This window comes from Lichenifustis flavocetrariae (assembly GCF_026130545.1).
GTDB classification, from domain to species: Bacteria; Pseudomonadota; Alphaproteobacteria; order Rhizobiales; family Beijerinckiaceae; genus Lichenihabitans; species Lichenihabitans flavocetrariae.
On sequence record NZ_JAMOIM010000004.1, the window covers coordinates 170,233 to 227,075 of the forward strand.

General features: G+C 64.4%; 52 protein-coding genes and 1 pseudogene (2 of these 53 only partly in view). 29 read left to right on the plus strand and 24 right to left on the minus strand.

The features are described 5' to 3' along the window. A protein-coding gene (locus tag M8523_RS08255; RefSeq protein WP_282584364.1) for a glycosyltransferase crosses the window boundary here: on the plus strand, positions 1–904 show its end. The gene continues 980 nt to the left of window position 1, outside the view; the window shows 904 of its 1,884 coding nt (coding positions 981–1,884); the start codon falls outside the window, past its left edge; its stop codon occupies positions 902–904. 25 nt (positions 905–929) lie between these two features. Here M8523_RS08255 and M8523_RS08260 read toward each other — a convergent pair whose 3' ends face one another. Beyond that, positions 930–1,733 (minus strand): hypothetical protein, encoded by an 804-nt coding sequence (locus M8523_RS08260; RefSeq protein WP_282584365.1) that lies wholly within the window; start codon positions 1,731–1,733, stop codon positions 930–932. 724 nt (positions 1,734–2,457) lie between these two features. Between M8523_RS08260 and hxlB the strand changes: the two genes are divergently transcribed. From hxlB to M8523_RS08275, 3 genes are all read left to right on the plus strand, one after another. Then, a complete protein-coding gene (gene hxlB, locus M8523_RS08265; RefSeq protein WP_282584366.1) occupies positions 2,458–3,009 on the plus strand; it encodes a 6-phospho-3-hexuloisomerase in 552 nt (183 codons plus the stop codon). A 79-nt stretch (positions 3,010–3,088) separates the two neighbouring features. Beyond that, a complete protein-coding gene (locus tag M8523_RS08270; RefSeq protein WP_282584551.1) occupies positions 3,089–3,739 on the plus strand; it encodes a class II aldolase/adducin family protein in 651 nt (216 codons plus the stop codon). Positions 3,740–3,865: 126 nt separating this feature from the next. Further along, entirely contained in the window at positions 3,866–4,573 is a 708-nt protein-coding gene (locus M8523_RS08275) for an MgtC/SapB family protein (RefSeq protein ID WP_282584552.1), read from the plus strand. Between the two features lie 52 nt (positions 4,574–4,625). Here the strand turns inward: M8523_RS08275 and M8523_RS08280 are convergent, their stop codons facing one another. Beyond that, positions 4,626–5,198, minus strand: coding sequence for a TetR/AcrR family transcriptional regulator (locus M8523_RS08280; RefSeq protein ID WP_282584367.1), 573 nt, complete (start codon positions 5,196–5,198; stop codon positions 4,626–4,628). A gap of 175 nt (positions 5,199–5,373) precedes the next feature. On the opposite strand from M8523_RS08280, the gene M8523_RS08285 reads away from it, so the two are divergent. Then, positions 5,374–6,051 (plus strand): PspA/IM30 family protein, encoded by a 678-nt coding sequence (locus M8523_RS08285; protein WP_282584368.1) that lies wholly within the window; start codon positions 5,374–5,376, stop codon positions 6,049–6,051. Positions 6,052–6,082: 31 nt separating this feature from the next. After that, positions 6,083–6,358 (plus strand): YiaA/YiaB family inner membrane protein, encoded by a 276-nt coding sequence (locus tag M8523_RS08290; protein WP_282584369.1) that lies wholly within the window; start codon positions 6,083–6,085, stop codon positions 6,356–6,358. Between the two features lie 42 nt (positions 6,359–6,400). Here M8523_RS08290 and M8523_RS08295 read toward each other — a convergent pair whose 3' ends face one another. Together M8523_RS08295 and M8523_RS08300 are read right to left on the minus strand one after the other, a co-directional pair. Beyond that, positions 6,401–7,309: a response regulator gene (locus M8523_RS08295; RefSeq protein WP_428350168.1), complete on the minus strand. Its 909-nt coding sequence runs from the start codon at positions 7,307–7,309 to the stop codon at positions 6,401–6,403. 2 nt (positions 7,310–7,311) lie between these two features. Further along, positions 7,312–10,671 carry a hybrid sensor histidine kinase/response regulator gene (locus M8523_RS08300; RefSeq protein ID WP_282584371.1) on the minus strand — a complete coding sequence of 1,120 codons (3,360 nt, stop codon included), beginning with the start codon at positions 10,669–10,671 and terminating at the stop codon, positions 7,312–7,314. 163 nt (positions 10,672–10,834) lie between these two features. On the opposite strand from M8523_RS08300, the gene M8523_RS08305 reads away from it, so the two are divergent. Further along, entirely contained in the window at positions 10,835–12,199 is a 1,365-nt protein-coding gene (locus M8523_RS08305; protein ID WP_282584372.1) for a glutamate--tRNA ligase, read from the plus strand. Here the strand turns inward: M8523_RS08305 and M8523_RS08310 are convergent. Next, a complete protein-coding gene (locus M8523_RS08310) occupies positions 12,144–13,337 on the minus strand; it encodes a DUF2865 domain-containing protein (RefSeq protein WP_282584373.1) in 1,194 nt (397 codons plus the stop codon). The two genes, M8523_RS08305 and M8523_RS08310, sit on opposite strands and share 56 nt — an antisense overlap. A 76-nt stretch (positions 13,338–13,413) precedes the next feature. On the opposite strand from M8523_RS08310, the gene M8523_RS08315 reads away from it, so the two are divergent. Further along, on the plus strand, positions 13,414–13,941 hold the full coding sequence (locus M8523_RS08315; protein WP_282584374.1) for a CreA family protein: 528 nt from the start codon (positions 13,414–13,416) through the stop codon (positions 13,939–13,941). Between the two features lie 5 nt (positions 13,942–13,946). Here the strand turns inward: M8523_RS08315 and M8523_RS08320 are convergent, their stop codons facing one another. The 4 genes from M8523_RS08320 to M8523_RS08335 all read right to left on the minus strand — a co-directional run bounded on the left by M8523_RS08320 (position 13,947) and on the right by M8523_RS08335 (position 16,843). Then, positions 13,947–14,246 carry a hypothetical protein gene (locus tag M8523_RS08320; RefSeq protein ID WP_282584375.1) on the minus strand — a complete coding sequence of 100 codons (300 nt, stop codon included), beginning with the start codon at positions 14,244–14,246 and terminating at the stop codon, positions 13,947–13,949. A 93-nt stretch (positions 14,247–14,339) separates the two neighbouring features. Beyond that, the gene (locus M8523_RS08325) at positions 14,340–15,539 is read right to left on the minus strand and encodes a GNAT family N-acetyltransferase (protein ID WP_282584376.1); all 1,200 of its coding nucleotides are present in this window, start codon (positions 15,537–15,539) and stop codon (positions 14,340–14,342) included. 36 nt (positions 15,540–15,575) lie between these two features. After that, positions 15,576–16,373, minus strand: a complete 798-nt coding sequence (locus tag M8523_RS08330) for a glycerophosphodiester phosphodiesterase family protein (RefSeq protein ID WP_282584377.1) — start codon at positions 16,371–16,373, stop codon at positions 15,576–15,578. Next, positions 16,373–16,843, minus strand: coding sequence for a RidA family protein (locus tag M8523_RS08335; protein ID WP_282584378.1), 471 nt, complete (start codon positions 16,841–16,843; stop codon positions 16,373–16,375). The genes M8523_RS08330 and M8523_RS08335 overlap by 1 nt, the downstream gene beginning before the upstream one ends. Before the next feature lie 168 nt (positions 16,844–17,011). Between M8523_RS08335 and M8523_RS08340 the strand changes: the two genes are divergently transcribed. From M8523_RS08340 to M8523_RS08350, 3 genes are all read left to right on the plus strand, one after another. Continuing rightward, a complete protein-coding gene (locus M8523_RS08340; protein ID WP_282584379.1) occupies positions 17,012–17,809 on the plus strand; it encodes a cell envelope integrity EipB family protein in 798 nt (265 codons plus the stop codon). Between the two features lie 205 nt (positions 17,810–18,014). Next, positions 18,015–18,380 (plus strand): response regulator, encoded by a 366-nt coding sequence (locus M8523_RS08345; protein WP_282584380.1) that lies wholly within the window; start codon positions 18,015–18,017, stop codon positions 18,378–18,380. 17 nt (positions 18,381–18,397) lie between these two features. Beyond that, on the plus strand, positions 18,398–19,768 hold the full coding sequence (locus M8523_RS08350) for a PleD family two-component system response regulator (protein WP_282584381.1): 1,371 nt from the start codon (positions 18,398–18,400) through the stop codon (positions 19,766–19,768). A gap of 344 nt (positions 19,769–20,112) precedes the next feature. On the opposite strand, the gene rpmG is transcribed toward M8523_RS08350, so the two are convergent. Then, on the minus strand, positions 20,113–20,280 hold the full coding sequence (gene rpmG / locus M8523_RS08355; protein ID WP_282584382.1) for a 50S ribosomal protein L33: 168 nt from the start codon (positions 20,278–20,280) through the stop codon (positions 20,113–20,115). 418 nt (positions 20,281–20,698) lie between these two features. On the opposite strand from rpmG, the gene M8523_RS08360 reads away from it, so the two are divergent. Next, complete coding sequence (locus tag M8523_RS08360; RefSeq protein ID WP_428350101.1) at positions 20,699–21,079, plus strand: response regulator; 381 nt, start codon at positions 20,699–20,701, stop codon at positions 21,077–21,079. A gap of 19 nt (positions 21,080–21,098) precedes the next feature. On the opposite strand, the pseudogene M8523_RS08365 reads toward M8523_RS08360, so the two are convergent. After that, a pseudogene (locus M8523_RS08365) lies at positions 21,099–21,931 on the minus strand (aldo/keto reductase). 186 nt (positions 21,932–22,117) lie between these two features. On the opposite strand from M8523_RS08365, the gene M8523_RS08370 reads away from it, so the two are divergent. From M8523_RS08370 to M8523_RS08395, 6 genes are all read left to right on the plus strand, one after another. Next, positions 22,118–23,437 carry a WcaI family glycosyltransferase gene (locus M8523_RS08370; protein ID WP_282584384.1) on the plus strand — a complete coding sequence of 440 codons (1,320 nt, stop codon included), beginning with the start codon at positions 22,118–22,120 and terminating at the stop codon, positions 23,435–23,437. 179 nt (positions 23,438–23,616) lie between these two features. After that, on the plus strand, positions 23,617–25,059 hold the full coding sequence (locus M8523_RS08375; protein WP_282584385.1) for a lipopolysaccharide biosynthesis protein: 1,443 nt from the start codon (positions 23,617–23,619) through the stop codon (positions 25,057–25,059). Positions 25,060–25,182: 123 nt separating this feature from the next. Further along, entirely contained in the window at positions 25,183–26,640 is a 1,458-nt protein-coding gene (locus tag M8523_RS08380) for a lipopolysaccharide biosynthesis protein (RefSeq protein ID WP_282584386.1), read from the plus strand. 179 nt (positions 26,641–26,819) lie between these two features. Continuing rightward, entirely contained in the window at positions 26,820–27,626 is an 807-nt protein-coding gene (locus tag M8523_RS08385; protein ID WP_282584387.1) for a L,D-transpeptidase, read from the plus strand. 56 nt (positions 27,627–27,682) lie between these two features. Next, complete coding sequence (locus M8523_RS08390) at positions 27,683–28,417, plus strand: lysophospholipid acyltransferase family protein (protein WP_282584388.1); 735 nt, start codon at positions 27,683–27,685, stop codon at positions 28,415–28,417. A gap of 254 nt (positions 28,418–28,671) precedes the next feature. Further along, the gene (locus tag M8523_RS08395; protein ID WP_282584389.1) at positions 28,672–29,337 is read left to right on the plus strand and encodes an invasion associated locus B family protein; all 666 of its coding nucleotides are present in this window, start codon (positions 28,672–28,674) and stop codon (positions 29,335–29,337) included. A 32-nt stretch (positions 29,338–29,369) separates the two neighbouring features. On the opposite strand, the gene M8523_RS08400 is transcribed toward M8523_RS08395, so the two are convergent. From M8523_RS08400 to M8523_RS08415, 4 genes are all read right to left on the minus strand, one after another. After that, positions 29,370–29,981, minus strand: coding sequence for a TPM domain-containing protein (locus M8523_RS08400; protein ID WP_282584390.1), 612 nt, complete (start codon positions 29,979–29,981; stop codon positions 29,370–29,372). A 1-nt stretch (position 29,982) separates the two neighbouring features. Further along, positions 29,983–30,801, minus strand: coding sequence for a TPM domain-containing protein (locus M8523_RS08405; RefSeq protein ID WP_428350105.1), 819 nt, complete (start codon positions 30,799–30,801; stop codon positions 29,983–29,985). 12 nt (positions 30,802–30,813) lie between these two features. Then, positions 30,814–31,410 carry a LemA family protein gene (locus tag M8523_RS08410; RefSeq protein ID WP_282584391.1) on the minus strand — a complete coding sequence of 199 codons (597 nt, stop codon included), beginning with the start codon at positions 31,408–31,410 and terminating at the stop codon, positions 30,814–30,816. Positions 31,411–31,493: 83 nt separating this feature from the next. After that, the gene (locus M8523_RS08415) at positions 31,494–31,706 is read right to left on the minus strand and encodes a dodecin (RefSeq protein ID WP_282584392.1); all 213 of its coding nucleotides are present in this window, start codon (positions 31,704–31,706) and stop codon (positions 31,494–31,496) included. A 249-nt stretch (positions 31,707–31,955) separates the two neighbouring features. Between M8523_RS08415 and M8523_RS08420 the strand changes: the two genes are divergently transcribed. Together M8523_RS08420 and M8523_RS08425 are read left to right on the plus strand one after the other, a co-directional pair. Next, entirely contained in the window at positions 31,956–33,674 is a 1,719-nt protein-coding gene (locus M8523_RS08420; RefSeq protein WP_282584393.1) for a DEAD/DEAH box helicase, read from the plus strand. Positions 33,675–33,750: 76 nt separating this feature from the next. Next, positions 33,751–35,280: a cryptochrome/photolyase family protein gene (locus tag M8523_RS08425; RefSeq protein ID WP_282584394.1), complete on the plus strand. Its 1,530-nt coding sequence runs from the start codon at positions 33,751–33,753 to the stop codon at positions 35,278–35,280. 40 nt (positions 35,281–35,320) lie between these two features. On the opposite strand, the gene M8523_RS08430 is transcribed toward M8523_RS08425, so the two are convergent. Together M8523_RS08430 and M8523_RS08435 are read right to left on the minus strand one after the other, a co-directional pair. After that, positions 35,321–35,728: a hypothetical protein gene (locus tag M8523_RS08430; RefSeq protein ID WP_282584395.1), complete on the minus strand. Its 408-nt coding sequence runs from the start codon at positions 35,726–35,728 to the stop codon at positions 35,321–35,323. A gap of 46 nt (positions 35,729–35,774) precedes the next feature. After that, the gene (locus M8523_RS08435; RefSeq protein WP_282584396.1) at positions 35,775–36,374 is read right to left on the minus strand and encodes a transglutaminase-like cysteine peptidase; all 600 of its coding nucleotides are present in this window, start codon (positions 36,372–36,374) and stop codon (positions 35,775–35,777) included. A 620-nt stretch (positions 36,375–36,994) separates the two neighbouring features. Between M8523_RS08435 and M8523_RS08440 the strand changes: the two genes are divergently transcribed. Then, a complete protein-coding gene (locus M8523_RS08440) occupies positions 36,995–37,729 on the plus strand; it encodes a hypothetical protein (protein WP_282584397.1) in 735 nt (244 codons plus the stop codon). 13 nt (positions 37,730–37,742) lie between these two features. Here the strand turns inward: M8523_RS08440 and M8523_RS08445 are convergent, their stop codons facing one another. Both M8523_RS08445 and M8523_RS08450 read right to left on the minus strand, forming a co-directional pair. After that, positions 37,743–40,352 (minus strand): HWE histidine kinase domain-containing protein, encoded by a 2,610-nt coding sequence (locus M8523_RS08445; RefSeq protein ID WP_345894235.1) that lies wholly within the window; start codon positions 40,350–40,352, stop codon positions 37,743–37,745. Beyond that, positions 40,349–40,996, minus strand: a complete 648-nt coding sequence (locus M8523_RS08450; protein WP_282584399.1) for a biliverdin-producing heme oxygenase — start codon at positions 40,994–40,996, stop codon at positions 40,349–40,351. The genes M8523_RS08445 and M8523_RS08450 overlap by 4 nt, the downstream gene beginning before the upstream one ends. Before the next feature lie 98 nt (positions 40,997–41,094). On the opposite strand from M8523_RS08450, the gene M8523_RS08455 reads away from it, so the two are divergent. The 7 genes from M8523_RS08455 (at position 41,095) to betB (ending at position 48,600) form a co-directional block, all read left to right on the plus strand. Then, on the plus strand, positions 41,095–41,694 hold the full coding sequence (locus tag M8523_RS08455; protein ID WP_282584400.1) for an anthranilate synthase component II: 600 nt from the start codon (positions 41,095–41,097) through the stop codon (positions 41,692–41,694). 4 nt (positions 41,695–41,698) lie between these two features. Beyond that, a complete protein-coding gene (trpD, locus tag M8523_RS08460; RefSeq protein WP_282584554.1) occupies positions 41,699–42,736 on the plus strand; it encodes an anthranilate phosphoribosyltransferase in 1,038 nt (345 codons plus the stop codon). Between the two features lie 2 nt (positions 42,737–42,738). Next, positions 42,739–43,551 (plus strand): indole-3-glycerol phosphate synthase TrpC, encoded by an 813-nt coding sequence (gene trpC, locus M8523_RS08465; protein ID WP_282584401.1) that lies wholly within the window; start codon positions 42,739–42,741, stop codon positions 43,549–43,551. Next, positions 43,548–44,033 carry a cyclic pyranopterin monophosphate synthase MoaC gene (gene moaC / locus M8523_RS08470; protein WP_282584402.1) on the plus strand — a complete coding sequence of 162 codons (486 nt, stop codon included), beginning with the start codon at positions 43,548–43,550 and terminating at the stop codon, positions 44,031–44,033. The genes trpC and moaC overlap by 4 nt, the downstream gene beginning before the upstream one ends. Then, a complete protein-coding gene (locus tag M8523_RS08475) occupies positions 44,030–45,271 on the plus strand; it encodes a molybdopterin molybdotransferase MoeA (protein WP_282584555.1) in 1,242 nt (413 codons plus the stop codon). The genes moaC and M8523_RS08475 overlap by 4 nt, the downstream gene beginning before the upstream one ends. Before the next feature lie 233 nt (positions 45,272–45,504). After that, positions 45,505–47,031, plus strand: a complete 1,527-nt coding sequence (locus tag M8523_RS08480) for an amino acid permease (protein WP_282584403.1) — start codon at positions 45,505–45,507, stop codon at positions 47,029–47,031. Positions 47,032–47,136: 105 nt separating this feature from the next. Continuing rightward, entirely contained in the window at positions 47,137–48,600 is a 1,464-nt protein-coding gene (betB, locus tag M8523_RS08485; protein WP_282584404.1) for a betaine-aldehyde dehydrogenase, read from the plus strand. A 42-nt stretch (positions 48,601–48,642) separates the two neighbouring features. Here the strand turns inward: betB and M8523_RS08490 are convergent, their stop codons facing one another. Next, a complete protein-coding gene (locus M8523_RS08490) occupies positions 48,643–48,837 on the minus strand; it encodes a hypothetical protein (RefSeq protein WP_282584405.1) in 195 nt (64 codons plus the stop codon). Between the two features lie 114 nt (positions 48,838–48,951). Then, a complete protein-coding gene (locus M8523_RS08495; protein WP_282584406.1) occupies positions 48,952–50,754 on the minus strand; it encodes an adenine deaminase C-terminal domain-containing protein in 1,803 nt (600 codons plus the stop codon). A 706-nt stretch (positions 50,755–51,460) separates the two neighbouring features. Between M8523_RS08495 and M8523_RS08500 the strand changes: the two genes are divergently transcribed. Beyond that, the gene (locus M8523_RS08500) at positions 51,461–52,651 is read left to right on the plus strand and encodes an OprO/OprP family phosphate-selective porin (RefSeq protein WP_282584407.1); all 1,191 of its coding nucleotides are present in this window, start codon (positions 51,461–51,463) and stop codon (positions 52,649–52,651) included. Between the two features lie 31 nt (positions 52,652–52,682). Here M8523_RS08500 and tam read toward each other — a convergent pair whose 3' ends face one another. The 3 genes from tam to rnr form a co-directional block, all read right to left on the minus strand. Further along, entirely contained in the window at positions 52,683–53,459 is a 777-nt protein-coding gene (gene tam, locus M8523_RS08505; RefSeq protein WP_282584408.1) for a trans-aconitate 2-methyltransferase, read from the minus strand. An 816-nt stretch (positions 53,460–54,275) separates the two neighbouring features. Next, a complete protein-coding gene (locus tag M8523_RS08510) occupies positions 54,276–54,707 on the minus strand; it encodes a DUF983 domain-containing protein (protein WP_282584409.1) in 432 nt (143 codons plus the stop codon). After that, positions 54,707–56,843: the 3' portion of a ribonuclease R gene (gene rnr / locus M8523_RS08515; protein ID WP_282584410.1), read on the minus strand. 188 nt of this gene lie beyond the right edge of the window; only the last 2,137 of its 2,325 coding nucleotides appear in the window; its start codon lies beyond the right edge, outside the window; its stop codon occupies positions 54,707–54,709. The genes M8523_RS08510 and rnr overlap by 1 nt, the downstream gene beginning before the upstream one ends.

Here is a 56,843-nt window from a genome sequence, read left to right on the forward strand (position 1 = left end):
ATTCGCGCGGGGGCGCTTCCTGGTCGTCTATGACGCCGAAGACGAACCCGAACCGAACCAGCTCCGCGTCGCCCTGGCAGGGTTCCGCGCGAGCCCGGACGTCGCCTGCCTGCAGGCCCGCCTCGCCATCGACAATATCGCGGATTCCTGGCTGACCCGGATGTTCGCGCTCGAATATGCGGCGCTGTTCCATGTGGTGAATCCCGGCCTCGCGGCCCTCGGCCTGCCCATTCCCCTCGGGGGGACATCGAACCACTTCCGGGCCGACGTGCTGCGGCGCGTCAATGGCTGGGATGCCTGGAACGTCACCGAGGATATCGATCTCGGGATCCGCCTCGCGCGCCTCGGGCATCGCGTCGCGACGATTCCTTCGAACACGTTCGAAGAGGCGCCGCATCGGCTGGACGCCTGGCTGGCCCAGCGGCGACGCTGGCAAAAGGGATGGATGGTGACGCTCGCCACCCATTCGCGTGCTCCCCTGCGCACCTGGGAGGAGCTGGGCCTGTGGGGCGGACTCGCGGCCTGGGGGATGCTGTTCGGGACGATCGCGTCCTGCCTGCTTGGTCCGTTTTGCGCCAGCGTGGTCGCGCTGCGGTTCTGGTCGGGCGACCTGCTCCATCCCCGCACCCACGCGGATGTGGCCTGGAGCACCTTGAGCTGCTTTCTCGTCGCGACAGGGATCGTGAGCGCGGTCTGGCCGATCCTGCGCGGGCTCAGGCGCCGCGGTCTCATCCGCCTCTGCCCCTGGCTCCTGGCGCTCCCGATCTTTCTCCTGCTGCTGTCGCTCGCGGCCTGGCAGGCTCTCTTCGAAGTTGGGGGCCGTCCCTATTTCTGGGCCAAGACCGAGCATGGGCAGGCCAAGCGGCGGCTTGGGATCGCGGGTCGGCGATCCGGCGGGGGATGAGTATTGCGCAGCGATGCCGCCGGCCTCACACGTTTTGCCGCTGACCCGTGAGGGGAAACAGACGAAACTTGCTGGTTGCGAATAGAGTTAGGAGTCCGAGGGCCGCGAGTGGAAGTCCACCCGGTAGCGGGACGGCAGAAACCGTGCTGCCTTCCAAAGCGATACCCACAATGCTGCTTGTTGGCAGGCCATCAATGTTCAAAAACTTTTGAAGGTCAGGCTGCAGAGCGAGGGACGACGGGTCCTGATTCGACAGGTCGTAGCCCAGAAGCGCGTTAAAGGCGGCGTTCTGGCTCAGAGCATACACCGTAGAGCCCGATGCCGCGATCGACACGATGCTGTCTGTCGGCAGCTGATAGATATTGAGAAAATCGAACACATTCGGCTGCAGAGCGAGGGACGACGGGTCCTGCTTCGACAAGTCGTAGCCTAGAAGCACGTCGAAGGCCGCATTCTGGCTCAAGGCATACACCGTGGAGCCCGACGCCGCGATCGACACGAGGCTGCTTGGCGGCACAGTGAGGGGGTTCAGAAAATCGAACACATTCGGCTGCAAAGCGAGAGACGACGGATCCTGCTTCGACAAGTCGTAACCCAGAAGCACGTCAAAGGCTGAATTCTGGCTCAGGGCATAGATCATTGAGCCCGACGCCGCGATGGACACGATGCTGCTTGGCGGCACAGTGAGGGGATTCAGAAAATCGAACACATTCGGCTGCAACGCGAGGGACGACGGGTCCTGCTTCGACAGGTCGTACCCCAAGAGCACGTCCAGGCCTGCATTCTGGCTTAGGGCGTACACCGTGGAGCCTGAAGTCGCGATCGACACGATGCTGCTCGTCGGCGAGGAGAGGGTATTAAGAAAATCGAACGAACTTGGTTTGAAAGCGAGGGACGACGGGTCCTGATTCGACAGATCGTACCCTAGAAGCCCATCCAGGCCCGAATTTTGGCTCAAAGCATAAATTGTCTGTGGAGCAGCTTCGGCCACTACGGGTGGAGACAGCAGAAGACCAACCACGGCCATAAGCTTCAAACGTCGCGGCAACATATCGGGACCTCTACGTAGGTATAGATGAAATTACATGCAAAAGCACGCGATTATAGCGGCTCCCACGCTTGAACGTCCAGTCTTTAACGCGGCATCGGAACCATTGCCTGACAGAACCGAACTGCTCGAGATAAGACTCAGGCCGACCCGACATTATTCCTCAAGCGACGAAATTCTTCTGGGCATCGGTTCTCGGTAAACAGAAGGATGTCGTGCGATGTTTCCGCTTAGGACGATCCAGCTTCAGAAAGTCAGAGCGAGACTGCGTCGAGTCGATAACGGCCATCATGGATGGGGCATCGCTCCTGAAAGAAGCGCGAGCTGAAGGTCCGCTGTCGAATTCCAATCAGCACCTCCGGGCGCGCTTGAGACTGTATCGATATGTGCTCTACATGAGCGATGTCGGTCGCCCGGCCGACGACAAGACGCAGATCACCGACAGGCCGGCTCAGGCTTGCACAAGACGCGCCAACAGCGTTGCCCAACGTGCGAGGGAGGTTCGATGACAACTCTATACCGGCAAGCGTTCGAAGAGTTGGGGGCCGTTCTCGATCGGCTCGACGATGCGGCGGTCGACCGTGCCGTCGCGACGATCGCCTCCGCCCGGCAGGTAGTGGTGTTCGGCGGCGGCCGCGAGGGCCTGCAGATCCGTGGCTTCGCCATGCGTCTGTTCCACCTGGGCCATTCCGTCTCCGTCGTCGGCGACATGACGACGCCGGCGATCGGGGCTGGCGACCTGTTTCTCGTGACCTGCGGCCCAGGCGAGATCTCGACGGCCGTGGCGCTCGTCGGCGTGGCCAAGCAGGCGGGCGCAACCGTCCTGGTGATCACGGCCCAGCCGGACGGTCGCGTGCCGCGCATGGCCGACGAGGTCCTGGTTCTCCCGGCCCAGACCATGGCGGACGACCAGGGGCCGTCGGTCTCGTTGCTGCCGATGGGTTCGGTGTTCGAGGGCGGGCTCTTCCTGCTCTTCGAGATCATGATCCTGAAGCTGAAGGACGCGCTCGACGTCTCCGCCGAGACGATGCGGAGCAACCACACGAACCTCGAATGAGCTGGGGCGCCATGAACGAGCGAGCCGATGCGGGGAGACCGGCGTGACCTCCTATGACGACCTCGCGGTCCGTCGCGAGATGGTGGAGACCGGCCGCCGCATGAACGCGAGCGGCATCAACCAGGGCACGTCGGGCAACATCTCGATCCGCAACCCGCACGGTTTCCTCGTCACCCCGACGTCGCTGCCCTACGACCGGATGCAGCCCGAGGATCTCGTTCAAATGAGCTTCGACGGGACCTACGAGGGCAGCCGCCGGCCGTCCTCCGAGTGGCGCTTTCATCGCGACATCCTCCAGCGGCGGCCCGACGTCGAGGTCGTGCTCCATTGTCATTCGGTCTATGCCACGACGCTTGCGTGCCACCACAAGACGATCCCGAGCTTCCACTACATGACGGCGGTCGCCGGCGGCACGACGATCCGCTGCGCCCGCTATGCAACCTTCGGCACCCAGGCGCTGTCCGACAATGCACTCGAAGCGTTGGAAGACCGGATGGCCTGCCTGCTCGGCCAGCACGGCCAGATCTCGCTCGGCAGGTCACTTGCCGCGGCGCTCGCGCTCGCCATCGAGGTCGAGACCCTCGCGCGCCTCTACGTGCAGGCCCTGGCGCTCGGCGAGCCGCCGATCCTGTCGGACGCCGAGATGGCCCGCGTCATCCGGCAGATGAAAAACATGAGCTACGGCCAGGCACCCGACCTTGACGATGCGGAACGCCCGAAGGCCGATTAGCCGGGCGAGGATCCTTCAACCGCACGACGAGGCCGTGTTTCCAAATGGCCGCCTTGCGCCTAAATCCAGCCACGGGTCGAGCCGGTGTCATATGACGGTCATGCCGATCGTATCCTCAAGGCCGTCATGCTTCACTTCGATCCCGGCCGGCTGCTCGATCTCACCGTCAGTGTCCTGGTCGCCTTCCTTCTCGCGATGGCGATCGGGGCCGAGCGCCAGTACCGTCAGCGCAGCGCGGGATTGCGCACCAACGTGCTCGTCGCCATCGGGGCGGCCGCCTTCGTGTCCATCGGGTCGCGCCTGAACGGTGATGCGGGCGCGTCGCAGCTGGCTGCCTATGTGGTGTCCGGGATCGGCTTTCTCGGCGCCGGTGTGATCATGAAGGACGGTGGGCGGGTCTGGGGGCTCAACACCGCCGCGACGCTCTGGTGCTCGGCCGCCGTCGGAGTTCTCGCCGGGATCGGATGGATGGCGGAGGCCGTCATCGTCACCCTCGCGGTCCTGGCCGGGAATACGCTGCTGCGTCCGCTGGTCAACGCCATCAACAGGGCCCCGATCGACGAGCGCACCGCGGAAGCCACCTATGAGATGCGGGTCATGACCGCGCCCGAGCATGTCGGCGCCCTCCGCGAACTGCTGACGGATGCGCTGGAGAATGCCAGCTATCCGGTGCGCGATGTGGATGTGGTCGAGCGCTCCGACGAGGTCAGCGAGCTCGCCGCGACCCTGGTCAGCACCGCCGTCGACCCGGCCGAACTCGATGCCGTCGCGACTGCCCTTGAGCGCTCGCCGCTGGTGACGCACGCGAGCTGGTCGGCCAGCACCGACGAATAGGCTTTGGGCGACCAACGCCGTGGCACGCGTTCGCACCGGCAAAGTCACTCGTCTATCCGGTCTCGCCGGGAACCTCGATCAACCGAAGTCCCCGGACCGCGGCATTGACCAGCACCCTGACCATGGGCGGGATATCGGACGGCCAGATGGGTCCGAGAGCGCCGATCTCCCCGAGGTAGACCATCCCGTGGACGCTGGACCACAAGGCTCTTGCGAGCATCGGGATGTCCTCTTCGCTTGGCACGCCGCCAGCTCGAAGTTCCCGTTCGATGATCTCGAACAGGGCGGCGATGTCCGCGGCTATCGCGGGCGGCGCCGGGATCGAACGCGGTTCGAACATGGCCGTCCAGTTGTTACGGTGCTCGGCCGCAAAGCGCAGGTAGGCATCGGTCAGGCAGAGTAGACGCTCATCCATGGCGCCGCTCGGGCACGCCAAAAGGGCCTCGGTGAGCGCGTTTCTCAGGAGCCGCATCGTGACGGCACTCGCCTCGAGACGCAGGGCTTCCAGGCTGCCGAACTGCGTGTAGACCGACCCCACCGCCGTGCCGGCGCGTTCCGCGACGAGACGGACGTTGAAGGCGGCCGCTCCACCCTCGCGGAGGATCTCGACGGCGGCGTCGATCATCAACCGTCGGTCGGCGATCCGGGACCCCTCATCCTTCTTCGGGCGACCTCGTGGTTTTAAATGAACCATGTTCAATTTATCCGTTGCGGCGTGCGTCCGACTGTATATATTCCTTTTCATGAACGCTGTTCGATAAATCTAGCCCCTGCTAGATCGAGCGTTCGGGAGGTGCTGGATGCTGAAGACCCTCACGCTCTTGATGCGAGGAGCGATCGCCGACAGCGCTCAAGCAGTCGATGACGCCCACGCGATCGCGATCCTGCGCCAGCAGATCCGAGACGCCGCGGCCGCGCTTGCCGGGGCTCGGCGGGAGCTGGGCGTAGCGATGGCTTACCACGCCGCCGAGCTGCGCGCCGTCCGCGGCCTGGAGAGTCGGATCGCCACGATCTCGGATGCGGCGCGAAAGGCCCTCGTGGACGGGCGCGACGACCTCGGCCACGAAGCGGCCGTCCTGATCGCCGGCCTGGAGGACGAACGCATCGCACAGCAGGCCGAAGCGACCCGCTTTGCGACCGAAGTGGACGGCCTGACGTCGCAGGTGGCCCGGGCGCAATATCGCCTCCGCGATCTCGACCGCGGTCTCCAGACCGCCCGAGCCACCGAGGCCGTGCGGCGCGCAACCGTCAAGAGTCGACGCGTGATGACGACCTCGACCAGTGCTCTCGGCGAGGCCGAAAGCACACTCGCACGATTGCGCAGCCGTCAGCAGGATGACGAGGACATCCACGAAGCGCTGGCGAGCCTTGAAGCCGACGCCGCCGGCTCGCTGCAGCACCGCCTCGCCACAGCCGGCTATGACCGTCCCCGAACAGACCCGAAGGACGTCTTCGAGCGTCTGAAAGCACTGGCCTGAACCTCAACCGCACACCAAGGAGATATGAACCATGACCCCACAAATGCCCCACACGCCCGCCTGGAAAACCTTCACCTACGTCAGCTTCCTTTGTGCCGCGGCCATGCTCGGCGCCGGCATTGCGTTCATGCCAGCCGACATCTGGATCAAGGGCTATATGGCGATGGCGGCTGTCTTCACGATCGGCACGGCGTTCACGCTCGCCAAGACCCTTCGCGACGAGCACGAGGCAAGCCGGCTGATCAACAAGATCGAAGACGCGGCCACCGAACGTGTGCTGCGTGAAGCCGTCCCCGGACGGATCTGATCGAAGCCGAACGGTCTCATGCCGACGGTTCAGCACCGACCCTCATCGCTCGTCAAGCGCGCGCGTGGCCAGAACGGCGGCCGAGGCCCGGTTCTCGACGCCGAGTTTGGCGAAGATCGTCTCGAGATGTTTGTTCACGGTGCGGGGGCTGAGCGAGAGGATCTCGCCGATGTCCCGGTTGGCCTTGCCGCGGGCGATCCAAAGCAGAACCTCGGCTTCCCGTGCCGTCAGGGCGAAGCGTTGCGCCAGGATCTCGTCGGCGCGGCGGGGGTCGTGCTGGCGCACGCGGAACAGGTACTCGCCCGCGCCCGCGCTGCCCACGAAGCTGAATTCGACGGCAGGCGCATCGGCGCCGCCGTGGACGACAACTGGGTTGGAGGCGCCGCGCGCCGCCGCCTCCGCCAGCGACGGGATGGCCGAATGGAGCGGCGTGGCGGCGCCGTCTTGCAATCGCGCGGCTCCCAGCAACTGCAGCGCCTGCGGCGTGGCCCAGACGACCGTGCCGGCGCGGGTCAAGGCGATCAGGAAGGAGCCTGTCGTATCGAGCGCCACCTGGGCGCTGCGGGTCGCCTGCGCGGTCGCGAGGTGCACACGCAGGCGGGCGAAGAGCTCCCCCAGGATGATCGGCTTCGTCACATAGTCGACCCCGCCGGCTCCGAGCCCCCGAACGATATGTTCGGTGTCGCTCAGGGCCGTCATGAAGATCACCGGCACATGCGCGATGGGCCCGGCCTTCAGGCGGCGGCAGGTCTCGAAGCCGTCGAGTACGGGCATCATCGCGTCGAGCAGGATCAAGTCCGGCGTGATCCGTTCAACGAGCGCCAACGCCTGCGGTCCGCCCGTGGCGACGAGCGCCGTATATCCCTCGCTCTCCAACGCGTCCGTGAGGAAGCCGAGCGTGTCCGGGGTATCGTCCACGACGAGGATGACCGGGCGTGGGGCGGCCTCCAACGTCACGGCTCGACCCGTTCGCCAAAGGCTTCGAGCACAGCCTCATAGGCAGGAAAGTCGAAGGCGCGAACATGGTCGCGCAGACGTCCTGCCAACGCAGTGAAGTTGGGATTTCCAGCGAGTTCGTCGAGCTTGGCTTCGATGCCGCGCACATGGCCGATGGCCCCGAGTCGCTGCAGCTCAGCGACCACGCCGGGTTCCGGGATCGCGTGCGGCTCGATGGGAAGCGCGGGGGCAACGACATGATCCTGGCGCTCGATCCAGGTCAGGCCGAGGCAGCGGGCCAGCGTGTCGAGCAGAGTGGCGACCACGAAGGGTTTCGCCAGCACGGCATCATGAGCCAGACCCAGGAGTGGCTGCGGCGCGCCATCGCCGATATTGGCCGACAGCATCACGATCGGCGCTGTCACCCGGCGTAGCGTGCGCAGCGCGTCGGCAAGCTCCCAACCCGACATGCCGGGCATCGACACGTCGAGCAGGAACAGGTCCGGCCGGACATCGGCGACGAGCGCCAGGCAGGTCGGCCCGTCACGCGCGCTAAGCACCGAAAAGCCGAGAGGTTCCAGGAGGGCACGCATCAGGGCTTGATGATCCCCGTCGTCGTCCACCACCAGAAGGGTCCGGCGCGGACCGGCGTAGCCTTGCACGTTCCGGGCCACTTCGGGGAGCGGGACCGCGACCGAAGCCAGCATCAGGCGAACCTCGAAGGTGCTGCCCGCCCCCACGGTGCTGCGCACCGCGATGGCGCCCCCCATCAGTTCAGTCAGGAGCTTCGTGATGGTCAGGCCGAGACCCAGGCCGGGCACGGCTTCGGCGCCGCTCAACGCGCCCCGGTCAAAGGGCTCGAAGATGCGCTCGATATTGGCGACCGGAATACCGGGGCCGCTGTCCTCCACCACGAGCGTGGCGACCTGGTTGCGGTACATGATCGCAAGTCCGACATGGCCGGCCGGGGTGAATTTGACGGCGTTGGACAGGAGATTGATCAGGATCTGTCGTAGCCGCTTCTCGTCCGTGCGGACCACGGCGGGAAGCGTCTCGATCCCCGTGAACCTGAACTCGAGGCCCTTGGCGGCGGCCTGCAGCCTGAACATATCGACGAGGCCCGCGAAGAACTCCGTCGTGCGTACCTCGTTGCGCTGGATCTGCAAGCGGCCGGCTTCGATCTTGGAGACATCGAGCAGCCCGTCGATCAGTCCCGACAGGTGTTCGGCCGAGCGACGTATCACCCGCACCCCGTTCTGCCGCGCCGCCGCCGCCTCGCCGTCACGTTCGAGCAGCTGTGCGTAGCCCAGCACGGCATTGAGCGGTGTACGCAGCTCGTGGCTCAGGCCGACCACGTAGCGGCTTTTGGCATGGTTGGCCGCTTCCGCCACTTCCTTGGCCTTTTGCAGAGCGGCGTCGGTCTTCTTGTGCGCCTCGATCTCCTGCAGCAGCAGAGTCGTCTGCCGGGCCGATTCCTCCTGGGCGACGCGGCGGCTTTCGGCGGCCAGCACGAAAAACCAGGCCAGCACGCCCGACACGATGAACAGGATCGCAAAGGCCCCCCAGAGCGTCTGGTCGACGACGGTCTTGATCAGCGAGCCCTGCGACGCCGCATGGACGTCGATCAGCAGCAGCGCCAAGCTTATGATCGCGATCAGCGGCACGAAGACGCCGAGATAATGCAAGGTTGGGGCGTTCACGCGCACGCTGAGGGCTGACGGCAGCATCGCCCGCAAGGCCGCGGCGATCTGGGTCTGGGCCCGGGCCTGGGGCTTGCAGAGATCGTGACAGCGGGCGTCGAGCGAACAGCAGAGGGAACAGATCGGCGCCGCATAGGCCGGGCAATAGGCCATATCCTCCGGTTCGAAGGGATTGGTGCAGACGCTGCACGTGATGGTCGACAGCTTCAGCCATTCGGCCCGGGGCTTGCGGGCGAGATAGAAGCGGCCGCGGGTCAGGGCTGCGATGACAGGGGCCGCGACGAGCGCGACACCGAGGGCGATAAACGGGGCGAGAGCCTCCGGCAGCGGACCGAAGGTACCCGTTGCCGAGATTAGGGCCACGAAGGCGGCAAGGCCCATCGCACCCGTGCCGACCGGGTTGATATCATAGAGATGCGCGCGCTTGAACTCGATGCCGGGCGGGCTCAGGCCGAGCGGCTTGTTGATCGCGAGATCGGCCACGATGGCGCCGAGCCACGCCACCGCCACGACCGCGAAGAGGCTGAGGATCCGTTCGAGCGCCGCATAGATGCCGAGCTCCATCAACAAGAGCGCGATCGCCACGTTGAACACCAGCCAGACCACCCGGCCCGGATGGCTGTGGGTCAGGCGGGAAAAGAAATTCGACCAGGCGAGCGAGCCCGCATACGCGTTCATGACGTTGATCTTCAGCTGCGACACGACCACGAAGGCAGCGGTTAGCAACGCGACGACCTGCGGCCAGGGCAGCACGGTGGCGAAGGCGAGGCGATACATCTGAGCCGGCTCGGCGGCATGTTCGGCCGGCACGCCGGCCTGCAGGCAGAGATAGGCGAGCAGCGATCCGAACATGAGCTTCGGGGCTCCGAGCACGATCCAGCCCGGTCCGGCGGCGAGCAGCGAGGCCGTCCAGCGACGGCTGTTCTCCGGCCGCGCCGGGAGGAAGCGCAACACGTCGACCTGTTCGCCGATCTGCGGCATCAGGGCCAGGATCACCGACGCCGCCCCGCCGAATTTCAGGAGATCGAAGCTGCCCACACTGTGGCCGAGGCCCGGAAAGTGGGTCCAGGCCACGACGGCCGGCCAGTCATGCGCCACGATGAAGCCGATCGGCAGGACGTTGAGAACGATCCAGAGCGGCTGGGTGACGAGCTGAAAGCGGCTGATCCAGGCGATGCCGTAGGTCACGAGCGGGATCACGGCGACCGCACTCAAGAGGTAGCCCCAGGCAAGCGGCAGGCCGAACACGAGCTGCAGCGCCGTCGCCATGATGGTGGCTTCGATGGCGAACAGGATGAACGTGAAGGTCGCGTAGACGAGCGACGTGACGGTCGAGCCGATGTAACCGAAGCCTGCGCCCCGGGTCAGGAGGTCGATGTCGACGCCGTAGCGCGCCGCATAGCGGCTGATCGGCATGCCGGTGAGGAACAGCAGGGTGCCGACCACCAGGGTCGCCCAGAACACGTTGCTGAAGCCGAAACTCAGCGTGATAGCGCCCCCGATGGCTTCGAGCGCCAGGAACGAGATGGCCCCGATGGCGGTCTGCGAGACACGCGGCGCCGACCACTTGCGGGCGCTCTTCGCCGTGAAGCGGAGCGCGAAATCCTCCAACGTCTCGTTGGCAACCCACCGGTTGTAGTCGCGGCGGACAGGCAGAATGCGTTGACGTCCGGACATGGCTCAGGGGGGTGGGTGAGGCAATGCAACGTAGCTCCGATTTGAGGGAGAACGCAAAGCGCTTGTCACCGATGGCGATGTGCGGCCCAACGTTCGATGGGAGATCCTGCTCAGTTCCTCAGCGCCGTTGCGCCGCAGAGCACGATTGACGATAAGCACGGTCATGACCGCTCCCATCGTCCGCTTCGCTCCCTCGCCGACCGGCCGCATCCACATCGGAAATGCCCGCACGGCGCTGCTCAATTTCCTCTTTGCGAGCGGGCAGGGGGGGCGCTTCGTTCTTCGCTTCGACGATACCGACCAGGAGCGGTCGCGGCAGGAATACGCCGATTCGATCGTGGTCGATCTCGACTGGCTCGGCGTCGTGCCCGACCTCGTCGTACGGCAGTCCGACCGCGTCGCGTTCTACGCGGCAGCCGTCGCGCGGTTGAAGGCATCCGGCCGTCTTTATCCCGCCTATGAAAGCGCCGACGAACTCGACCGCCGCCGCAAGCGCATGCAGGCGCGGGGACTGCCGCCCATCTACGATCGCGCCGCCCTTAAGCTGACCGAGGACGATCGCGCAAAGCTCGAAGCCGAGGGGCGCCGGCCGCACTGGCGCTTCCGGCTGGATTCCGAGACCGTAACCTGGACGGACCTCGTCCGCGGCGAAAGCCATATCGACTGCGCGTCGCTGTCGGATCCCGTGCTGGTACGTGAAGACGGTACCTATCTCTACACGCTGCCCTCGGTTGTGGATGACATCGAACTCGGCATCACCCATGTGGTCCGGGGCGAGGACCATGTCACGAACACCGCCGTGCAGGTTCAGCTCTTCAGGGCGCTCGGCGCCGAGCCGCCGCTGTTCGGACATCACAACCTCCTCGTGAACGCGTCGGGCGAAGGGTTGTCGAAGCGCTCCGGCGCCCTGTCGCTTACGGGCTTGCGCGAGGCCGGGGCGGAGCCGCTCGCGGTGGCGGCCCTCGCGGTGCTGACCGGGTCGGCCGAATCGGTGCATCCCGTGGCGGCTCTCGCGGATCTCGGTCCCGTCGATCTCGCGCGCCTCTCACGGGCGCCCGCACGGTTCGACGAGCACGATCTCTGGACACTTTCGGCGAAGACCTTGCACGGCCTGCCGTTCGAGACTGTCCGGCCGCGCTTCGCCGCGCGGGGGCTTCCTGACGATGCCGTCGGCGAAACATTCTGGCTCGCCGTACGCGGTAATCTCGAACGCTTTGACGACATCGATGGCTGGTGGGCCGTGGTCCATGGATCGATCGAACCGGTCGGTGAGGACCCGGAACTTCTCGCGGCGGCGACCCGGCTTCTGCCCGAAGAACCATGGTCATCCGCGACCTGGGCGGCTTGGACCACGCGCGTCAAGGCTGAGACGAGCCGTAAGGGCCGCGCGCTCTTCCACCCGCTCCGCCTGGCTTTGACCGGCCGTGACACCGGACCGGAGCTCGCCGTGCTGCTGCCGCTGATCGGCCGCGCTAGGGTACTGGCGAGATTATCCGGACACGCCGGCTCGTCCCGTCAGGAGCCTTGAAGGTCTGGACCGCGCCCTCGGTGGTCCGGATAATCGGTGTCTGGGTGCCGACGCCGGTTGCGATACCCGCCGAGGCCGTAGTGGCGGTCGGGGCCTGAGCGCCGAGCGTTCCGAGGGCAGCGTCGTCCGCGGCTGTCGTTGGCTGGTCGAGCACGATCTTCCGAGGTGGCTTGGCGCCCTTCTTGGTCGGCTGTGAGGTTGGCGCCGTCGGCCGCGACATGTCAGCCGACATCTTCTCCGTGACGGTCACGTCGTGGCCCTGCGACTTGTCGAGCAGCTCCTCGGCCTTGGCGAGGGCCTGCACCCAGGACTGGTTGGGCGGCTTGCAGGTACAGGCCGCGTCGTGGGTCTTCTGGAACTTGAAGGCGGCCGGCAGGGCCGTATACGCCGTGCCGTCGAGCGCGACCGCGTCCGCGATATTGTCCGTATCGCTCGTTGTGTAGAGCTTGGCCTCGGTGTTGGGGCATTGCGCGCTACAGAGCGTTTGCAGCCCGTCGAGGTCGCTATTGTGCACCGACGTGCTCAGTGGGAAGAAGCCTCCGTCGCATGTGCGCACACAAATGGCCTTGCTGCCGCCCTGCGGCCGCTCTTGTGCCGGCTGGTCGTCAGTCATTCGGCTGGTGCCGTCGTCCGGCATGAGGCCGGGATCGCTGTACACTTCCGTGCTGTCCGGGCCAGGCGCAGTCCGACAATAGGCGTCGTAGCGGGCCGCGAGGTCCTGGGCGCGGTCGGGGTTGCCGTTGCGGAGGGCGCGGGCTTGGGCATCCAGCGAATCGAGATTGTTCTCCATGCGCGAGACGCGATTGGCGATCGCGTCGCATTGCGGCGGAGCATCGCCGAACAGGTTCAAACCGCCGCAGCCGATCTGATCCGCATAAGCCTGCGTGCGGGCGAGCTCCGAGCGCTGCTGCTCGATGGCCCGTGCGAAACGGGCTTCCCGGTCAGGATCGGGACGCGTGACGGCGGCCATCTCCTGACGGAGGGCGTCACAATCGATGTTCTGGGCCTGAGCGGCACCGGGGCCGAGTACCAGGACGCCGAGACAGACGACGGTCGGAAGACGCCGAAGGGCGCGCAAGGCGATTACCATGGCGCGCATCTGACCGGGCTTCGTGTTGGAATCATGATCCCGGCTCATGCGGAGGGATGCTTAGCCCTGGCGCTGCGCCCGCGCGCGTCCCACATGTGCACGGCGATGACCGCAATTGAGGAGAATGTTGGTGATCAACCGGTGTCTGTTGGCGGCTGCGGCAGCGGCTGTCCTGCTCGGATCGACCCTCGTTCCCGCACAAGCGGACGATGCCGATCTGGTGTTTCGCCGATCCACGACGTTCCGGGCGCTGACTCCCAACGACAAACTGGCGACCTACGCGTTCGACGACCCCGCGGTCGAAGGTGTCGCGTGCTATTTCACGATCCCCGAAAAAGGCGGTCTGGCGGGAGCCATCGGCTTGGCCGAGCAGACCTCCGACGTGTCGCTTGCGTGCCGCCAGGTCGGGCCGATTCGATTCACCAAGAAGAGTGACCAGGGTGAGACTGCCTTCTCGGAGCGGCGGTCGATGTTTTTCAAGAAGATGCAGATTGTGCGGGGATGTGACGCCAAGCGCAACACCCTTGTCTACATGGCTTACTCGGACAAGCTCATCGACGGCTCGCCCAAGAATTCGACCTCGGCCGTGCCCATTCAGCCCTGGGGCACCACGGTCGACGTGCCAAAATGCGCCGATTGGGTGAAAAGCTGAGAGGTCTATTCGCCGCAATGGATCAGGATTGATCCGGGCGGCGGAACCGGGGTCGCCATGGCGCTCACCTTGATGCTGCCGGTCACGTCCTCGGCCAATCCGAATGCGGTCGCATGAGCATGGCCATGCGCCTCGCACCAGGCGTCGGCGATCACCTGACCACAGGCCATGCCGGGCTTCATGCAATCGGCGATCCCGTAGCCGTCGCTGACGGGAACCACGAAGTCGAGGCTGTCGCCAGCCCAGGAGGTTGAGGGAGCAGCGGCCAGCAGCACGGCGCCAGCGAACATCAGTGCGAAACGCATAGGAGATCCGAAACTGGCCAGAGCGGCCCGAACGGTCTCCACCCTGCGGGGCAGGGTTGACTAAACTCTTAACGATCGCGGACTGGTGTCGGGTCACTCCTCATGCCGGAAAGGGGTGTGTTCGCCATACATCTCGATGGCGCTCGCAACCTGCCGACGTTCCTGAGCCAGATAGTCGGCCACCGCCCGGGCCAGTCGCTGGTCCGCGATACGATGGGCCGAATAGGTCTCGACCGGACCATAGCCGCGCGCGAGCTTGTGTTCCCCCTGTGCGCCGGCCTCGACCCGCGCAAGCTTATGGGTGATCGCGAAGTCGATCGCCTGATAGTAGCAGACCTCAAAATGCAGGAAGGGATGCTCCTCGATCGCGCCCCAATTTCGTCCGTAGAGCGCGCGGTCACCGATGAAGTTGATGGCGCCGGCGATGTAGCGCCCGGCACGTTTCGCCATGACGAGCAGGATCCTGTCGGCCATGCTGTCGCCGATCAAGGAGAAGAACTTGCGCGTGAGATACGGGCGGCCCCATTTGCGCGACCCCGTGTCCATGTAGAAGGCCCAGAAGGCATCCCAGTGGGCCTCTGTGATGTCGCGCCCCGTGACCCATTCGACTGAAATGCCCGGTGCCAGAGCCTCCTTGCGCTCGCGCCGGATCATCTTGCGCTTACGGGAGGCCAGCGCGGTCAGGAAGTCCTCGAAGGTACCGTAGCCCTCGTTGCGGAAGTGGAACTGCTGGTCGGTGCGCTGCAGGAAACCCTCCGCCCCGAGCGCCTCCCAATCGTCACGATTCAGGAATGTGAGATGGACCGACGACGAGTCGGTCTTGTCGCGCAGGGCCTCGAGCCCGGCCAGAAGCCCGGCCCGCATTCGCGCCAGGTCAGCACCGGGACGCACCAGCAGGCGACGGCCAGTGACGGGCGTGAAGGGTACGGAGACTTGAACCTTCGGGTAATAGTCGCCGCCGGCACGCTGGTAGGCATCGGCCCAGCCGTAGTCGAAGACGTATTCGCCCTGCGAATGGCTCTTGAGATAGGCCGGTACCGCGGCCGCCACCTTGCCGTCCGGCCCATCGATCAGGAGATGCGCCGGCGACCAGCCGCTGCGGCCGCCCACCGATTTCGACGCTTCGAGGGCATGCAGGAAAGCGTGGCTCAAAAACGGATTATGGGTTTCCGCCTGGAAGCCGCAGTCGGACGAAATATCGTCTAGGCCGGGGTTCGCACAGGCGTTCCATTCGGCGGGCGGGACCTCGCTCAGGGACGAGGCCACCCGGATTCTGATCTCAGGCTCGGTCATGGCGCTCCGGCGCATCGCTGATGACCCGAGAGTGCCTCACCTCCGTGATGAAACAAAGGCTGTTTGGTGGGGCATCTCGTCCGGGATGAAACCCTCGAACACGATCTGGTCCGCCCAAAGCCGGGCCGCCTCGCGCTGCGCGATTGTCCGGACCGTCCAGGTCATGACCGGACGGCCAAGCGCGGCGCGAAACAGGGTCGGGGCGGCATGGGGCAGGTTCTCCACCCAATAGGACAGGAAGTCGGGGCGGGTCTCGGGAAAATGCACGAGAGCCGCAAGGTCGCGCTTCCCGGTAGCCGAGAGACCATGCCATTCGGGATCGTCATAGCTCGCCTCAGCCACGATGCCGAGGGGGATCCTGGCCGGTGCCCTGGCCCGTAGATGGGCGATGACGGCGGGGTCGAAGCTTTTGATGGCGGCGGGCCCGCCATAGGAGGCGATCACGTCGAGCACACGGTCAGCGAGGCGCACGTCCCCGTCGAAGGCGCTCTTCACCTCGCAGATCAGAGGCACGCGGCCGGCGATCAGCGCCAGGAAGTCGGGCAACGTCGGAATGCGGTCTTGCGTCCCGCCAACAGAAACCTCGGAGAGTTGCCGGGCGCTTCGTGCCGCGACCGGACCCGTTTCGCCGGTGAGCCGGTCCAGCGTGAAGTCGTGGAACACCATCGCCTCGCCGTCGGCCGCGCGTTGCACGTCGCATTCGATCGCGAAGCCGCCCTCGACCGCGGCCTTGGCTGCCGATGCCGTGTTTTCAAAGCGGGCTGCCGTGCGATCATGCAGGCCGCGGTGCGCGATCGGGCGCGCCACGAGCCATGCAAAGGCATCAGCCGCCATCAGGCGATCTCGAACAGCGCCTCGACTTCCACCGCCGCATCGAAGGGCAGCACGGCGACGCCGATCGTCGAGCGGGCATGACGGCCGGCTTCGCCCAGGACGCTCACCATCAGGTCGGACGCTCCGTTCATGATGGCCGGCACGGTCGTGAAGGTCGGGGCCGCATTGATGAAGCCGCCGAGCCGCACGCAACGGACGATCCGGTCGAGGTCGCCGAGTGCCACCTTGACCTGCGCCAGCACGTTGATGGCACAGAGGCGCGCCGCTTCCAGGCCGACTTCGTTCGAGACCGAGTGCCCGAGCTTGCCCTTGTGCTGATCGGCAAGCTTGCCGTCCGGACCGAGTGGCAGTTGGCCGGAGACGATTAACTGGTTGCCGCTGATGACGCAGGCCACATAATTGGCGACCGGGGCGCCAGGAACCGGCAACGTGATGCCGAGATCCTTCAATTTCTGCTCGACCTTACCCATGTCCAAATCCTGTGATCCTAAGGGTCCCGAGGAACAACTGCCCTATGACACGGTTTCTGGCGGGACGCCTAGTCGTTCTTTGAGGGTGCGCAATCCGCGCTCTTGCAAACGGATTTTGAGGAGATGTCGGTGCCGAACTTCCGTTTGAGTCCCCTATCGAGAGCGGGCTTGCTGGCTCTCGTGGTCGGGTTCGCCCCGGCCAACGGCGCGAGAGCATCGGGCATCGCGCTTCTGCCGCACCATGCGGTCTATAAGCTTGCCCTGGTGAGTTCGAGCGGCAACAAGGCGCCCGCCGATGCCAGCGGGATGATTTCCTACGATTTTTCTGGCTCCGCCTGCGACGGTTACAAGACGGTGTTCCGGCAGGTGACGTCCATCGAACCCGCTGAAGGCGAGACGCGGGTGTCCAACACCGAGACCACGACACTCGAAAGCCGCAACGCGACCCGCTTCGGGTTCGATATTCGCACGTCGAACAACGACAGCGAGGATGACGTCAAGGGGGACGCATCGAAGACAAGCGGTGGATCGATTGCCATCGATCTGCAAAAGCCCGAAGCGGCGCAGGTCGACTTGAAGACCGAGGCCTTGTTTCCGACCGAGCATCTCAGCCGGATCATCGCCAGCGCCCAAGCGGGCAGCAAGATCCTCTCGGCTCAAGTCTATGACGGATCGGACACGGGCCGAAAGCTCTACAACACGTTGAGCGTCATCGGCGCCCCCTTGACGACACCGGCAACCGACCCTGCCGCGCAGGACGAAGCTCTCAAGGGGGAGCGGCGCTGGCCGGTGACCATCAGCTATTTCGAACAAGGGCAAGACGACGCACAGCCCGCCTATGTTTTATCGTTCGAATTGTACGAGAATGGCGTGTCGCGGGCCATCAAGGTCGATTATGGCAATTTTGCTTTGGCCGGTCAGCTGGTTGAGTTCAAGGCAGGAGCGGCGACGTCCTGCCCCAAGTGACGCACCCCATGCGCGAATGCGCCCAAATCTGCGTCAGGAGCCCGAGGCCTTCAATCTTACTGTTTCGTCAACCAACACAGGCTAAGATCACGCCATGTGATGTTTGGCTTCGACCGACCTCGTTTCTCTTGAAATCGGGGGTCGAGACATTCGGATCAATGTGGCCGGGGCAACGCAGTCCCAGGATCGAATGAGGTCGAGCCGAATGGCCAAGACTGTATTGATCGTTGAGGATAACGACCTCAACATGAAGCTTTTCAGCGACCTGCTGGAAGCCAATGGTTACGGCACGATCCAGACGCGGAACGGTGTCGAGGCGGTTGGCCTCGCGCGTGAACATATGCCCGATCTCATTCTTATGGACATTCAGCTTCCGGAGGTCTCCGGGCTGCAAGTCACGCAATGGCTCAAGGACGACGAGGCCTTGAAGCACATTCCGGTGATTGCCATAACGGCCTTTGCCATGAAGGGCGATGAGGAAAAAATCAGGCAGGGCGGCTGCGAGGCCTATCTGTCCAAGCCGATTTCAGTCGTCAAATTTCTCGAAACCATTCGCAATTTTATTGGCTGACCGGAAGCACATCTCTCATGACCGCCCGTCTTCTTCTGGTCGACGACACGCCAGCGAATCTGAAGTACCTTGAGGCGCGGCTCCTGGCCGAGTACTACGATGTGGCAACGGCGACCAATGGCATGCAGGCGATCGCCCGCTGTCGGCAGGAAGCGTTCGATCTCGTGCTGCTCGACGTGATGATGCCTGGCATGGATGGGTTCGAAACCTGCCGGCGTCTGAAAGCAGACCCGGCGACCGCGCATGTGCCGGTGATCATCGTGACGGCCCTCGATCAGCCGGCGGATCGGATCAAAGGCCTCGAAGCCGGTGCCGATGACTTTCTGACCAAGCCGATCGACGAGACGGCGCTGCTTGCGCGCGTCCGCTCCCTGGCTCGGTTCAAGGCGATCACCGACGAACTGCGGGTCAGCGCGCTGTCGAATACGGCCGTGAGCTTTTTCGACCCGCTCACACAAGCCGTACGGGACCAGGGCGTCGGCGGGCGGATTTTGATCATCGACGACCGGCCCGGCTCCCTGGAAAGGATCGGAAACATCCTGTCGCCGCAGCATACGATATCGGCCCTAAGCAGCGCCGGCGATGCATTGGCCCGTGTCACCCGCGACAATCCCGACCTGATCTTCGTGAGCCTCGGGTTGCAGGAGCATGATCCGCTTCGACTCTGCAGCCAGTTGCGCTCGCAGGAAGGAACCCGGCACATCCCCATTCTGCTGCTCGCGGACACGGAAGACCGGGCCCGCGTGCTGCGCGCTCTCGAAATGGGCGTTAACGACTATGTGGTTCGGCCGGTCGATGCGAACGAATTGATGGCGCGGGTGCGGACGCAGGTCCGCCGCCGCCGTTACTTGGATCTGTTGCGCAACGCCGTGCAGGCGTCGATGGAACTCGCGATCTTTGACCAACTGACGGGGCTGCATAATCGACGCTATTTCGACAGCCACATGCCGCGGCTTGTCGAGGCCTCGGCCAGTCAGAAGAAGCCGCTATGTCTGATGATTCTCGACATCGACCATTTCAAGGCCGTCAATGACACGCACGGCCATGATGTTGGTGACGAGGTGCTGCAGATTTTCGCCGCGCGGCTGAAAGCGGCGGTTCGCGACGTTGACCTTCTGTGCCGATTGGGCGGCGAGGAATTCATCGTGGCCATGCCGGACCTGCCGCTCAAGATCGGTTCGTTGATCGCCGAGCGGTTGCGGCTCGCGATCTCCTCAATGCCGTTCATGCTGGGAAAGAGCGGGCTCGACCTCGACATCACGGTGTCGGTCGGTTTAGCGGAGCGCAATCAGGAGACCAGCGTGTCCAGCATCCTGAAGCGCGCCGACACCGCCCTTTACCGGTCCAAGACACTTGGCCGAAACCAAGTGTCCACCGAGGCCGCATGATGCGGCGCATGGAAATTATTGGAGTTCATTAAAGTTAACATTTGGTATAATACAGCGACTGGTTCCGTCGATTGCAAATTCGATCGGACAGGATAGATTGCCCTCGGTTCGGAGCGCATCAGGGAACGGCATCGACGATCGGGCCGCCCGTGATCCGGATCAAGAATACCCTACGGAGTGCTCAGGTCCGCCGCATCTCCTGGGTCCGTGGGGTCGGCCGGTTTGGAAGAGGCGGGAGTGGCCTCCTCATACGCCTCTTCCAACCGGCCACCAAAAAAGCCGCCCTCCTCGGGCGGCTTTTTTGGTGGTCTTTTGTCTGGACCGGGCGAGGCCCGGCCCGAAGATCACTTGATCTTCGTTTCCTTGAACTCGACATGCTTCCGGGCGACAGGGTCATACTTCTTGAACGCCAGCTTGTCGGTCTTGGTCCGCGCATTCTTTTCCGTAACGTAGAAAAAGCCCGTATCCGCGGTGGAAAGAAGCTTGATCTTGATCGTGGCGGCCTTGGCCATAGTGATTGATCCTGTAATTCAGTCAGCCAGCCAACGTGCCGACCGGGAACGCGATCCAACAAAAAGAATTGTCTGCCCGGCTATCCCGCGCATCCGCTGGCGGCGCTTTTACCCCGCCAGGGGTGAATGTCAAGATCTGGCGCATGATGCGGGCCCATGCCGCTTCACCGAGCGCGAGCCTCGCGGCTTGTTTTGACTGGAAGGGGATGTCGGCGGGGAATCGCCTCCCTATTTACCCATGGTCGGCGCTAGATCGTTCTGGGCCGGATGAGATAGGAGAGATCCGGCGCATGTCTTGCTTAAAGCGGGGTTCCGGATCAGAACGTGGAAACAGGGACCGGGCGGACCTGTGTGGTTCGGATCGCGCAACTCGGCCGGGGCCGAATGCAGGTGCGGCTTCGAATGGGAGAACCGAGTGATGAAGATTCTTCTCGTCGAAGATCATGAAGAAATCTGGGATTTCCTGTCCCGGCGTCTGAAGCGGCGCGGCTACGAGGTCGTGTTGGCGACCGATGGTCAGCAAGGCGTCGACAAGGCGCAGTCCGACGCGCCGGATATCGTTCTTCTCGACATGAATTTGCCCGTCTTGGACGGCTGGACGGCGGCGGGTGTGATCAAGGCCAATCCGACCACCACCAAGATCCCGATCATCGCACTGACGGCTCATGCGATGTCCGGAGATCGTGAAAAGGCGATCGCGGCTGGCTGCAACGACTATCATCCAAAACCCGTCGACTTCTCACGTCTCCTGGCTCAGATCGAAGCGCTAGCCGGCGATGCTGTCGAGGCAAGCGCCTGAGTCTTTTGGAGAGGGGCCCCTAAAGCATCTCGAGCGGAACCTTGCGGGACGGTGGAGGAAAGGTCCGATCCAGGTCCGAGAGATCTTCCGGCGACAAAGTGATGTCGGCCGCATTGCGATTTGCCTCAACGTGTTCGAGCGTGCCTGCTTTGGCGACGGCGAGGACGCCGGGTTGCGCGAGAACCCAGGCCAGCGCGATTTGTAACGGCGAGACGCCGTGGCGTTCGGCAACCCTCGACAGACCTGCGTGTCCAGACAAGCGTCCCTGTTCCAGCGGTTGTAGGCCATGACCGGCATGGCGTTGGTCCGCATCCAAGGCAGAAGGTCGAATTCCGGACCCCGGCGGCTCAGGTTGTAGAGCACCTGGTTTGTCCGGCAGTCTGTTCCGATCTGGTCCAATTCGACCATTTCGTCGAGATCGAAATTGCTGACACCCCAGGCGCGGATTTTTCCAGCGTCTTTCAGCCGCTCCAGTCCCTCGACTGTCGCCCGCAGTGGAACGTGGCCGCGCCAATGCAGCAGATAGAGGTCGAGCCGATCCGTTTTGAGCCGCCTGAGGCTTCCTTCGCAGGCCCGATCAAGGCTCACCCCCTCCGCATGATGCGGATACACCTTGCTGATCAGGGTAACCTGATCCCGCAGGCCCTTCAGGGCATGGCCTAAAAAGCTCTCGGTTGCGCCGTCTCCATACATTTCCGCCGTATCGATGACTGTGAGGCCGCGCTCGACACCACCCCGGATGGCCGCTGTTTCCTCCTGGTTGCGCGCTGGCTGCTCTCCCATCTTCCACGTGCCCTGCCCAAGAGCCGGAACGGCCAGTCCGTCGCCAAAACCGATCGAATGCAGGCTCATAGATCCTCTCCGGTCTGTGCTCCTCACAAAATGTGTGACGTGGACGATCGTTCCCGCCGGATTCTCCCCACTGCGTCCCGCCGAGGTCCCGAGACAAGCTTGACGGACGTTAGGGCATAAGCAACTCTTTACTACGATCGCATAGTAAGCGTGGGTAAAATGCTGATCACCCCTAGGGTATACGGAGTGTTCCGAAGCTTATTCCGGCCCCGTGGGGCACCGGATACGCACCAGCGGCGGATCGTCATCCAGGGCATGAACTATGCGCCGGAGCTCATCGGCGTCGGGAAATACACCACTCAACTCGCGCAGTTTCTCGTGTCGCGCGGCCATCGGGTGGAAGTGATCGCGGCACTGCCGCACTACCCGGGGTGGCGGGTTCTGTCGCCGAAGCCATGGCGTTGGGAGACGGGGCAGGAGGATGGGGTCAGCATTACACGCTGCCCCATTTTGGCAAGGCGGGGCGCCAAGATCTGGCGCCTCGTGGCTCCGCTCTCCTTCGCGCTCACCGCGGCACCCATCGTGATCTGGCGTATCCTTCGGGTTCGGCCGGACACGGTCCTGTGTGTCGAACCCACGCTGTTCGCCGCGCCCGCCGCCTTGCTGGCGGCAAGGCTAGTCGCCGCACGCACGGTGCTTCATGTGCAGGACCTGGAAATCGACGCCGCTTTTGCGACCGGCTACCTCTCGAAACCGTTGCTGCGCGGCGTTGCTCACATGTGTGAGCGCGCCATACTTCGTCACTTCGATCAGATCGTGACGATCTCTGACGCTATGGCGTCTCGGCTAAGCCATAAAGGCGGCGCGCCGCAGCCCGTGATGGTGCTGAGGAACTGGATCAGCGGGATGGATGGACCATGCGATCCCATGCGGTCGGAGCTCCACGCGATGGCGGGTGTGCCACCGGAGGGACGCATCGTCCTCTATTCAGGAAATTTGGGAGCCAAGCAGGGTCTCTCGGTTCTCATCGAGGCCGCCCGCCACTTGCGTGCAAAGCCCGGCATTCACATCGTCGTGGCGGGTGACGGTCCGATGGCCTCCGTGCTGCGGGCGGCGGCTGTAAGCCTGCCGAATCTCACGCTGATTGGCCTTCAGCCTGCCGAACGTCTGGCCGGGCTTCTGGCTGCGGCGGATCTTCATGTGGTGCCACAGGAGCGTGCGGCCAGCGATCTGGTGTTTCCCTCCAAACTCGGCCCGATTCTGGCGAGCGGCAGGCCGCTGGTCGTCACGGCTGAGCCGGGAAGCGAACTCGCCACTTGGCTCGAAGGCGTGGCCAAAGTCCTCTCCCCAGGTGACGGTCGTGCGCTCGCAGACGCGATCGCGGGCGAGCTTTCGCGGGAGCAGCCGAGAGGCGAAGCGATGGCGTCTGCCTTGGCGGCGCGGCTCGAAGCCGGCACGCTTCTTCCGCTCTTCGAGCAGTGTCTCGTCCCGCGCGGTCGGTTGCCCCTTCAGGTCGACGCCTGGGCCGACAGAGCGGAAGCGGAGGATGTCGCCTCGATCGCCTGAGACGCTGGGTAGATCCATCCAAGGGATGATGAAGTAAACACTTCCTCAAACGGACCGCCGATTTTTGGTCCTGCGGCATGAGGCTTCGTTCAGGGTCGCCGGTTAATGTCAGGGCAGGCAGGGGCGTCGTCCCGGCCGTCTGGCACGACAATGCTGCGTCGATGGGAGGCGCTTGTCACATGGCCCTCGCACGAGGACTGATCAGTTACGCGCCTGCCGTCATCATCCCGCGGCTCGTGACGTTGCTGCAGGTGACGCTGTTGACGCGCCTGATCGCGCCTGCGGAATTTGGCACCTTCGTGCTCCTCGTCACTCTTGGTGACGCGTTGGATGCGCTGTGCTGCAACTGGATCCGGGTGGTCCTTGCCCGCTTCGGTGCGGGCCAGAGCCGTGACACGTTGGCCGAAGAGGCCGGGCGCAGCGTCCTCCAATTCCTCGCCGTGACGCTTGGGATCGCGCTGCCTGCCGCCGCCGTGACGGCGTGTTGGCAGCATGTCGACGCCTTGCCGTTCTTTCTCTGCCTCGCTGCCTATCTGATCACCAATGGCACGACGCGACTCACTTTGACGGTGCTGTCCGTGCGCGGCCAGAAACTGCCCTTCTTTGTGGTCGAAGCCGTGCGGACGATCGGTGGTTTTGCCGGTGTCATGGGCCTCGCCTGGAGCGGGACCACGACCCACTATGCGCCCCTGATGGCCGCAATGAATGTCGCGGCTGCGCTCGCAGCGGTCATCGGCCTCAGCCAAGCCTTCCGGGGCCTCGGATTTCGTCGTCCACTCCATTGGGCGCCGGATCGGGTCAACTACATTCTTCCTCTCCTGGCCGGCACCGCGGTCAGTGTGATGCTGGGGTCATCCGACCGATTTGTGATCGAAACCTTCGCGGGACCAGCCGCGCTGGCCACCTATGCGGCGTCCGTCATGCTGGCGCGTCAGCCACTCGAGTTCCTGTTTTCGGTCGTCAACGTCCGCACCTTTCCCGAATTGATGGCCACTTTCGAAACCGAAGGCCCGAAAGCCGCCGGCGAGCGCATGGGCGATCTCCTGTCCATCATGGCCCTGTTGACGTGCCCCGCCGCCATCGGACTGGCGCTTGTCGCGGAGCCGCTTGCGGCGACGTTTCTCACCCCGGCCTATGTGGGGCCGGCCCGCTTCATCATTCCGTTGGGAGCCATGGCGGGCTTGATGATCGGCTTCAAGACGTTCGTCTTCGATCAGGTGCTGCATATGCGCAAGGCGATCTGGGGCAATACCCTGATGGTTCTGCCCGTGATGCTCATCGGGGTCGTTCTTTCCGGTTTCCTCGCCTCCCGCATCGGCGGTGTCGGCTGCGTCATCGGCCTCCTGGTTCAATCCGGCCTCGCGCTTGCGGTCAGTATGGTGCAGGCGGTCCGTCTCCTTCCGATCGTCCCGCACCGCGCCGACCTCGCCCGCATCGGGCTGATGTGCGCCGCCATGACGGTCGCGGTCAGCGCCGCTCTCGCGCTCCTGGCCGACTACCCGGCCGCCCTTCGACTGGGATGCGCGGTTCTGATCGGCGGTGGATCCTACGCAGCGGCGGCCCTAGCCCTGAAGCCCGGCCCCGTGCGGGACCTGTTACCGGTGCGCGTCAAAGCCGCCTGAGTGGACTTGCGCGGTCGACTCGAATGATGTTTCCAACGCTGGGGGAGCCGCTCAGCGTCGAACCTCCGCGCCTGAAATGCAAATCGGCCTGCCGCAGCAGGGTGGCCGGCTGACCCGAAGGAGATGAGGGCAGGGGCCATCGGGACCCGGCCCGGCGCCATGTTCGTGCTTCTGTCCTTCTTCAGCAATACGGCCTTTAACTTCGTCATCGGGCTGCTGCTGGCGCGGTTCCTCGGACCGGACCAATACGGCCGTTTCGCGCTCGCCGTGGCGATCGCGGTCGGCGTGCAGACCGCGGCTTTCGACTGGGCCCGCGTCGCGGCAGTCCGGTTCTATTCGCAGCGCGTCGCCGACGAGGAGCCGAAGCTTCGCTCGACCATCGACGCGGCTCTCGCGGCCGTCGTGAGCGTGGTCGTCGCGGGCGCGCTCCTTGTCGTGGTCTCCGGCGTGGCTTTGCCGCTGTCTCGCCTGCTCATCGGTCTCGCGGTCGCGACCGCGGTCGTCAATGGCGCCTTCGACTACTGGACCGCGCTGATCCGGGCTCGCTTTCTTGACCGCGCCTACGCGCAACTCATCCTCAGCAAGAACCTCCTTTCGGCCGTGATCACGCTCGGTGGTGCTCTGTATTTCGGCTCGGCCGCCATGGCGATGCTCGGCCTCTGCCTCAGCATGGTCGGAGGGTCTTTCACGATCCGGCGTGCCTTGTGGCACCGCTCCGGCTCCGTCCGGCTTGTCGATGTCAAGCTCGTGCGGACGCTCCTGCGCTATGCCGTGCCGGTCGTGATGGCGAATATCCTCTACCAGACCATTCCACTTGCGGATCGTCTGCTGATCGCCCATGCGCAAGGTTTCGCGGCGTCGGGTCAGTTCTCGCTGGCCTACGACATCGGTGCCCGGGTGATTTCGGCCGTCGGCTCCGCGCTCGACGTCCTGCTGTTCCAGATCGCCGTTCGGGCGGACGAGATGCATGGCGCACCGCACGCGAGGCAGCAGATCGGGAGAAATATCGGCATCGTCTTTGCGGTTCTCCTGCCGGCTTGTGTCGGGCTCTGGCTGGTGATGCCGAGCTTCGAACAGGTGGTGGTGCCGCCGGAGTTCCGGGGACCCTTCGCGCTGTATCTCCGCCTGCTGCTGCCGGGCCTGTTCTGCTACGGCATGATCTTTTTCGCCGTACAGCCGCTGTTCCAGATCGGCAAACGGACCGCGCCTTTGATTGCCGTCGCGGCCGTGGCCAGCCTCGCGAACCTGATGTTGCCGGCTCTTCTGCCAGGCGCTGCCGATGCGGCGTTCTATGCGAAGATCCAGGCAGGCGTTCTCGGGCTCGCGCTGGTGCTGCTCGGCACCTGGGCGATGGCGGTCGGCCCCGTCTGGCCCCGCAGGCGTGATCTCGTCGCCTGCCTCACCGCCACAGCCACGATGATCGTCGCCTGCCGGGCACTTCCCGATGGTGATCCCGGCGCCGCCACCCTGACGTTCCAGGTCCTCGCAGGTGTGGCCGCCTATCTGGCCGTGGCCTATGGGACCGACCTTTGCGGATTGCGAACGCAATTGCGTCCGCGAAATCTTGCCAGACATGCCTAAACAAAGCCTGCGGACAACGAACCCTTAAGCATGTCTCGAAGGAATTTCGTGAAATCAAAGGTGTAATCATTCAATAACCAGAATAAAAACTTGCGCCACACACTCGCATTTGACGCGTTATACTGCGTTTTGAAGACGTGTATCTTCCGGCCTCGTGCCGGCATTGGCGGGTGAAGATCATGCGGCGTAGTGTTTCATGGGCGGCGCTGGCGTTCGTCGCTACGGTCCGAATGGTCGCGGCGGCTCAGGCCGGTCCCTACGATCCGCAGCCGCAGGTCGTCCCGGGATACGGTCCGCAGGATTTCTCAGTGGCATCGCGGCCGCAACCGCGGCGTCCACTGCCACGCTATGCCTCCGCGGCGCCCCGAGGAGCCTATGGGGGCGGGCTGATCGAGTTCATGATGAACGGCGCGACTTCGGGTGACGCATCGGCGCAGCATGTGTCAGTTGCGCCGAGGCCGCAGGCCGCCGTCTACGCGCCATCGGGGCCACCGGCGGGTGCCTATACGGCGTCCTACGATCCACGCCCGGCCCGGGCCATCGACCCCGTCTATCAGCGCCAGGAAGTCGCCTTCGAGGGCGGACAACCCCCGGGAACGATCGTCGTCGATACGACGAACAAGTTCCTGTACCTGGTCGAGTCCCCCGGTCAGGCCCTCCGTTACGGCATCGGCGTCGGTCGGCCCGGCTTTCTCTGGCACGGCGTCAAGACGATCAGCCGCAAGGCTGAGTGGCCGGACTGGACGCCGCCGCCGGAGATGGTGCTGCGCCGCCCGGACTTGCCCCCTCATATGGACGGCGGCATTGCCAATCCGCTTGGTGCCCGCGCCATGTATCTCGGCTCATCCCTCTACCGGATCCATGGCACCAACGAACCGGAAACCATCGGCACCAACGTGTCGTCGGGCTGCATTCGTCTCACCAACGACGATGTCAGTGACCTCTACAATCGTGTCCGTGTCGGCACGCGCGTCGTCGTGATGTAGCCCGCGACGGGCGGCCGCGCGCTTTCCTTCGTGGAAAGGTTCAGGCAGAAGGCGGCATGCTGTTCTTGCGTTCCGCCCTTTTCAACCTGTTGTTCTACGGTCTGCTGGTCGTGATGCTGGTGGTTGGCATTCCGCTGCTGCTGGCGCCAGAGCGGACCGTCAAGGCCTACGCGCGCCTTTGGGGTCGTTTGTCGATCGGGCTGTTGGCCGCGATCTGCGGCGTCCGCCTAGTCTATCGTGGGCTTGATCGCGTCCCGTCTGGTGGGCTGATCATAGCGGCCAAGCACCAGTCGTTCCTGGATATCCTGACTTTGCTGCCGCTTGCGCCCAGCTTCACCTATGTGATGAAGCAGGAATTGGCCTGGATCCCGCTCTTCGGGCCTCTGATGCTCCGCGGCGGCATGATCGCGATCGATCGATCCAAAGGCCGTCAGGTGATGGGGATGTTGAACGAGCGTGTCCGCGAGGTGCTGGCCAAGGGCCAGCAATTGATCATTTTCCCGGAGGGAACGCGCCGTCCTCCGGGGGCAGAGCCGATCTACAAATCCGGCGTTGCCCATCTCTATGCCGCGACGGGCGCGACGTGCCTGCCGGTCGCGCTGAACTCGGGTGTCTTCTGGCCCCGCCGCAGTTTCATTCGCTATCCCGGAACCCTCGTGGTCGAAATCCTGGAGCCGATCGGACCGGGGCTCGACAAGAGCGCTTTTCAGGCGAAACTCCAGGACGAGCTCGAAACCGCCTCGAACCGATTGTTGGAGACGCTGCGGCGCGACAAAGTGGGGTCACTTTGATGCTCGACCGGCGGAAACTGACGGACATGCGCCACCGCGCGGCGGCGATCGTCCGAATTTCGCCGACTTCGACTGGCTCTTGTTAGGTCGCCGTTAAGCAAACAAGCGGCAATGGTGAGGGGTGAAGCACGCATTCTGATCGGGCCACGCCGAACCGCCGCTGTCCTGCGGTGGAGTTCGTCGGTGTCGCACGTGAACGGAGACATTCCGGCCCATCCTCAACCGGCAAGCCGGGTCTCGGAGCCGCACAATCAATGAAGCGTATGATCAAACAGTTTCGCCTTTGCCGACCGGGCTCGACCTTGACCTGCGCCCTCGTGGTGCTGGCGCCCTTGATCGCTACCGGCGCCACGTCCTCAGCCTTCGCGCAAGGGCAGGGCGCCGCTGCTCTCAAAAAGGCGGCTGCGAACAGCGGGCATACCGTGATCAAGACCGCCTCAAGGCGCAAGGCGGCCGCGACGGCACCCGTCTCAGCGAAGCCGACGCTCGTCGGTACATTCGGCGACTGGGGGGTCTATGTGTCCCAAGGTCCGAAGTCGAAGGTGTGCTACGCCCTCGGGCAGCCCAGCGCGCGCGCGCCGGCCTCGATGAAGAAGGATGCGGCCTACATCTTCATTTCGAATCGGCCTGGCGAGGGCGTGCATAACGAAGTGTCGATCATGACGGGCGTGCCGCTGAAGGAGGGCGCGGCTGGCGCCAAGGCCGAGATCGGCAGCACTGGTTACGATCTTGTGGCGAAAGGCCAGAATGCCTTCGTCAAGAATGCGGCCGAAGAAGGCCAGTTCGTCGGTACCCTGAAGCGGCGTGGCGCACGCCTCGTCGTCAAGCTCTTGTCGGCGAGGTCCGGCACCGTCACCGACACCTACTCGCTGTCCGGGGTGCAACAGGCGCTCGACCGCGTCGCCAAGGAATGCCCATAGCGAGACAGGGCGGGGCCGTTTTTCGTGAAGCGTCAGTCGATGACGTAGAATTTGTCGGGCAGCACCTTGTCGCCTTGCGCATCTACCGGCAGGGCGATCTTGAGGGTCGCGACGCAATGCCGGAGTGCGGCCACAAATCCGTCCGCATGACGCCCGTCGGCGGAATGGTCGGTCAGAAGCTTGACGGCTTCCCGCCAATGTTCGGCAGGTACGATCGATTCGGCTCCATAGTCTGCGAGAACGCGAGCATAGTGCTCGTCGAGCGCGACATAGAGGAGGATGCCACGACGGTGCGGGGTCTGGGCAAGCCCGCGAACCAGAAACTGCTCGGCCGCTGCCCTGTGGGCCGCGGCGCGCTGCACCCGTCTCGGCACCACCCGCCCGCGAATAGGCGGCCATGAGAGCAGCACCAAGGCGGCCAGGAAGCTGGCGAGTTGCGCCAGCAGGATGTCCTGAACGGACCAGGGCGTCAGAACCACCAGGATCCACGGAACCACCAAGGCAACGATCGCGGCCCAAGCCAGCGGGTAGAAACTGTAGCTTGAGGCGCGGCGGGCTAGGACGCAGACGAACTCGCCGCTGACGGAACGTTCGGCATCGCGAATGGCGTCGCAGACGCGGGCGTGGTCGTCGCGTCCGATCATCTCACCAGCTCCCCGAAGCGCCGCCGCCGCCGGAGGATCCGCCTCCGCCGGAAAAGCCACCGCCGCCCGAGAAGCCTCCGCCTCCACCGAAACCTCCGCCGCCGCCCCAACCCCCGCCCGTCGGCGGCAGGATCCAGGGCCCGCCGCCCGACTGCCCTGAGCCACCGCGGCCTCGCGCCGAGCGCCAGAGCACGAAGACGATTACGGCGAAGATCAGAAAGGGCAGCAGGGTCTCGACGAGGCTGCCCGAATCCTGGTCTTCCCGCAGGCGTGGCCGCTTCTGCCATTCGGACGAATCGGTCGTGAGCACCGTGATGATGTCATCGGTGCCCCGCTCGATGCCACCCTGGAAATCACCGGTCTTGAACCGAGGCACCATGGCATTGGTGATGATGACTTTCGAGAGCGCGTCGGTGAGTGTGCCTTCCTCACCGTATCCCACCTCGATACGCACGCGCCGCTCTTTCGGCGCGACGAGCAGCAACACTCCATTGTTCTGCTTGGCCTCGCCGAGCTTCCAGAACCGGAAGAGCCCGTTGGCGTAGGGTTCGATCTCTTGCCCCTCAAGGGACGGCACCGTGGCCACCACCAACTGGATTCCCGACTTGTCTTCGAGATCCTTGAGTTTCCCGTCCAACCGCTGCACGGCGTCAGGTTGCAGCACGCCCGCCTTGTCGACCACGCGGCCCGTGAGCGCCGGATAGGCGGCGTCGGCGTGGAGAAGGCTCGATGTGAGCACCAGCGCCCAGGCTGCCACGATCATGGTCAGCCAGAGTGTGACGCCACGTGGCATCGAGCGGGCGGCAGGGGCGAGGCGCATCGGGCGCCGACGCTAGAACTTCACCTCGGGCGGCTTCTCGGCGCCCTCCGTGGCCGCGAAAGTCGCCATCGGCTTGTCGTGGAACACCAGCGTCTGCCAAATCACGTCCGGGAAGGTGCGCAGCGTCAGGTTGAAGTCCTGAACCCGCTGAATGTAGTCGCGGCGCGCCACTGCGATGCGGTTTTCGGTGCCTTCGAGTTGCGACTGCAGGGCCAAGAAATTCTGGTTGGATTTCAGGTCGGGATAATTCTCACTGACGGCCAGCAGGCGACCGAGCGCACCAGACAATTGATTCTGGGCGTCGGTGAATTGCTTCAGCTTTTCGGGATCGTCGAGATTGGATGCGTCGATCTTCACCGATGTCGCCTTGGCGCGCGCCTCTGTGACGCCGATGAGCACATCCTTCTCCTGCTTGGCGTAGCCCTGCACGGTGTTGACGAGATTGGGGATCAGATCCGCCCGGCGCTGGTACTGGTTCTGCACCTCGGCCCAGGCTGCCTTTGCGGCCTCCTCCTTGGTTGGAATATTATTGTAGCCACACCCTGCCAAGAGCAGGCCAACGGCCAGAAGCGCGCCTGCCGCCCGGGAGCGCTGCCAGAAAATTCCCATGCCTTAGATCCCCAATGTGCTTGTCGATGGCTACGTCTGGGCTTGGTCGGGCTCGCATGCCTGACCAAGCCGGAGGCCGACGATCAGCGGTCGTCCAGTGTGAATCCGATCTTCACAGTGACCTGGAAGTGCTGGATCTTACCATTCTCGACATGGCCGCGCGTCTCGACGACCTGAAACCAATGGATGTTCCGCAAGGTCTTGGCCGCGTCCTCGATGGCGTTCTTGATGGCCTGGTCGATTCCGTCCGGTGACGAGCCGACAACTTCGACAAGCCGATAGGAATGCTCTGACATGGAACCCTCGTGTTGCGGGAGCCGCGGCGGCGAACTGTGATCGCCGATCGGATGCTCCGGTTGACCTGGTGAACGTGTTTTAGGGCCGCTGGGCCGGATGGGAATAGTCGCGCCGATCGGTGGAACGCCGCTTCGCATCCGGGGTGGCGATTTCCAGGCTCAGGAGATAGAAAGGGACCCTTCACCGGATGTGCGCGAACCCGCGCCTGCCCCGTCGCCGCTCCGGCGATCCGACCTGAGATTTAGCCTGTGCCATTTCCCCTGATCAGTGCGCCGCTGGCCGACGCCCTTGCTGAACGCGGCTATGCCGAACCCACCGCCGTACAGAATGCCGTGCTCGAACCTCAGGCCGCTGGCCGGGATCTCCTCGTCTCGGCGCAGACCGGGTCAGGCAAGACGATCGCGTTCGGGATTGCCATCCACCCGGATCTGCTCGGCGAAGCGGGGCAGTTTGAGAAGGCCGGAACGCCGCTCGCCTTGATCGTTGCACCGACGCGTGAATTGGCCCTCCAGGTCCAGCGCGAATTGCAATGGCTCTATGCCAAGACCGGCGCGGTGGTGACGGCCTGCGTGGGCGGCATGGACCCGCGCCGTGAGGCTCGTGCGCTCGATGCGGGCGCCCACATCGTGGTCGGGACACCGGGGCGCCTGCGCGATCACCTCGAACGGGGGCGGCTCGATCTCGCGACCTTGCGGGCCATCGTGCTCGACGAGGCCGACGAGATGCTCGACCTCGGCTTCCGCGAAGATCTCGAATTCATTTTGGATGCGACACCCGACACCCGCCGGACGCTGATGTTCTCGGCCACGCTGCCGAAGGGGATCGCGCATCTCGCCTCGCGGTACCAGAAGAACGCGCAGCGCATCGCCGTGGCGGGTGCGGTCGGCGGGCATGCCGATATCGAATACCGCGCCGTCCGGGTGATGCAGCATGAGGTCGAACATGCGGTCGTCAACCTCTTGCGCTACGTCGATGCGCCGAGCGCCATCGTGTTCTGCAACACGCGAGAATCCGTCCGTCACCTCCATGCCGGCCTGCTCGAACGCGGTTTTTCCGCCGTGTCACTGTCGGGCGAACTCAGCCAGAGTGAGCGTAACCATGCGCTGCAAGCCTTGCGGGACAAGCGGGCGCGGGTCTGTATCGCCACCGATGTGGCGGCGCGCGGCATCGACCTGCCGAGTCTCGGGCTCGTGATCCATGCCGAGCTCCCGCATGATGCCGAGGCTTTGCAGCATCGCAGCGGTCGCACCGGTCGGGCGGGGCGCAAGGGCATCAGCGTGCTGCTCGTGCCGCGCGCCAAATTGCGGCGGGCCGAAGGCATGCTGGTTGCGGCCGGCGTGCAGCCGACCTGGTCCGGTCCGCCCACCGTCGAGGAGATCCGCGCGCTCGATCAGCAGCGCCTCCTGCAGGACCCGCTGCTCACCGAACCGGCCAATGAGGAGGATGCGGGACTGGCCGCGGCTCTGGCCGGCGAGCGTTCCGCTGAGGATCTGGCAGCCGCGTTGATCCGCCTCTATCGTTCCCATCTCCCGGCGCTCGAGGACGTGTCCGACCCTGGCTTCCGGGCCGATCCGCGTCCGGCCCGCGCCGAGCGGGGGGAACGTGCCCCGCGCGAGGGCGGCCATGAGGGCGGAGGCACGGAAGGTGTCTGGTTCCGCCTCGATGTCGGCCGGGCCAACAACGCCGACCCGCGCCGCCTGTTGCCGATGTTGTGCCGTCGTGGCGACATCAACCGTCAGGATATCGGCGCCATCCGGATCTTCGATCGCGAGACGAAGGTCGAGATCCATCCCGGGCGCGCCGATCATTTTGCCGAGGCGATCCGCCGCTCGGCGGGCGTCGGCGCCGTCGGCATCGAACGCCTTGGTGCGCCATCGGGCCGGGAGCGAGCGCCGCGCACAAGCGAACGCACACCCCGCGCGGACGGGCCGCGCAAAGCTGAAAAAAAGCAACGCGCCCGCACGTAGAGAACGCGCCGCATCGTCCGCTGCGCGTCTTTGCCCGATAGTGGCGTCGGTGCGGCACGGGTGAGAGTTCGGTGTGATGGGCAGCTTGCGGTTCGTTCTCGGCGATCAGCTCTCGCACGGGCTGTCCTCGCTTGCCGACTGGCGCGCGGGTGAAACGGTGCTGATGGTCGAGGTGACCGAAGAGGCCTCCTACGTCCCGCATCATCCGCAGAAGATCGCCTTCCTGTTCTCCGCCATGCGGCACTTCGCGGAGGAGTTGCGCGGACGCGGCATGACGGTCGACTACGTCGAGCTGCATGCGCCAGGCAACACGGGGTCGTTCACGGGCGAACTCGGCCGTGCCGTGGCGCGCCACGGGCCAGATGCCGTGGTGGTGACCGAGCCGGGCGAGTGGCGTGTGCTCGACATGATCGAGGGTTGGTCGGCGGCCTTCGGTTTGCCGGTCGAGATCCGCGCCGACGACCGGTTCTTCTGCACGCGCTTCGCTTTCGCGCGCTGGGCCGCCGACCGCAAAAGTCTGCGTATGGAATATTTCTATCGTGCGATGCGGGAGTCGACCGGGCTCCTCATGGAAGCAGGTGAACCGGTCGGCCAGAAATGGAATTTCGACACGGACAATCGCCGGCCGCTTCCTGGCGACCAGCCGGTGCCGGTGCGGCTCCGCTTCGAACCGGACGCAACCACGCGCACCGTCATCGAGATGGTCCGCCGGCGGTTCGGCAACAATTTCGGTGATCTGGAGCCGTTCGGCTGGGCCGTGACCCGCGCGCAGGCTTGTGCGGCGCTCGACCATTTCATCACCGATTGCCTGCCCGTCTTCGGCGACTACCAGGATGCCATGAAGACCGGGGAGGGGTTCCTGTTCCACGGGGTCATCTCGCCCTACCTCAACGCGGGCCTGCTGACCGCCGAGGAAGTGTGCCGGCGGGCCGAGGATGCCTATCGAGCCGGCTTGGCCCCGCTCAACGCCGTCGAAGGCTTCATTCGGCAGATCCTCGGCTGGCGCGAATTCATCCGCGGCGTCTACTGGCTCAAGATGCCGGACTACGAGACCACCAATGCGTTGAACGCCACGCGCCCCCTGCCGGCCTTCTACTGGACCGGGGACACGGAGATGAACTGCTTGCGCCAAGCCATCGGCGACACGCGGCGGCACGCCTACGCGCATCACATCCAGCGCCTGATGGTGACGGGCAATTTCGCGCTCCTGGCCGGTATCCGGCCCGCCGAGATCGAGGAATGGTATCTGGCCGTCTATGCCGATGCCTACGACTGGGTCGAACTGCCCAATGTCCACGGCATGGTGATGTTCGCCGACGGCGGCCTGATGAGCTCGAAGCCTTATGCGGCCGGCGGCAATTACATCAACCGCATGTCGGATTATTGTGGCGATTGCGCCTATGACGTGAACAAGAAGAGCGGCGAGGGCGCCTGTCCGTTCAATTTTATGTATTGGGCCTTCCTGATCGACAATGCCGAAACGCTGTCCCGAAATCATCGCCTGCTGAACGCCTATCGCACCCTGGAACGGTTCGGTCCCAAGCGTCGTGCCGCCATCCAGGCGGAAGCCCACGCGTTTCTGGATGGTTTGCCGGCGGCATATTGAAGGCGCGGGTGCGGGAACCGAGAATCGTAGGGCGCGGATGCTACGGCTTTCCGTCCGCCGAGCGATAGTATCCGGTCGTGACGCTGCCCGGCAAAGCCTCGGCGTAATTCTGCGCCATCCGGCCGCAGAGGTCATCGCGGCCGAAATTGCCCTGCCGGTTCTGGAGGACGGCCTCGAACTCCGCTCGCCGGGCACCGCCCGGCAGGATCGCGGTTGCGGCGACCCCTTGGGCCGCGGCGAACCGAAAGCCGATCCCGAAATTGACCACGAGATCGCGGCAGGTGCCGTCGATCATGGTCAGATCCGCCAGGACCTCCAACGCGTCGGTGGCGGCGGATGTCGTGGGGGAGTCGGCGTCGCGGGCGCGCCCCGCGTTGCACCCCAGCAGGGCGCTTATGAAGACCACAAGCACCCTGATCCAGGTGGCTCGAGACGATTGGAGAGACATGCGGTGGGGCGTTCCTGAGGCCGCGCCTATCGCTGACCCGTTCGCCTTACCGGGCGGTAAACAACGGCTCGCTCTGAGGCGCGCCGATCGCCACCCATAGGTTCTGATCCTCCTGGGACTGCCGCTTGACGAAGCGGTAGCCGGTTTCGTCCCAGCGCAGGATCTTGTCATTCATATTGTCGAGGATGAAGTCGGCCTTGGTGGTTTTGACGGTGAGCACGGCGTGACCTTCGCCCGCACGGTCCTTGACCACCGTCACCAGCAAGGCCTGGCGCGGTAGGCCGTGGCTGATCAGCACCTTGCGCTTGAGCAGCACGTAATCCTCGCAATCGCCCTTGCCGTCGAGTGGGTAGTCCCACCGATCCACCACGCCCCAATGCTCCATGTCGGTGATCGACTGGACGCTGGCATTGACGCTTCGGTCCACCTGTTCGAGATCGCGAAGAGTGGCGGCTGTGAGCGTGACCGGGGACGGAGCCAGGACCGGGCCGTCGCATTCACCCGCATAGCGGTTGCAGAAGTCGACCCACCCATAAGGAACACTCGTGGCACCGGTCTCCTGCGCAAAAGGCGAGGCGGCGACCGCCGCCGACAGGGTGCCGGCGATGAGCGCGATAGCGCCCCATACCGCTCCCACCATCTTCATGCAACGCGACCTGCCCATAATCCGGCCCCATGTTCGATGGGGAGATCGTCGCAGGTCCGCTTTGCACCCTGCCAAAGCAAATGCGTGGCTTTTTACGCGAACGTCTTCATCTTCGGAAAGAGAGACTTAAAGTAATATTCCGGTAAGAGAACTGAACGAGAAGCCGGACTTGGCGAGATCTTCTCCCTTGTTTGAGCCACCGCAAGGCCAAACGGTCTTAACGAAGGTGACCAGGGTCTTTCATTATTTCAAATCGGAATGACGCGCTCCTCGATACCAAGGTTAATTCTCATAAGATGCACTGAAATTATTTTTGCACCTCTGCGGCTTTTCGAAGATCAGGCAAGCCGCGCTGCCCTCGAGTGCCGTATCTCCAACCGGGTAGGGGGTAGGGGTTTATCGAGTCGGAAAAGTGAGATGTTCTTCTTTGACTCTAGTTGCGTAAGCCGGCCGAGCCTCTCTACAATATAGGATCGTTAATGCGTATTTACCTGTAGGGAGTATCAAGCATCATGGTCCCTGCGGGCGCATCGAGGCGCGAAGATCGTCCGTTACGCTGGCCTAGAGTCGTTCTGACATTCGCCCTGCGCGTCTTTTGTTGCTTGAGGGTGTCTCCTGTATTGGCCGGCGCCTTCAATATTCCTCAGGGGCAGGGACTGGCGATCGTCGATTTCACATTTTCCGGCGGGAGCCGATACTTCAATGGTCTCGGCCGATTGGCTCCGGCCGACCGTTTCCAGCGCGGCGACGTCTCCGATTACGTCGAATATGGCGTGACCGACTGGCTGATGGCGATCGTGCGGCCGGATCTCACGGTGGTGTCCCTGCACGGCCAGCCGTCCGGCCAATACGCTGGGCTCGGCACAAGCGAAGCCGGTGCGCAACTCAGGCTCCTGGCCTTTGGACCTGCGGTCCTTGCCGCGCAGGGAACGTTCCGATTGCCAGGGTCGACCGACCGGCGCGATCCGGCTCTGGTGGGGCAGACGTCGCATGATGCCGATCTGCGGGGCCTATTTGGAGTTTCCTTCGCCCTGGGAGACTGGCCGGCCTTTCTCGACGCCCAGATGGCCTATCGATTTCGCGACGGCGCGGCGCCCGACGAGCTGCACGCTGACCTCACCCTTGGCGTGCGTCCTCGAGCGGACATCATGGTTCTGCTGCAGGCCTTCAACACGACGGGGCTGGCGCCGGGAACGCCATGGTTCCCGCGCCAGGAATATACCCATGTCGAGTTGTCCGGCGTTTATGACCTGGGCCCCGTCTGGTCGGTGCAACTCGGCGTCTTCACCACAGTTCTCGGCCGTCAGACGCTGCGGGAGCGCGGTGTCACCTCGGCGGTCTGGCACCGATTCTGAAGCTGCTCGGCGATTAGTCGCCGGCTATGACACGCTCCAGCGCCGCATGCAGCACCTGCTCGTTGTAGGGCTTCGAGATCACCGGCACGCCCCTGAAACGATCGGGAGTTACGACGCTTTCACCGTAACCCGTTGCGAAGACGAACGGGACGCCAATGCTGACGCAGCGATCCGCGATGCCAAAGCTGGTTTCGCCCGACAGATTGATGTCGAGCAACACGGCATCGAAGCCGCCGACCGCCACCGATCGCATCGCGTCGGGTATCGTGCCGGCGACATCGACCGTCAGCCCCGCATGCTGCAGAGCGATCTGCGCGTCGAGGGCGATCATCATGCTGTCCTCGACGAGCAGCAGCCGCTTCCCCTCGAGCATCACGGGATTTCTCACCGGCTGTGTGTTCACATCTTCGGCCCCCGTCCCAAGGGTCACATAGTCAGCCGGAATACGGAACCGCGCGTGGAGACCCGCGGCGCGGAACTCGACATGCGCCTCACCCTGGAGTTCGAAAGGCACCGCCTGTTCGATCATCACGGACCCGAAGCCGCGCCGTTTGGGCTCCTGGACACGAGGTCCATCCTTCTCGTCCCATTCGATCGTCAGGCCACCTTCTTCCGACAGTGTCCACCGCACCGTCAGATGGCCGCTGGCGACGCTCAGCGAGCCATATTTGGCGGCATTGGTCATCATCTCGTGGAACACGAGCGCAAGCGTCTGATAGGCACGGGAGTCGAGCATGACCGGCGGGCCTTCAAACCGGATCCCGGCGACGGCCCCTCGGGCCCATGCCTTGGCTTCTGCTTCAAGCAGACGTTTGAGTGGCGCAGTCGTCCAGCCGCTCTCCGTCAGCTGGTCGTGAGCGAAACTGAGGGCCCGAATGCGTTGTTCAAGGTCTGACGTGAAGGAGGCGATCGAATCCGCTCCCTTCTGACTCTGCCGCACCAGCGAACGGATCAGGGCGAGGATGTTCTTGACCCGATGATTGAGTTCGGCAACCAGCAGCGCTTGCCCTTCGCGCGCCGAAAGCAGCTGCCGCTCATTTAGATCGCTTCGGCGCAAGATGATGTCGAGCAGGGAGACACGGAGACCTTCGCCGATCTGCAATTCGGCGGGTCGCCATGGCTCCGACTGTCCCGTGACCTCTTCGCGCCATGCCGCGAAACTCTTGCGGGGTCCGATCCTGCCTCCGTGTTCCGTGACCTCCACCGGCCTGTTGGGGTTGCCGCCCCATCGCACCACCTGCGGCAGTTCCTTGCGGAAAAACAGCAGATAGTCCCGCGGCGCGCGCGTCAGCGGGATTGCCAGGAGGCCGCTCGCGAGGCTGCCGTAAGCAGCTGCGCTCGGCACGTGTCCCGCGATCTGCGCCGTGGCGAAGACGTGGTGCGACTGCTGCGTGTCCAAGAAAGCGATGACCTCGGGCATCATCTCGACCGGTGGCAGCGAGCCGACGCCGGAAAAGACGCCTCGCGTCCAGACACCCAGCCCATCGCAGGAAATCAGATCCTTGAGCAGATCCTCATATCGCGTGATATCGTCGAACAGCGTTTGCTCGGGCGGCATGGCGGTAATCAGCCGCTCGTGCGCTTCGCGGGATCGCGCGATATGCGAGAGCTCGCGATGACACTCCATGGCATCGATATGCATGGACAAGAATTGTCCGAACAGCTCGCATGCCGAAGAGATGCTGGTGGAGATCAGGCGCGGCACCAGATGATGACAGGCGACCAAGCCCCAGAGCTTGTCTCCGACGATCAGCGAGATCGTCATGGTCGCGCTCGACCCCATGTTCTTCAAGTATTCGATATGGATGGGCGAGACGCTGCGGAGCGTGGCAAGCCCCAGATCGAGCGGCTCTGTCTCTTCATCGGAAGGACGCGCGAGCAAGCACGAGGGCTCGTAGAATACATCCGGGATCATCCGCAGCCATTGCTGCTTGTAGAGCTGGCGCGCCTGTGCGGGGATATCCGATGCTGGATAGCGCAAATTCAGGAAGGGCGTCAGGCCGGCACGCAGGGATTCGGCCGTGACCTCTCCTGAGTCGTCGTCGAGAAACCGGTAGATCATCACGCGATCAAACCCCGTGACGGCGCGGATCTGATTGGCGGCCAGCGTCAGCGAGCGCTCGAGAGTGGGAGCGCGTTTGACGCGGCTGATCATGCTGCGCACCAGCGTCATGGGTGGTGCGTTCGACACTTGCGCGCCGAAGCCAGGCAAGATCTCGATGATCGCCGTCGTTCCGCTCGTGTGCGCCAGGATATCGGCTTTCATGTCGCCGAGGGTCACGGCAGGCAGCAGTTCCGCCTGCCCGGACACCGTGGACGCCTGGAGGACGTTCCGGACGTCGTGCAGAATATCGTGCCGCAACACGTTCTCGACCGGTCCGCCGATCAGCTGTTCAGCGTTGGAAATGGACAGAAGCGTTTCGATATTCCGCGACAGATGCGTGATCTTCCAGGACGACATGTCGCAGGCGATCAAGCACCCATGAGGCTGAATTGACCCGGGAATCCGGATTGGTTCCCTAGCACAGAAGCCGAGGTCGACAGAATCAGTAGGTGAAGACACGCGACTGGGCTCCTGATCATTCGGCGCCGTGATCACGCCAGCCAAGTGACGGTGTTTCACGCATTGTCAAAATGAACAAGACCAGAACGCGGCGCAATTTCATCCGGTGCGGTGTCGAAAAGCGAGAAGGCTTTTGTGGCCCCGTCGCGCAAGCATGCGAGCTTCGCGGAAGTCGGCGGAACGGCATCGAGTGTCGCTAGGAAGGTCGACCAGCCCTTGTCGAGGCGATGCGTGAGAAAACGAACCGCCGTTCGCACACGTGGATCCGGGCTTGAAGCGACACGCCGTGCAAGCACACGGCCGCCCAGCCGAGATCCCTCGAGCACATAGAGCGCCCCCAGCGCATGCAGCCGCGATGGCAGAACGATCGCGGCTGTCGGGGCAGGGCGCGCGGACCCAAGCTGTTCAAGATCGGCCAGTAGGGCATCTCCGCGTCGCCGCTGCGGCCAGTCGGGCACCAGATCGCAAATTCCCATGCGATCGAGTTCGTGTTCCAGCGGCAAAACCGCCATCGCCTGGCGGCGCAGAAACCCTGTAAGGCCGTCGATCTGTTGCAAGTCGAAAGGCGCGAAGCCGGCTTCGACACGATCGTGCCATGCCCGCGTGTCACGCCGTAGAGCGGCATGCGGAGTGTCTTGGATCGCGTTTTCAGATTCGGCTTGGTCGCGCCCGGCGGACGAGGAACTGGATAACCCGGACGTCACATTCCATCTCCTGGCGCAGACTTCGGCGCAACGCTAACTTGACCTTGCTGCATTGCGTCGTCACAAACCCGCAGCATGGTTTTGAGAAGGCCGGCCCCGTGACGAATGTCACCCTTATCGACAACTATGATAGCTTCACCTGGAACCTTGTCCATTATCTGGGACAACTCGGGGCTGCCGTCACGGTTCATCGCAACGATGCGCTCACGACCGAGGAGGTCCTGGCCGAGCGGCCGGACGCCATCGTGCTGTCCCCCGGGCCGTGCACGCCGCGCGAGGCCGGCATCTGCATGGACATCGTCAAAAAAGCCGGCTCGACGACACCGATTTTGGGAGTCTGCCTGGGACATCAGGCGATCGGCGACACCTATGGGGGCACCGTGACACGCGCTGCCCTGCCGATGCATGGCAAGCTGTCAACCGTGCGCCATCGCGGCGAGACCGTATTCCACGGCATCAATGGCCCCTTTCAAGCGACCCGCTACCATTCGTTGGTCGTGGCCCGGGACGGGCTGCCGGAGGTTCTCAGGGTCACGGCCGAGACCGACGATGGCACGATCATGGGTCTGTCGCACCGCACGGATCCGGTACACGGCGTGCAGTTCCATCCCGAAAGCATCGCCTCCGAGCACGGGCATCTGATCCTCAAGAATTTCCTGGCCCTTGCCGACGCCTGGAACGCCGGTCGGGCCGCTTAGCCGGATGGACGGGTTCAAGCCGCTTCTCGGCCGGATCGCGGCCGGCCTGCATCTCTCGCGAGAGGAAGCCGAGGGCGCGTTCGACACCATCCTGTCCGGGGACGTCACCCAGGCGCAGATTGGCGCATTCCTGATGGGGCTGAGGGTGCGGGGCGAGACGGTCGACGAGATCACCGGTGCCGTGGCCTCGATGCGCAAGCGGATGACGCCCGTGGCGGCGCCGCTTGATGCGATCGACATCGTTGGCACGGGCGGCGACGGACAGGGCTCGTTCAATGTCTCGACCCTCGCGTCCCTGATCGTCGCCGCCTGTGGCGTGCCGGTGGCCAAGCACGGCAACCGCGCCGCGTCCTCACGATCGGGAGCGAGCGACGTGCTCGGGGAGCTCGGCGTGGGGATCGGCCTTGCGCCCGATCATGTGGGGCGTTGCATCCGCGAAGCGGGTGTCGGCTTCATGATGGCGCAGACGCACCATCCGGCCATGCGGCACGTTGGCGGCGCCCGCGCCGAACTCGGCACGCGAACGATCTTCAACCTGCTGGGCCCCTTGTGCAACCCTGCCGGCGTGACGCGGCAATTGCTCGGCGTCTTCTCGCACCATTGGCTTGAACCGCTGGCCGAAGTGTTGCGCAATCTCGGCAGCGAGCGCGTGTGGGTGATACATGGATCGGATGGTCTCGACGAGCTGACCGTGACAGGTCCGAGCCACGTCGTCGCGATCGAGGGCGGTGCTTTGCGGCGCTTCATGGTCACGCCAGAGGAGGGCGGACTGCCCGTCTCGGACGGTGCGGCCCTGCGGGGCGGCGACCCTGCCACCAATGCCGCCGCGTTGCGGGCCGTGCTCGACGGCGCCCGCAACCCTTACCGCGATATCGGGGTTTTGAATGCGGCGGCCGGCTTGCTGATTGCCGGATCCGCCGCCGATCTACGCGAGGGGGCGGAACTTGCGGCGCAGGCGCTCGAGTCGGGCGCGGTGCGCGCGACACTGGCGCGCCTCGTGGCGATCTCGACTGCGCCGGAGCGCGAAGGAGCACCGAGCTGAGCATGGCCGACATCCTGAAGACCATCGAGGCCTATAAGCGGGAGGAGATCGCCGCCGCAAAGGCGTCTCTGCCGCTGACAGCGTTGGAAGACCGGGTGGCCCAGGTCGCGCCACCACGCGGTTTCCTGCGCGCGATCGAGTCGCGGATCGCCGTGGGTCAGACCGCGCTGATCGCCGAGATCAAGAAGGCGAGCCCCTCCAAGGGGCTGATCCGCGCCGATTTCGATCCGCCGGCGCTGGGGCGCGCCTACGAGGCGGGAGGTGCCGCCTGCCTCTCGGTTCTGACCGACAGACCGTCGTTTCAGGGGCATCCTGATTTTCTGGCGGCGGCCCGTGCCGTGACCAGTCTGCCCGCCTTGCGCAAGGACTTCCTCTTCGATCCCTATCAGGTCTGGGAGGCCCGCTCCTGGGGCGCCGATTGTATCCTGGTCATCCTGGCCGCCGTGACCGACCCGGAGGCCGCGGCCCTCACGGATACGGCCCGCGCGCTTGGCATGGATGTGCTGGCCGAGGTTCATGACGAGCATGAACTCGACCGCGCTCTGGCGCTCGACACCCGCCTGATCGGCATCAACAACCGCGACCTGCGCACCTTTGCGGTCTCGCTCGATGTCTCGGAGCGGCTGGCCCCGCGCGTTCCTGCCGACCGCGTGCTGGTCGGCGAAAGCGGCATCACATCGGCGGCCGATTGCGCCCGGCTGGCACGGGCCGGTATCCACACGGTGCTGGTCGGCGAAAGCCTGATGCGGCAAGACGATGTCGCCGCGGCAACCCGCCTGCTCCTCGAACCTGTTGCCGAAGAGGTCCTGCCGTGAGCGGCCTGACCCATATCGGGGAGACCGGCGAGGCCCGCATGGTCGATGTCTCGGCCAAGGCGAGCACCGCCCGGGAGGCGGTGGCGGAGGGCCTGGTGGTGATGGAGCCCGCGACGCTGGCGATGATCCTCGACGGCAATGCCAAGAAGGGCGACGTGCTGGGCACGGCCCGCATCGCGGGTATCATGGCGGCCAAGCGCACCCATGAGCTGATCCCGCTCTGTCACCCACTGGCCCTGTCGGCCGTCGCGGTCGAGCTCGAACCCGAGGGCGAGTTGCCGGGGTTGCGGGTGCGGGCCACGGTTCGGACCACCGGACAGACCGGCGTCGAGATGGAGGCCCTAACCGCCGTCAGCGTCGCCTGTCTGACCGTCTATGACATGGTCAAGGCGGCCGATCGGGGAATGCGAATCGAGGCGATCCGCCTCGTGCGCAAGTCCGGCGGCAAATCCGGGACCTATGCAGCGGGAGCCGTCCGCTGAGCACCACCGCGTCGCTGCTGAGTGTCAGGCAGGCCCTCGACATGGTGCTCGCCACCGCGAAGGAGCCTCTCGGAGAAGAGCTGGTGCCCTTGAGCGCCGGCTTCGGCCGCACGCTCACGCGTGATGTGCTGGCTCGCCGCACGCAGCCGCCATTCGACGTCTCGGCCATGGACGGCTTCGCGGTCCGGGCGGCGGATACGACCGATCCGGGAGCGCAGCTTGCGCTCATCGGTCAGAGCGCGGCGGGCGCACGCTTTTCCGGCGATCTGAAGAGCGGACAGGCCGTGCGGATCTTTACCGGTGCTCCTGTGCCGGCGGGCGCCGATGCGATCCTGATCCAGGAGAACGCGCGTTTCGACGCTGCGTCGGTGACGGTGCTCGAACCGACGATCGCCGGACGGCACGTGCGGCGGGCGGGACTCGATTTTGCCGAGGGTGAGGTGGGTCTCACGGCAGGCACACGGCTGAACCCGACCGAACTGGCGCTCGCGGCGGCCATGAACCATCCGGAGCTTCCTGTCGCGCGCAAGCCTATCGTGGCGATCCTGGCCACGGGCGACGAATTGGTCGCGCCAGGCCGCGACCCCGGTCCGGACCAGATCGTCGCGTCGAATTCCTTCGCGGTCGCGGCCCTGGTTAAGGCGGCGGGCGGCACGCCGCTCGACCTTGGGATCGTGGCCGACGATCTCGGGTTGCTGGTCGCGGCGATCCAAAGTGCGCGCGCCGCCGGGGCCGACGTTCTGGTGACTTTGGGGGGCGCCTCCGTGGGCGATCACGATCTCGTACAGAAAGCGCTGGTCACAGCCGGTCTGCAGCTCGCTTTCTGGAAGATCGCCATGCGACCCGGCAAGCCGATGATGCATGGCATGTTGGGTGACATGCGGGTGCTGGGCCTGCCTGGCAACCCCGTTTCGTCGATCGTCGGCGGCATTCTGTTCCTGCGTCCGCTCGTCCGGGCGCTCTGCGGTGATCCGCATCCCGACTTCGATCCGACCGAACCGGCCGAGCTCGCAGACGACCTGTCTGCCAATGATGCGCGCGAGGATTATCTGCGCGGCACCTTGCGGTTTCCCGCCGACGGCGGCCTCCCCCTCGCAACCGCCAACCGTGCCCAGGATTCCTCCATGCTGCGCGTCCTGGCCGGCGCCGGCTGCCTCATCGTCAGACGACCGCTGGCCGCAGCCGCCAAGGCCGGAGATCTCTGCCGCATCGTCCGGCTCGACCGGTTTCCTTTTTAACACGTCGGTCCATTCAGAGTTCGGGCTCTCCTGAAGCCCTTCTCCCGAGACCGGGCAACGATGCCCCTGAGTGTTCCCCGATAGTCACGATCGAAACCCACCGACCCGCGAGGGCCGGCGCTTGGCGCGTGCCTTGCTTTGGATAAGCTGGAGCTTGACCGTTCGCGAGGCATATGCGGCCGGTCAAGCGGCGGACCCATGGGTTTGATCGCGACGAAGGGGAGGGAAGTTGAATGGCCGAGGCGCATGACGACGATGTCAAGGTGCTGCATTCGATGGGCTATGCCCAGGAATTGGCGCGCCGGATGAGCGGGTTCTCGAACTTCGCCATTTCGTTCTCCATCATCTGCATCCTGGCGGGCGGCATCACCTCGTTTCCCCTGGCCTTGGCAACCGGGAGCGGTTTCGAGGCCGCGATCGGATGGCTGGTGGGTGGCATCTTCGCCCTCGTGGTCGCGGCCTCGCTCGGCCAGATCGGCTCGGCCTATCCCACGGCCGGCGGCCTTTATCACTGGTCCTCGATCCTGGGCGGCAGAGGCTGGGGCTGGGCCACGGCCTGGTTCAACCTGCTGGGCCTGATCTTCGTTGTGGCTTCCGTGAACGTGGGGGTCTTTAGCCTGTTCCAGGGCCTCGTGGCAGGTCCGATCCTGCACATCGATTCCGCGGCCAATTGGGGCTACAAGGAGCAGACGATCGCGGTCGTGCTCATCACCGTCACGCAGGCCCTGTGCAACCATTTCGGCATCAAGCTCACGACGATGCTGACTGACATCTCCGGCTCGATGATCCTGGTCATCACGATCGTCCTGACCCTGACGTTCTTGTTCTGGGGCGCGAGTTTCGACCTCGGCCGGCTGACGACCTTCGTCAACACCACCGGCGATGCCGGCGGCGGCTATGTGCCTTCGCCCCGCAGCGCACTCGTGGCTTTCCTGGTCGGCTTGCTGTACCCGCTCTACACGATCACGGGTTTCGATGCCTCCGCCCACACGGCGGAAGAGACTGTCAACGCCCGCGTGGCGGTGCCGCGCGGCATGCTGCACGCCGTCTTCTGGTCGCTGGTTTTCGGCTTCGTCATGGCGGCTTCGTTCGTGCTGGCGAGCCCCGACCTTGCGGCGACCGCGAAGGACGGCGCCAACGCCTGGTTCAACCTCTTCAACAACCTGCCGGCACCGGTCTTGCTGAAGGACCTTCTGGCGATCGGCATCGTCGCGGCGAACTATGTGTGTGGCCTGGCGTGCCTGACCTCGACATCGCGCATGATCTTCGCCTTCTCGCGAGACGGCGGTCTGCCGGCCTCGGGCCTGTGGAAGAAGGTGAGCCCGACGTGGCGCACTCCGGTCCCGGCGATCTGGCTCGGCGCCGTTCTCGCCATCGCGGCCACCCTCTACTCGCCGGCCTTCGCGGCGCTCGCGGCCGGTTGTGCGCTGTTCCTCTACGTGTCCTATGCGATGCCGGTCGCGGCCGGCTTGTTGGCGGAAGGCAAGACCTGGACCGAATTCGGCCCGTTCCGGCTGGGCGCCCTGTCGAAACCTCTGGCGGTCATCCCCGTCCTGGGTGTGCTGGTCCTCATGTATGCCGGAATCCAGCCGCCCTTCGATATTCTCATCAACTATGCGATCGGGTTGGTCGTCCTGCTTCTCGTGCTCTGGTTCGGGCTGGAACGCCGCCGCTTTCAGGGGCCGCCGGTCGGCCGCAACATTGCCCAGCGCCAGGCTGAAATCGCTCAGGCCGAGAGGGCTGTCGGCCAGACCGCCTGATCGGATCCGCGTCGCGGTCGCGGTACGGATTGTCGGCGCCGGAGTTGGCGTGCCGGGCGGCACGACCTATGGTCGCGCCACACCGATCCCCGGACACGCCCGCGCATGAGACACGTTCAGCCAGAAGGCTCTCACTTCATCGGAGGCGGGTTTCGCACCGGCGAGGGTGAAGTCATCGAGAGCCGTTACCCGGCGACCGGCCAGGTCACCGCGCGGGTCGATGCGGCGAGTGACGCCATGGTGGACGCGGCGGTGCAAGCCGCCCGCGCTGCGCAACCGGCCTGGGCGGCTCTGACCGGTGCCGAGCGGGGCCGCATCCTGCGCCGTGCCGCCGATCTCCTACGAGCCCGCAACCAGGAACTGGCGGAGATCGAGACGATCGATACCGGCAAGCCGATCAGCGAGACGCTCGTGGCCGACGCCGCCTCGGGGGCGGATTGCCTGGAATATTTCGGCGGCATCGCCGCCTCGATCGCGGGCGAGCACATCGATCTCGGGCAGTCCTTCGCCTACACGCGGCGCGAGGCTCTCGGCGTGGTGGGAGCGATCGGCGCCTGGAACTATCCCATCCAGATCGCCTGCTGGAAGTCCGCGCCCGCACTCGCCTGCGGCAACACGATGGTGTTCAAGCCTTCGGAGTTGACGCCTCTGACGGCGCTCAAGCTGGCGCAAATCTACAAGGAAGCCGGGTTGCCGGACGGCGTGTTCAATGTGATCCAGGGGCGCGGCGCAACGGGTCGCGCGCTGGTCGAGCATCCAGGCGTCGACAAGGTGTCGCTCACCGGATCGGTCGCAACCGGCCGGGCCGTGATGGCGGCGGCGGGCGCCGGCATCAAGCCCGGCACCATGGAACTCGGCGGCAAGTCGCCGCTCGTCGTCTTCGACGACGCCAATCTCGACAATGCCGTCGGTGGCGCGCTCTTGGGCAACTTCTATTCTTCGGGGCAGATCTGCTCGAACGGCACACGCGTCTTCGTGCAGCGCTCCGTCCGCGAGGCCTTTCTGGAGCGCCTCTTGAAGCGCACCGAGGCCATCCGACTCGGCGATCCGCTCGATCCCATGACCCAGATGGGCCCGCTGATTTCGGCCGCGCAGCGCGAAAAGGTCTTGGCCGCCATCGCGGCCGGCCGGGAAGAGGGCGCAACGCTGCTGGCTGGCGGCGGTATTCCCCGATTGCAAGGATTGGAGCAGGGTTTTTTCGTCCAGCCCACCATCTTCGCGGACGTTCAGGACACCATGCGACTGGCCACTGACGAAATCTTCGGGCCGGTCATGTCCATTCTCGACTTCGAGGAAGAAGACGAAGTCGTCTCTCGGGCCAATGCCACCGAGTTCGGCTTGGCCGCAGGTGTGTTCACCAGGGACATCCAACGGGGACATCGCGTTGTCGCGCGATTGGATGCCGGCACATGCTGGCTCAATACTTATAATTTGACGCCGGTCGAGATTCCGTTCGGCGGGGTCAAACGATCAGGCTTCGGGCGCGAAAATTCTCGGGTCGCGATCGAACACTATACACGGATCAAATCCGTGTATGTCGAGTTGGGCAATGTCGCGGCGCCGTATTGAACGGCTTCCGCGAGACGCATCCGCCACAGGAATGAACTGCAGCTAGGCCGCACGAACCCCGGCCTTGACCAGACCGAACAGGTCGCGTCGTCCCTGCCGCAAGGCGGTCGAAACCGCTTCCACAATGACGCTCCGGGACGTTCCGGAATGGCCACGCGATGTCTCGACGCGCCGCACCGCTTCGTTGAGCAGAGCCAATTCATTTGCCGAAAAGCGGGATACACCGTCTACCGTCATTGACATTACCCTCCGCAACGCCTCGTCGATGGCCAGGAGCTTAAACGCTTTATTGGCCATGTCTCGATCAAGGCAATCTTAAGTTTAACGCTGAAGTTGCGTCAATGTTCCGCCTTATTCGAATAGCGGAACGAGCGTCATGGCCGGGACCAGCACCAGGCCGCGATCGGTGATGCGGATCTCGGGAATGACCGAAAGCGGGATGAGATTGAAGCCCATATAGGGCAAGGTACACCCGGCGCGATCCCACTCGATCTTGAGCCGCTGCATGTCCTCCGCCACGGCGGTCACGCGCTTGTCCGACAGAAGTCCCGCGATCGGCAGAGGCACCAGCGCCCGTACGTCCCCGTCCACGACCACGCAGACGCCGCCCTGATGCTCGGCGATGGCCCGCAGTGCGACCTGCATATCCGGTTCATTCGTGCCCGCCACGATGATGTTGTGGCTGTCGTGGCCGACGCTGCTGGCGACCGCGCCGCGCTTTAGGCCGAAGTCCTTGAGCAAGCCATGGGCGACATTGCCGGGGCTGCGCCCATGGCGTTCGATGACGGAGACGAAGCAGAGCCCGTGCGCCGCAAGCAGGGTCGGCCAATCTGCTGCCGGCGCGATTGCCAGTCGCTCATGGATCAGCGTGATGCCCGACGGCGCCGTGCGGATGACATTGGCGGTGCAGGGTTGAGTCGGCAGGTCCGGCAGCAGCGACACGCTCTCGGGCAGCTTCACCGTCGTGTAGGCGGCAGCCGGATAGCGGTAGCGAGCTTCAAGGGCGGCATCGAGCGCCGGCGTGATCTTCCGGTTTTCGACAACGAGCTCGCCGCCATACCAAGTGTTCTGCGGTTTCAGCGTATCGTCGAGCAGGACGAGATCGGCCCGCCGCCCACCGCCGAGACCGCCGATTTCGTTATCCATGCCGAAGCGTGTGGCGCCGTGCAGTGCGCCCATGCTCCAGGCCCGCTCGGCTGGAATGCCTGCTAGGACGGCTTGGCGTACGACCCAATCGAGACCGAACAGCAAGAGGTCGTCGGCATCGCGGTCGTCCGTGCAGACCGCGATGCGTTTGGTCGAGGCCCCGAGTTCCGTCACGGTTTTGATGGCTTGCGGCAGGCTGTGCCAGGGGGTGGTGGGTGGGCCGCCGCGCAGGAAGATCCAGACGCCAGCGTCAAGCAGGTCGTCTGCAATGTCGCGGTCGATCGCCTCATGCGTATCCGTGACCCCGCTCGCCGCATAGGCGGCCACGAAATCGCGCCCATAGATATGGCCCGAGACTGGACGTCCCCGGGACAAGGCGGCGGCGATGATCGCATGGCTGCGCTCGTCCCCCAGGGTGACCGGCACGTAATCCATCTTCTCGCCGAGCGCGACCGCCTCGGGCCAGCGGTCGAACAGGGCCGCGATCTTGGCGGCCGTGAGATCGCCGCCCGCCGTCTCGAGATCGGGCGAGGTGGCCGGCACCGTCGAGGGCACGGTCAGGAAGATGGACAGCGGCGCCGCGCGGGCGTCTTCCAGCATGGCTTCCACACCCGCCACATCCATGACGTTGCCGATCTCGTGACTGTCGCAAAAGATCGTCGTCGTGCCATTCAGCAGCGCCGCCTCGGCATAGGCACAGGCGGTGACCATGCTCGATTCGATGTGGATGTGCGGATCGACGAGGCCGGGTGCCAGGATGCCGCCTCTCGCGTCATAAATGGTGGCGCTACTCCCGGTCTTGCGATGGGTTCCCGCGGGCTTCGTGGCCGCGATCCGGCCCTGGGAGACCCAGACCTCACGGTCATCGAGCATGCGCTCCGTGTAGGTCGACAGCACGCGAGCCCCGGTGATCACGAGATCAGGGCTTCGGCGCTCCGATGCGACATCCGCGAGATGACGGGTGAGGGCGGCGAGCGGCGCAACGGCGAATCGGTTGATTTCAGGCATGGCACACCGCATCTCGGATGAAACTGGCCAAACCTGCCCGACGGATCCACGCGGCGTCAATTCGATGCGTGCGAGGGAGGAGCCGGGGTGCGACAATCGGGATCTCGATCGTTGCAGTATCGTGTCAAACGGATGTTACAAACAAACTATATACTTTTTGATTCGGTCACGATCTGGTGTTCTCAAGTATCCGCAAAGCATCGCTGCGTGTGAAATGTGGTAAAATTGCTTCTATCGTGTCTACTCTTCGGTAATGCTGCTCACGCGACTGTGTTGTGACAGCTTTCTCGCTTATGGCTGGCGACATCGCAATTGAGTGCCTCGGCGCAAGACGTAGGTGCAGTTGGAGTCAGCAATGTTGTTGGGTTTTTTGTTTAGCGAACGCATGAAGGCAGAACGCGCCTCGCTTCTGATCCATCGCTTGACCGGAGGCGTTGCCTCTTCGGCCCTCGTTGCTGCGGTGATGGCGACGGCGGCAAGCCTCGCTCCGATGTCAGAAGCTGCCGCGCAGACGGCTCCGGCTGTGGCTGCAGGATCTGGGCACCGTTTGCCGCATCACGTTCCACTGCGACGCGAGACGCATCCGCCGCGGGCTCCCGAATCATCTCAGGGGCAGGTTACCAACGCCAATGCGACCGCTCCCACGGCCGGCGTGTTTCCCTTCATTCCTCCGTATTTCGCGAAACTTCCGGGCGCGGGACTTTCCGTGGATACCAAGGGCATTGGCTACGCCACCGATGACAAGGCGATGCAGTTCCGCATCGGCGGCCGATACCAGGAAGATTTCTCCTCCGCCAGCACCTCGCCGCGTTTGCGCAGCACACGCACGACGCCGCTCGTCGGCGCTGATGGCATCGACTCGCGTCGTGCCTTCGTCGAGGCCTATCTGACGCTCAACAACGGCCTGTCGGCCGTGTTCCAATATGACTTCGCTAACGCGACGCAGCCGATCCAGGACGGCGTGCTGTCGTACCATGCGCCAAACACCAACGTGATCTACACGATCGGTAACTTCAAAGAGCCTTTCAGCTTGAACCAGCTGATCAGCGACAACAACACGACCTTCACCGAGCGCTCGTTGATGGACGGTCTTGCTCCAGCACGTAACTTTGGTGGCGCGATCGCGACATATGGTGACCAGTGGACGGCCACCGGTGGCGTGTATGCTGGAAATGCTAATAACACACTGACCGACAATGGCTTTTCGGGAACTGCGCGCGTCACCTACGCGCCGATCCTCGAGAAGACCCAATTGCTCCACTTCGGTATCGCGGGTTCGTATCGCTCGCTCGACCAGGCCGCCACGGCGTCCTTCAACAGCCGTCCAGAGGATTTTCTCGAGCGCGCCCTCGTGAACACCGGCACCCTGACCCACGCCGATTCCATCGAGCGGATCAACGGTGAAGCGATTTACCAGTTCGCGAATATGCGTGTGCAGGGTGAATACACCTACGTGAACGTCTCCGGACAGAGCGGGACATCCGACCGCTCCTTCCAGGGCGGTTATGTCGAAGGCGCTTGGGTCGTCAATGGCGCTGGCAGGCCTTACCGCGTCGCTGCGCCTTACGGCTCGGAAATGGCGGTCCTGCAGGGCGTTCAGGTGGAAGATTTCCAGCGTGTGTCGAACGGCGGTTTCGGCGTGTTCGAACTGGGTGTCCGCTACAGCGCCCTCGATCTCAACGATCGAGGCCCACGTGTCTTGGCGCAGCGCGCCAACGGCGGTTCCGAGCAGGACCTCACGGCCGGTCTCAACTGGTATCCCGACCGCAACATTCGCATGATGGCGGATTATGTGCACGGCTGGGTGTCACCGGCTGCTTCGATCACCGAGGTTGCGACGCCGCGGCGAGAAGTTGAGAGCGATGCCTTCGTGGGGCGTATGCAGCTCTTCTGGTAATCTCGAAAGACCGCGCCCGCGGGTCGGAGATTCATCCAACCCGCGTGGCCACCATGAAGACCCGTTCGAAACCAAGCAATCGAAGACCGTCCGCTCGTGCCGGATAGGCCTCTTCAAGGCTCGCTTGGTAGCGCTTGAGAAACTCTTCCTGTTCGGCGGGATCGAGGCGGTTCAAAAACGGGCGTAAGCCGGTCGACCGAACCCAATCCACGATTGCGGCGGCTGACGCCAGGGGATGATGATAGGTCGTGCGCCAGACGTCGACCGTCTCCGCATGACGAATGAGAAGATCGTAATAATCGTCCAGGGGCGGCAGAATGGTCCGGTCCGCAGCGGCGGGGGCGAGCCGATCGGCCCAGGGGCCTTGGCTGGCAACACTCCGCATAAGGCTGTGTGACGGCGCGCCGAGATTGTCCGGCATCTGGATCGCGAGCGTGCCGGCCGCCGGCAGATGAGCCATAAGTCGCGGCAGAAGCGCCGCGTGATCGGGCAGCCACTGCAGGACCGCATTCGCGAAAATGACATCGGGCGGGGTCTCCGGACGCCATGCCGCGAGATCCGCGACGGCGAACCGGCAGTGCGGAAGTCGAGCCTGCGCGGTCTCGATCATGGCGGGTGATGTGTCGATCCCGATGATCTCCGCTTCTGGAAAGCGGGCTGCGAGCAGTTCCGTCGAATTGCCGGGGCCGCATCCCAGATCAACCACCAGCTTGGCGGTCTTTCGCCTCACACGGGACAGGAGGTCGACCGCAGGTTGAGTCCGCTCGGTTTCGAAGCGCCGGTAGCGGTGAGGATCCCAGTCTGTCATCGTCGTACCATGGCTATGCGCGCGGGATTGCAACGCTATGGCGACGCCTTAACCCAGGCCAGCGGGCGCGTATACGCGGCTGTGGGGTTCGAGATCAGGGCTCGCCTGCGGGGTGCCGCCGCCTGGAGCGCAACGCGCGCGAAGCCGGCCTGAAGGGTGGGACGGCCGCATCGTCCTTGGCCTGGAACACGCGGAGAGCGGCCTGCTCCCAGGAAGGCCGGCCTTGAGCAGAAAGGCTCGATGTCTCTCCGGTCGTCGGCCCTGCCGGTGCCTTTGGAGGGAGAGAGGAAGGTACGCCGTCTCGATCTTCGGTTTTCATAGGTCCTTTGGGGGCGCCCACAGGTGGATGCGCGGCGGCACCCGTCGCCTCGATGCGGGCAAAACTTGAGGTTGGACGAGCGAGCCGTGCTTCCGGTTTGCGGACGTACTCCCGATGCCGCCGGCGGGGAGGGGCTTCATGGCTCACCGCTGTACTTGCCGCTTCAGAATTGGGCAATGAATCGCCGATCGCGGCGGGAGCGCCTCGAAGGATTGGACCGGGCCTCTCCGAAGGCAGGCCCAGCCAAAGCCGGCACAATTCGTTACAAGGCATTCTATTCACATCGGACGCGCGCGCCGCTTGGGCTCCGCAGGACGCAAGTAGAATTAATAGAAAAAATAATATTCGTGTCATGATGAAGGTCGCCGATGATTAATAGACTCGGCATGATCTTCTAAAGGTGAGGCATTCCAGTGTCACGTCTGGCTCCGACGTACCGGATGCCGTACCGCGCCGTCCGAAATCTTCCGCAGTGGCGTCGGATTGCTTTGCGGCAGTCAAATGGCCGGTGAAGACCTGTCCATGGGCGCCGCCTCGCCGAAGCCGTGCATGCGCAGGCTCCATTGCAGGGCCACAAAGGCACCTTTGACGCGCGGCAGCAGGATCAGCGAAAGAGCTGCCGTCATGCCGCAAAACACGAGAGCCTCCAGCCAGAACGGCGCTTCCGGCCAAAACACTTCGAAGGTCAGGAGGAGGCTGACGATGACATGCCCGACGATGAACATGGTGACATAGGGGGGCGCATCGTCGGCGCGCTGATGATGCAATTCCGCACCGCAATGCGGGCAGGTGTCGTTGACCTTCAGGTAAGCCCGGAACATGGCACCCTCGCCGCATTGCGGGCACCGGCCCCTGAACCCCCGCCAAAGAGCCTGAAGCTTCGCGCGCGGCGGCTCATCCATAAGGGCTGTCGGATAGCTTGTGCTCATCACTTTCGTCTCGTCTTCATCATCTTGGCCTTCGCGCTGTCCGAACGTCCGCGCGTCTTACGCCCTGCGGTCTTGTCGTCGCCTGCGCGACCGTCCGACGTGCGGCCCCGCACCAAGCGACCACCGGGTCCGACAAGGCCGAACCGAAGGGCGCCCGCGAAAGGCGCGGCTTCGAGCAGCTTGGCTTCGACGATGTCGCCGAGCCTGTAGGCCTTGCCGCTGCGTGTCCCCACCATAGCCCGGCGGGCTTCATCGAAGCGAAAATATTCGTCGCCGAGAGTCGAAGCCGGCACGAAGCCGTCCGCGCCGGTCTCGGTCAGCTTGAGAAAGAGACCGGCCCGCGTGACGCCCGAGATGCGACCCTCGAAGGTTGCGCCGATCTTGTCGACCAGGAAGCCCGCGATCAGCCGGTCGATCGTCTCGCGTTCCGCCGCCATCGCACGACGCTCCGCGGCCGAAATGCGTGCGGCGATCTCGCCCAGTTGCGCGGGGCTGAAGTCTGGCAGCCCGTCCGAGCCAAGGCCGAGGGCGCGAATGAGGGCCCGATGGACCACGAGATCGGCATAGCGCCGGATCGGCGACGTGAAATGGGCATATCGCCTCAGATTCAAGCCAAAATGCCCGTAATTCTCGGCCGCATATTCGGCCTGGGCCTGCGAGCGCAGCACCACCTCGTTGACGAGATGTTCGTGTTCACTGCCCCTGACGCGTTCGAGGATGCCGTTGAACTGGGCCGGTCGAAGGGCCTGGCCCTTGGCCAGACGGATGCCGATCGTGGCGAGAAACTCGGAAAGCGCGTTCAGTTTCGCGATCGTCGGCTCGTCATGCACCCGGTAGATCAGACTTTGCTGCTTGGCTTCGAGCGCCTCGGCGGCCGCGACATTGGCCAGGATCATGAACTCTTCGATCAGCCGATGCGCTGCGAGCCGTTGCGGCACCACCACACGGTCCACGGTCCCGTCGGGCTTCAGCAGGATCTTGCGCTCGGGCAGGTCGAGGTCGAGCGGCCCCCGTTCGTCGCGCGCCCGCGCCGTCGCCTCATAGGCGGCCCAAAGCGGGCGCAGGACTGGCTCGACCAACGGCGCCGCGGTGTCATCCGGCGCCCCGTCGATCGCCTGCTGGGCCTGCGCATAATTGAGCTTGGCGTGGCTCCGCATCATCACGCGGTGGAAACTATGCCGACGCTTGCGGCCGTCAGCGCCGATGACCATGCGGACCGCCAAGGCGGGACGGTCTTCTTGGGGCCGCAACGATCCGAGATCGGTCGAAATCCGCTCCGGCAGCATCGGGACGACGCGATCGGGAAAATAGACGGAATTGCCTCGGTCGAGCGCTTCGCGGTCGAGGGCGGTGCCGGGGCGCACCAGGGCGGCGACATCCGCGATGGCCACGGTGACGATGAACCCGCCTGCATTATCCTCGGCCGGGTCGGCTTCGGCATGGACGGCGTCGTCGTGATCCTTCGCGTCGGGCGGATCGATCGTGACGAGGGGCAGGGCCCGCCAGTCCTCGCGGCCCGCGAGCGTGGGAGCCTCGGCCGCTTCGGCCTCGCTCAAAGCTTCGGGACGGAACACGGACGGAACGTCGTGGATCTGAATGGCGATCATGCTGACCGCCTTCTCGCTTTTCAGCGAGCCTAGCCGCTCGACCACGCGGACGAGTTGAAGCCCAAAGGGTGTTCCACGGCCGATCGGCTCGATCGCCACGAGATCGCCGTCGACGGCCTCGCCACGGAATTCGGGCGGGACCGTCCATTCCTGCGCGGCGGCTTTCTTGTCGACCGGCGACACCCGCAATCCGCCGTCGGAACGGTCGTGGAACACGCCCAGCATGCGGCTTCGCTGACGTTCCAGAATTTTGATGACGCGGCCGACCGCGTGAGTCGCGTCGGGGTCGTCGGCCGGCGCGATCCGCACAAGCACGCGGTTGCCGACGCCGGGCACAGGCGCGCCGGGACGCGGCTTCCGGGGGAGATCGATGAGGATGCGTGGAGCCGCACCGAGTTCCGCCGTATCCCAATCGTTCGGCACCGCGACGAGATCGCCGTCCCGGTCGCGTCCGGTGATGTCGGCCACGAGAACAGTCGGCATCGACCCCGCGCCCCGCAGGCTCTTTCGACGCTTCTCCAAAGCGCCC

What these genes read in the sequence shown, in the direction of transcription:
- hxlB (WP_282584366.1), top strand. Translation starts at nt 2,458, where the DNA reads ATGACAACTCTATACCGGCAAGCGTTCGAAGAGTTGGGGGCCGTTCTC.
- M8523_RS08270 (WP_282584551.1), top strand. Translation starts at nt 3,089, where the DNA reads ATGGTGGAGACCGGCCGCCGCATGAACGCGAGCGGCATCAACCAGGGC.
- M8523_RS08275 (WP_282584552.1), top strand. Translation starts at nt 3,866, where the DNA reads ATGCTTCACTTCGATCCCGGCCGGCTGCTCGATCTCACCGTCAGTGTC.
- M8523_RS08280 (WP_282584367.1), bottom strand. Translation starts at nt 5,198, where the DNA reads ATGATCGACGCCGCCGTCGAGATCCTCCGCGAGGGTGGAGCGGCCGCC.
- M8523_RS08285 (WP_282584368.1), top strand. Translation starts at nt 5,374, where the DNA reads ATGCTGAAGACCCTCACGCTCTTGATGCGAGGAGCGATCGCCGACAGC.
- M8523_RS08290 (WP_282584369.1), top strand. Translation starts at nt 6,083, where the DNA reads ATGACCCCACAAATGCCCCACACGCCCGCCTGGAAAACCTTCACCTAC.
- M8523_RS08300 (WP_282584371.1), bottom strand. Translation starts at nt 10,671, where the DNA reads ATGTCCGGACGTCAACGCATTCTGCCTGTCCGCCGCGACTACAACCGG.
- M8523_RS08305 (WP_282584372.1), top strand. Translation starts at nt 10,835, where the DNA reads ATGACCGCTCCCATCGTCCGCTTCGCTCCCTCGCCGACCGGCCGCATC.
- M8523_RS08310 (WP_282584373.1), bottom strand. Translation starts at nt 13,337, where the DNA reads ATGAGCCGGGATCATGATTCCAACACGAAGCCCGGTCAGATGCGCGCC.
- M8523_RS08315 (WP_282584374.1), top strand. Translation starts at nt 13,414, where the DNA reads ATGTTGGTGATCAACCGGTGTCTGTTGGCGGCTGCGGCAGCGGCTGTC.
- M8523_RS08320 (WP_282584375.1), bottom strand. Translation starts at nt 14,246, where the DNA reads ATGCGTTTCGCACTGATGTTCGCTGGCGCCGTGCTGCTGGCCGCTGCT.
- M8523_RS08325 (WP_282584376.1), bottom strand. Translation starts at nt 15,539, where the DNA reads ATGACCGAGCCTGAGATCAGAATCCGGGTGGCCTCGTCCCTGAGCGAG.
- M8523_RS08330 (WP_282584377.1), bottom strand. Translation starts at nt 16,373, where the DNA reads ATGGCGGCTGATGCCTTTGCATGGCTCGTGGCGCGCCCGATCGCGCAC.
- M8523_RS08335 (WP_282584378.1), bottom strand. Translation starts at nt 16,843, where the DNA reads ATGGGTAAGGTCGAGCAGAAATTGAAGGATCTCGGCATCACGTTGCCG.
- M8523_RS08345 (WP_282584380.1), top strand. Translation starts at nt 18,015, where the DNA reads ATGGCCAAGACTGTATTGATCGTTGAGGATAACGACCTCAACATGAAG.
- M8523_RS08350 (WP_282584381.1), top strand. Translation starts at nt 18,398, where the DNA reads ATGACCGCCCGTCTTCTTCTGGTCGACGACACGCCAGCGAATCTGAAG.
- rpmG (WP_282584382.1), bottom strand. Translation starts at nt 20,280, where the DNA reads ATGGCCAAGGCCGCCACGATCAAGATCAAGCTTCTTTCCACCGCGGAT.
- M8523_RS08360 (WP_428350101.1), top strand. Translation starts at nt 20,699, where the DNA reads ATGAAGATTCTTCTCGTCGAAGATCATGAAGAAATCTGGGATTTCCTG.
- M8523_RS08375 (WP_282584385.1), top strand. Translation starts at nt 23,617, where the DNA reads ATGGCCCTCGCACGAGGACTGATCAGTTACGCGCCTGCCGTCATCATC.
- M8523_RS08380 (WP_282584386.1), top strand. Translation starts at nt 25,183, where the DNA reads ATGAGGGCAGGGGCCATCGGGACCCGGCCCGGCGCCATGTTCGTGCTT.
- M8523_RS08385 (WP_282584387.1), top strand. Translation starts at nt 26,820, where the DNA reads ATGCGGCGTAGTGTTTCATGGGCGGCGCTGGCGTTCGTCGCTACGGTC.
- M8523_RS08390 (WP_282584388.1), top strand. Translation starts at nt 27,683, where the DNA reads ATGCTGTTCTTGCGTTCCGCCCTTTTCAACCTGTTGTTCTACGGTCTG.
- M8523_RS08395 (WP_282584389.1), top strand. Translation starts at nt 28,672, where the DNA reads ATGAAGCGTATGATCAAACAGTTTCGCCTTTGCCGACCGGGCTCGACC.
- M8523_RS08400 (WP_282584390.1), bottom strand. Translation starts at nt 29,981, where the DNA reads ATGATCGGACGCGACGACCACGCCCGCGTCTGCGACGCCATTCGCGAT.
- M8523_RS08405 (WP_428350105.1), bottom strand. Translation starts at nt 30,801, where the DNA reads ATGCGCCTCGCCCCTGCCGCCCGCTCGATGCCACGTGGCGTCACACTC.
- M8523_RS08410 (WP_282584391.1), bottom strand. Translation starts at nt 31,410, where the DNA reads ATGGGAATTTTCTGGCAGCGCTCCCGGGCGGCAGGCGCGCTTCTGGCC.
- M8523_RS08415 (WP_282584392.1), bottom strand. Translation starts at nt 31,706, where the DNA reads ATGTCAGAGCATTCCTATCGGCTTGTCGAAGTTGTCGGCTCGTCACCG.
- M8523_RS08425 (WP_282584394.1), top strand. Translation starts at nt 33,751, where the DNA reads ATGGGCAGCTTGCGGTTCGTTCTCGGCGATCAGCTCTCGCACGGGCTG.
- M8523_RS08430 (WP_282584395.1), bottom strand. Translation starts at nt 35,728, where the DNA reads ATGTCTCTCCAATCGTCTCGAGCCACCTGGATCAGGGTGCTTGTGGTC.
- M8523_RS08435 (WP_282584396.1), bottom strand. Translation starts at nt 36,374, where the DNA reads ATGAAGATGGTGGGAGCGGTATGGGGCGCTATCGCGCTCATCGCCGGC.
- trpD (WP_282584554.1), top strand. Translation starts at nt 41,699, where the DNA reads ATGGACGGGTTCAAGCCGCTTCTCGGCCGGATCGCGGCCGGCCTGCAT.
- trpC (WP_282584401.1), top strand. Translation starts at nt 42,739, where the DNA reads ATGGCCGACATCCTGAAGACCATCGAGGCCTATAAGCGGGAGGAGATC.
- M8523_RS08480 (WP_282584403.1), top strand. Translation starts at nt 45,505, where the DNA reads ATGGCCGAGGCGCATGACGACGATGTCAAGGTGCTGCATTCGATGGGC.
- betB (WP_282584404.1), top strand. Translation starts at nt 47,137, where the DNA reads ATGAGACACGTTCAGCCAGAAGGCTCTCACTTCATCGGAGGCGGGTTT.
- M8523_RS08490 (WP_282584405.1), bottom strand. Translation starts at nt 48,837, where the DNA reads ATGACGGTAGACGGTGTATCCCGCTTTTCGGCAAATGAATTGGCTCTG.
- M8523_RS08495 (WP_282584406.1), bottom strand. Translation starts at nt 50,754, where the DNA reads ATGCCTGAAATCAACCGATTCGCCGTTGCGCCGCTCGCCGCCCTCACC.
- tam (WP_282584408.1), bottom strand. Translation starts at nt 53,459, where the DNA reads ATGACAGACTGGGATCCTCACCGCTACCGGCGCTTCGAAACCGAGCGG.
- M8523_RS08510 (WP_282584409.1), bottom strand. Translation starts at nt 54,707, where the DNA reads ATGAGCACAAGCTATCCGACAGCCCTTATGGATGAGCCGCCGCGCGCG.